This window comes from Labrys miyagiensis (genome assembly GCF_030160835.1).
GTDB classification, from domain to species: domain Bacteria; phylum Pseudomonadota; class Alphaproteobacteria; order Rhizobiales; family Labraceae; genus Labrys; species Labrys miyagiensis.
This window is the reverse complement of record NZ_BSPC01000028.1, coordinates 172,627-230,297: the sequence shown is the minus strand read 5'-3', so window position 1 is coordinate 230,297 and position 57,671 is coordinate 172,627. Positions and strand designations below refer to the sequence as shown.

Sequence of the window (57,671 nt, the reverse complement as noted above, 5' to 3'; positions counted from 1 at the left end):
ATCATGTGCGCTCCCGTATCGAACATGAAGCCGCCGCCGGAGAGTTCGGGCCTCTGCTTCCAGTGACCTACATAGTTGGATGACCAGCTTTCCCAGATTGTAGCCGACACGCTCACGAGATCACCAAACTCGCCAGCCATGGCGCGTTCATGGGTATCGCGCACGAGGGGCGACAAGACGCCATTGTAGGCAACGACGATCACGCTCTTGGCACGATTACGGGCCTCGATAAGGGCGTTGGCCTCCGCAGCCGTCGTCACCATCGGCTTTTCAAGAAAAAGATCGAGCCCAGCCTCGGCGACGGCAATGGCCTGTTCGCCGTGAAACGCGTGAGGCGTGGAGACGTACACCGCGTCGAGCTGATTGCCGCACTCGGCCAACATCACCTTGTAGTCGTCGAATTCACGTGGTGCGGGCTTGCCGGCTTCGAGGCAGATATCGCCGAGGCGCTTGCGAGATGCCGCACTCACATCTGCCGACGCGACGAACTCGACCTCGGGCATGCGTGCCCAACTCTTGGCGTAGTCAGCGGCTTTCAAGCCAGTGCCGATGACGCCAAGTCGCACAATCTCGGACATGACTCCCCCTATTTGTGGATACGTTTGCGCAGTAGCATTTATCATCTGTTTGAGAAAAAATTCAAGTGTATTCAGAGCGATAGAGATGTGACCGTAAAATTTAATACGGTGTGATTGCAATCCATGGTTTTACGTGTACATTTTGGTCGCTGCCAGCAAGGCGGATCAATAATTTGCAAAAGGAGGAATGGATGCTGAAAAGGCTTCTTTTGGCCGGAATCGCAGCAGTTGGCCTGGCCGTCTCCGTGAACGCGGCGGATGCGGAAACGATACGCATCGCTGAACATCGCCAAGCGAGAATCGATGCTCTGAAGGCCGTGGTGCCCGACATTGAGAAGAAGTACGGGGTAACGATCGAAATCGTCGAATACCCAGCGCCTGAGAAGGACTACCTGACCAAGCTCTTGACCGAGCTGCGCGCCGGCAATGCCCCCGATCTCTTCACCGCGCCGCGCGGCCAGGATGTCGCCGATATGGTGGCGGCAGGCTATCTGGCCCCGGTAGCCGACCAGGTCAAAGCCTGGGATGGCTACAACCAGCTTTTTGACGTCGCCAAGCAGCTTATCAATCGCAAGGACGGCCAGATCTACGTCCTGCCGCCGATGCTGAGCGTCCAGCAGCTCTATTATCGTCGCGACGTCATGGAGAAGGCTGGCATTTCAACGGCGCAGCCCAAGAACTGGGCGGAACTCCTCGACCGTGCCAGGGAAATCAAGGCCAAGACCGGTGCCTACGGGCTTCTATTCCCCGCCGGCGTGGCCTGGGGCGGTGGCGCCTTTGGCGAAGGCTTCCAAATGCTTCTCGCAGGCTCATCGACGCCGCAGATTGCCAATGATGACGATACGCTCAATCTGAGCAGCCAGGGTGTGAAGGACTCGCTCGGCTTCTATGCCGATCTCATCAACAACGATCTCATGCCGGTTCAACCGCTCCTCGGGCCGGAGCCATGGGTCACCCCGAAATACCAGATGTTTCCCGCGGGCAAGCTCGTCGCCACGACCTGCGGCTCATGGTGCTACGTCTACGACTGGGGTCCGGAAAGCAAGCATGGCGTCCCCGACGTGACCAAGAACGTCGGCACATGGACAGTGCCGGGCAAGGACGGAGGCGAGCATGTCATCGTCGATCTTGAAAGCCCATGGGGGGTCAATGCCCAGTCGGCGGACCCGGATCTGGCGAAGAAGATCCTGATCGAACTCGGATCCGTGAAGGCTGAAGTCGCCTTGGCCCAGCAACTGGGCAACATCCCCGCTCGCAAGGACGCTGGCAGCGATCCAGATTTCCAGAAGCTCACTGCCCTGGTTCCCGTTTTCAACGCCGTCGACACGGGCACTTTCTTGAAGACGGCACCTGGCTTCTCCGCGGTTTCTGAAGGCATTGCGCGTGCAACGGAAGCTCTGCTGCGCAAGGAGACCGATGCGGCGGGAGCGCAAAAGATCCTCGTTGACTACGTGAAGGAGACTCTTGGCGACGAGATGGTCAAGTAAGTCCTCTAAATGTTCTTAAACTCGTGTTGAAAGGGCAGCGTCGCTGCTGTTCTTTTAACACTTCGATGAGGACGGCCTTGCCATGTCCAGGCGCCATGATCATGAAGCGCGCATGAAGAGGCAGTTGCTGTTTATCCTGCTGCCGTCAATGCTGCTTCTCTTCGCTTTTACTATCTATCCGGCTCTATATTCCGTCTATCTGAGCTTCACAAATGAAGCGCTGACGGGTGTCGGCGCGCTTCGGCCGCAAAACGTCGGGTTTCGGAACTATATTCGGCTGATCAACGATACCAAGTTTTGGAACTCGCTGCTGGTGACGTTCTTCTTCGTCCTCGGCTCTGCGGTCATTGGACAGTTCCTGCTTGGGCTGGCTTCTGCTTTGGCGCTGGGTCGGTCGATCCAGTTTCGGCGTGTATTTGCCTCGATCATTCTTCTTCCGAATGCAGCGCCGGAAGTGGTCGCCGGCTTCATGTGGATCTCGATGCTCGCCGGAGGTGAGCAATCAACATTGAGTCGCATCGTCGCGTTCTTCGGAATTACCCCCGCGGACTGGCTCAATACCTTCCCGCTGGCGATGATTATCGTCGTCAACACCTGGCGCGGCATCGCGACCGCGATGATCCTTCTCATGGCGGGCCTGAGCACCATTCCACAAGAGATCTATGAAGCAGCCAGAATGGATGGCGCGACCCCCTCGCAGATTTTCCGGCGGATCACGCTGCCGCTGATGATGCCGACGATCTTGCTCTACATGCTGATCTCGGCAGTCTCGACCATCGCAGTCTTTGGGCTCGTCTATGCCCTCACACGAGGCGGGCCCGGGGGCGCGACAGAACTCGTCAGCATCTACATCTACAAGCAGTCCTTCACAGCCTTCCAGCTTGGCTATGGCGCGGCCGTGGCGGTTATCGTGCTGCTCATCACTCTCATGCTCGGCGTTTTCTATGTCAGAGCAATGAAGGTCGAGGTCTGAGATGGCTGCAAGCTCTCCCAACGAAAGTGCGAATAAGGCCAAGGGCGATCTCCTTGCCTATTCGACGCTCTCAATCATATCCATCTTCTGCGTCATCCCCTTTATCTGGGTCTTTCTCGCATCTGTCGATGGTGATGCACAGCTGTTCTTGCATTGGCCTGAACAGTGGACCTTAGGCAACTATACAAAGATCTTTGTTCAGGAAGATGGTGCGAAGTGGCTGTTCAACTCCCTCTTTATCGTGGGGTGCACAACGATCGTCGTAATGGTTCTTGCAGGCCTCGGCGGCTATGCTCTTTCGAGAACGAAGGCTTGGTGGAAGCTTCCGTTCCTTTATACGATCTTGCTGATCCGCGTCCTGCCGCCGACGGCCTTGGTCGTGCCCCTCTACAAGATCCTCCTGACGTTGAATAACGGGGAGGCCATGCTGCTTCGCCCCATCTTCGGGGGCAGTACCCGCGCGATCATGCAATGGACGGGCTTCATTGACGGCTATCTCGGCCTGATCTTGGTCCTGGCAACCATGCAACTGCCGTTGTCGCTCTGGATCATGAAGACCTTCTTCGACGGTCTGCCACGGGATTATGAAGAGGCGGCGGTCATGGACGGCGCGACGATGACGCAGCGCATCCGGCGTGTCCTCATCCCGCTCGCGCTTCCAGGTCTCGCGGCATCCGGACTCTTCTCCTTCATCTTCGCCTGGGGCGACTTCCTGCTGCCTTTGACGTTCTTGTCTTCGCCGGAGCTTCAGCCGCTGCCCCTCGGCCTTTTCCGCGCCTATTTGCGTGTCAACACCGTTGACTACGGATTCCTGGCGGCCCTGGCCTTCGTCTACCTCTTGCCCGCCGTCATCGCGTTCGGCTTCGCACGTCGATTTCTCGTCCAGACCTTCGCGGGTGGCGTCAAAGGATAGTTCCCTGTCTCAGGGCGAAAGCTAAAGCTATGATCACGCTGAAGAATGTTCGAAAATTCTATGGTTCTCTCGAGGTCATCAAGGGTGTCGATATCACCGTCGAGGAGGGTGAATTCGCTGTCTTCGTTGGCCCGTCTGGCTGCGGAAAATCGACGCTGCTCCGTATGATTGCGGGGTTGGAGGGCATCGATGAGGGCGACCTCATACTTGATGGCAAAAGGATGAATGAGGTCCCTCCCGACAAGCGGGGGATTGCGATGGTCTTCCAGTCCTACGCGCTCTATCCCCATATGACGGTCGCCGAGAATATTGGCTTTTCTCTCAGCCTGAAGAAGATTCCCGAAGCTGAAATCCGCAAGCAGGTTGGTGAGGTCGCGGAGATCCTGCAACTCACCAACTACCTGGATCGTCGACCGGCTGCGCTTTCCGGCGGACAACGCCAACGCGTCGCGATTGGACGAGCGATCATCAAGAAGCCCTCGCTGATCCTGTTCGACGAGCCCCTCTCGAACCTGGACTCAGCGTTGCGCGTGCAGATGCGTGCGGAACTCCAGCGTCTGCATCGGGAGCTGAAGGCGACCGTGGTCTATGTCACCCATGATCAGGTCGAGGCGATGACGATGGCTGATCGTATAGTTGTGCTCAATCAGGGCGTGGTGGCGCAGCAGGGAGCTCCCATGACGCTTTATCACCATCCCCAGAATGAGTTTGTCGCGTCATTCATCGGATCGCCGAAGATGAACATTGTTCCGGCGATAGCGACAGCGACACCCGAATCCAAAGTTCAGGTTCAAAGTCCGACAGGTCTTCGAGTCCTGCTGCCCGATCCCAACCGGGTCGTTCCTCAAGGCGAGCTCCGCCTTGGCGTTCGTCCCGAACATCTCAAGCTTGTTCCACAGGGGCAAAGCGACTTCATGGCCGAGGTTGCGATCGTCGAGCGACTTGGCGTCGAAACCTATCTGACCGTCGGCCATCTCGATGCTCCTCTCATCGTGCGCACCGAGGGCGACACCACCTTGCGCCCGGGAGATCAGGTCTCGTTGAGCATCGACGCTGACGCCTGTCACCTTTTCAACACCGCCGGTGGCCTGATCCACCTGCCTTCTGCCGTTCAATAAGTGAGCAAAATCAATGACCATCAAAGTTACGATTTGGAACGAAGGACGCCACGAAAAGCGCGATGAAGTGGTCCGGAAGCTTTATCCGGATCGTATGGACGGTGCGATTGAAAGGGGCATTGCCAATCCGGAGTTCGAGATCACTCGTGTGACCTTGGATGATCCGCACGAAGGCCTGCCGGACTCCTTGCTTAACGAGACCGACGTTCTCCTGTGGTGGGGGCATATTGCGCATGATGAGGTTAGCGACGGACTGATCGAGCGTATCCAGCAGCGTGTGCTCAAAGGCATGGGCTTGCTGATCCTGCATTCCGGTCATCATTCGAAACTGTTTCGCCGCCTGATGGGAACGAACGCAAACCTCTCCTGGCGAGAGTTGCCTGAAGGCGATCTCGAGCGTGTCTGGGTCGTCAATCCCTCTCACCCGATCGTCGAGGGCCTTCCGCCTTACTTCGAGGTTGAGGCATCGGAAATGTACGGGGAACCTTTCGATATTCCCCAACCAGACGAGCTGATCTTCATCTCCTGGTATTCCGGCGGCGAAGTCTTCCGAAGTGGCTGCACCTTCCAGCGCGGGCGTGGCCGTATCTTCTACTTCAGTCCCGGCCATGAGACCTATCCAGTCTACCACAACGACCATGTTCTCCAGGTCATCAAGAACGGCATCCATTGGGCTCATCAGAAGCACCGGGATGGCCGGATCCTGGAGAATTGGCACCGCAAGGAGCCGCTGCACGAAAAATCGGTAGCTCGCTCATAAGGGCACCCCACCGCCCAAGCGCTCATGGCTGCCCAAGCGCTCATGGCTGCCCAAGCGCGGATCTCAAGCAAGTGTGAGATCCGTACCTTCGTTCCTCAAAACGACGTTGGACTCGACGCGTCAACGCGATGCGGCGGGAGGGCGGTCAACAGCGGATGGGAAAGCGCATGACGTGACGCCGTCGACCGGCTAGCCCTACCTCTTGGAAGCCAGCTTCGCGAAAGGTTTCGACAAAACCCATGAAACGGTAGCTTGGGGATTCCGGATCGACAGGGTAAGCTTCCACGGTGGTCGCGCCATTGCGCGCGGCATGATCAATGGCTGCCAGAAGCAGCGTTTTCGAGAAACCGCGGCCGCGATACTCCCTCTTGATGAAGAAGCATACCAGCGCCCAAATTTTTTCCGGGGCCTCGGATTCATCGAGGCCTCCGAGGTGGCGATAGGTATCCCGAGGTGCGATTGAACACCAGGCGACAGCGGCGCCCTCACGATAGCCGAGAATGCCGACCGGCACACCGGCATCGACCCTTGATTTCATAGCCGCCCGGCGGCTTACGCCATCGCGTTGTTTGCCTTCAGGCGACCGCCAGACCATGCACCAACAGCTCTTTGGCCCGCCTCGGCTTTCGAAGAGGTTGGCAAAATCGGGCCAATTTCCACGGCCTACTTCCCGAAAAACGAATTCGCTCAAACTTACGATTCCTCTCCACAAATTGCCTCCCGCCGCTGGGCCTCTACTCCGCCGCCATTTGTCCGGCTGCGAAGACAGGGACGGCTCGCGGTGGCTTGATACTCGGTGCCACGGCTGACGGGGCGCGCTGGTCGAGGCTCTTGCGGAACCACAGGGCGTATAGTGCCGGCAGGAAGAGCAGGGTCAGGAAGGTGGCAACGAACAGGCCCCCCATGATCGTGGTTGCCATCGGGCCCCAGAAGGCGCTTTCCGACAGCGGGATCATGGCGAGGATCGCGGCGAAGGCGGTGAGGATCACCGGCCTGGCGCGGCGTACGGTGGCCTCCACGATCGCCTCGCGCCGGGTGTGCTTGCCCGTGGCGACATCCGCCTCAATCTGGTCGACGAGGATCACGGTGTTGCGCATGATCATGCCGGCGAGGGCGATGAGGCCGAGCAGGGCGACGAAGCCGAAGGGGCGTCCGGCAAGGTTGAGCCCGAGCGAGGCGCCGATGATGCCGAGCGGGGCGGTGAGGAAGACGAGGAAGAGCCGCGAGAAGCTCTGCAACTGCACCATCAGCACGGCGAGCATCAGCGCCAGCATCAGCGGGAACAGCTTGAAGATAGAATCGTTGGCCTTGCCCGATTCCTCCACCGCACCGCCGATATCGATGCGGTAGTCCTGCGGCAGGGCGTCGATGATCGGTTTGAGCTGCGGATAGAGCGCGGCCGTCACGTCGGGCGCCTGCACGCCGTCGATCACGCCACCGCGCACCGACAGCATCATGTCGCGGTTCTGGCGCCAGATCAGCGGCTCTTCGGAGGTGCGCTCGATATGAGCGATCTGCGCCACCGGCACGGCCCGCCCGTCGCGCGCGAGCAGGTTGAGGTCGGCGATCCGGGAGGGATCGAGCCGCTCCGCGGCGGAGGCGCGCGCCACCACGGCGATATCCTCGACGCCGTCGCGGATGGTGGTGATGGTGGCGCCGTTGACCAGCAACTGCAGCGTCTGCGCCACGTCCTGCGGCGTCAGGCCCAGCGCGCGCGCCCGATCCTGATCGACCACCAGCTTTATCGAGGGTTCGCGTTCGTTCCATTGCAGGTTCGGATCGACGACGCGCTTGTCGGCGAGCATGACCTTGCGCACCTGCTCGGCGACATCACGGATCTTCAGCGGATCGGTGCCGACGACGCGGAACTCGACGGGGTAATCCACCGGCGGGCCGAAATCGAAGCGCGTGACGCGCGTCCGGGCTTCGGACAGGGTGCCATTGCCGAGCGCCGTCTCGATCTTCGCCTTGACGCGTTCGCGCGCCTCGATGTCATTGGGCAGGATGACGATCTGGGCATAGGCAGTATCGGGAAGCTGGGGGTTGAGGCCGAGCCAGAAGCGGGGCGAGCCTTGTCCGACATAGGTGGTGTAGCTCTTGATGTCGGGATCGCCCTTGATCAGTTGCTCGCCTTCGATCGCCGCGGCCTTGGTGGCGTTGATCGAGGTGCCGGCGGGCATGCGGATCTCGAAGAAGAGCTCGGGCCGGTCGGAGATCGGGAAGAACTGCTGCTGAACATGGCCGAAGGCGACGATCGAGACGGCGAAGATGCCGAGCGTCGCCATCGTCACGGTGATGCGCCAGCGCACGCAGAAGCGCACCACGGCGCGCAGCATCGTGTAGAAGCGCGTGTTGTAGATGGCGTCGGGATCGGCGTGGACATGCTTCTTGAATGTCGGCAGCAGCAGCACGCCGAAGAGCGGCGTGAACAGCACGGCCACGAGCCAGGAGGCGAGCAGGGCGATCGCTACCACCCAGAAGATGCCGCCGGCATATTCGCCTACAGCCGAGACGGCAAAGCCGATCGGCACGAAGCCGATGGCGGTGAGGAGCGTGCCAGTGAGCATTGGGAAGGCGGTCGAGGTCCAGGCGTAGGCGGCGGCACGTTCGCGCGGCCAGCCTTGCTCCATCTTCACCATCATCATCTCCACTGCGATGATGGCGTCGTCGACCAGCAGGCCGAGCGCGATGATGAGGGCGCCGAGCGTGATGCGATTGAGGTCCATGGAGAGCATGCTCATCACCAGCACGACCACTGCCAGTACCAGCGGCACGGATGTCGCGACGACGATGCCGGTGCGCCAGCCCAGCGAGATGAGGCTGACGCCCAGTACGATCACGAGCGCCTCGAGGAAGGAGCGCAGGAATTCGAACACCGCATGGTCGACCACGGTCGGCTGGTCGGCGATCTGGGTGACGTCGATGCCGACGGGCATGCCGCCGATGAACGTATCCACCGCCGCCTTCACATTCTTGCCGAAGGTAAGGATGTTGGTGCCCTTGGCCATGACGACGCCGATGCCGAGCGCGGGCTCGCTGCCCTGTCGGATCAGGAAGCTTGGCGGGTCGGCATAGCCGGCGGTGACGGTGGCGATATCGGAGAGGCGGAAGAGGGCGCCATTGGCAGAAACCGGCGTCGCCTTGACCGCCTCGACGCCGTCGAGCGCGCCGGTGACGCGCAGGGGGATGCGCTGGGCGCCGGTCTCGAAGGTGCCGGCCGGCGTCACCGAATTCTGCTTGGCGAGGCTGTCGAAGATGGTCTGTGGGGTCACGCCGAGGCTGGCAAGCTTGGCGGTGTCGAAGTCGACGAAAATGGTCTGCTGCTGGTCGCCGTAAAGATCGACCTTGGTGACGTCGGGCACGCGCAGGAGTGCCTTCTTCATCGCCTGAGCCTGGTCCTTGAGCTGGCGATAGCTCGCGCCCTTGCCCGTGATCATGAAGAGCATGCTGTCGACGTCGCCGAATTCGTCATTGACGCTCGGGCCGATCAGGCCTGCCGGCATGTTGGGCTGGATATCGGTGAGCTTCTTGCGCAGCTGGTAGAACAGCGCGGGCACTTCCTTGGGCGGGGTAGAGTCCTGCAGCGAAAGCTGCAACGCCATGAAGCCCGGCGTCACATAGGTGCGCGCCCGGTAGAAATAGGGCAGTTCCTCGAGCTTCTTCTCGATCTGGTCGGCGACCTGGTCCTGCATCTCCTGCGAGGTCGCGCCCGGCCACACCGCGGTGACGTTGGCCACCTTGATGGTGAAGTTCGGGTCCTCGGCACGGCCGAGATTCATGTAGGCGAGCGCTCCGCCGATGGCGAGCGCGATGACGAAGAACAGCACCAGCGGCTTGTGTGCGACGGCCCACGCCGAAAGGTTGAAGCGATCGCGCATGCCGTGCTCGCCCGCTCCATCGGCATCATGCACCTCATGGGTTGGATACCGCCGGTAGGTCTCATCGCTTACCATGATGGCTGCTCCAGGACATGCGGCAGGCGGCTCTCCCCTGCAGCAAAACAAAACCCTCTGCGGAAACAGCCCGGGGGCCGCCGCTTCAAAATCGTTATCTGCCGCCACCTTGGCGGCAGTCATTCACGCTGTCGGATCGGCCTCAGCTGCCAGCGTTGCTCGCCAGCCGTACTGTGTCACCCGTATGGAGTTTCTGAACGCCGAGGGCGACCACGGTCTCTCCCTCCGACAGGCCCTTGGACACGATGGCGTCCTGGGCATCATAGGCGGCGACCGTCACCGGCCGCGAGGTGAGCGCCTTGGTAACGGGATCGATCACGAACACCGTCGGGCCATGGCCCTGGTCGAGGATGGCGCCAAGCGGCAGGCGCGCAACCGCGGGCGAGGCGTCGGCCAGCGTCACCGTAGCAGTCATGCCGAGATCGATCTCCGGTCCGGCACCCTCGATCGAGAAGCGCGCGGGATAGGTGCGGGTCGCCGCATCGGCCGAGGGGGTAAGCTCGCGCAGTTTCGCCTGATAGATCTTGTCGGGGCGCGACCACAGCGTCACCGTGGCGGTGCCGGTGCGGGCCTCGTCGATCAGCGTCTCGGGGATCGAGACATCCGCCTCGCGGGCATCGGCGTGGGCAAGGCTGACCACGGCCTGGCCGGAAGCGACGACCTGGCCGGGTTCGGCGAGGGTCGCGGTCACCACACCATCCGCATCGGCGACCAGCGTTGCGTAGGAGAGGGTGTTCTGGGCAAGGGTCACGGCCTTGGCGGCTTGGTCATAAGCGGAGATCGCCTGGTCGGCAGTGGCCTTCGCCTTGTCGAAGTCCGAATTGGTCGACCAGCCACGGCCGCGCAGCGAGGTGATGCGGCCACGTTCGGCCACGGCCTGGTCGCGGGCGGCCTGGGCCGAGGCGAGGGCAGCTTCGGCCTGCTGCAATTGCAGTTTCCAATCGGTCTGGTCGAGGGTGGCGAGGGGCTGGCCGGCCTTCACCACGGCGCCGCGATCGACGAGGCGCTCTGCAATCTTGCCGGTGACGCGGAAGCCGAGATTGCTTTCGATGCGCGCCCGGACAACGCCGACCAGCGTGCGGCGTGTAGAGGCAGGCGCGAAATGCACCTGTGTCATGCTCACCGGCCGGTCGGGCTTGGCCTTGGCGACCTCTGCAGGCTTGCTGCAGGCGGCGAGGGTGCCGGCGGCGACCAGGGCTGTCACGAGGGCAAAGCGGCGGGGTATCGGGAAGGGGGTCATGCGGTATCTCCGACATGGTCGAGAGGCTCGACGGGTGCGGCGGCATTGGCGAGTCCGCGGATGAGCAGGCGGGCGAGGCGGCGGACGTCGTCCTCGGTGGTGTCGGGCTTCACTTCGGCGATCATGGTGGGATGGAAGGCGCCGCAGCAGGCAAAGCCGAGCGTCTTGGCAGAGGCTTCGACATCGCAGGGCGCGAACTCGCCGCTCGCGACCCCCTGCGCGATCAACTGACCGAAGAGCTGCCCCATATAGGCGATATGCTCCTCCACCGCCTGCCAGTTCTCCTGCATGGCGGCCGCCACCATTTCGTGAACCGTCCGCTCATGAGTCATGCGCGCTTTATTGTGCAGATGAACGCCGACGATCATCGCCTCCAGGCGCAATGAGACCGGACCGGAGTCCGCCACGAAACTTTCGGCAAAGGTGTGCAACTCGGCAAGCATGCGCCGGCACAGCCCGTCATTGATGGAGCTCTTACCGGGAAAGAAGCGATAGATGTTGGCGCTCGACATGCCCAGCGCATTGGCGATGTCGGCAATCGTGGTCTTGCCGTAGCCGATCCGACGGAACAGAATCTCGGCAGCATCGAGAATGCGCTCTCGGGCTTCGTCCGGCTCGTAACGGGGCTTGATGGCCAAATCGCTAAACTCTGAAGAGTGAAGATATTATGTTTTTATCACTCTTAAGCCGTTAGTCAAGGGACTTGTCGCAATTAGGGGTGATGGAGAAGCCAATGGCACGGGCGCCTTCTCCACGAGGTGGCTATGCGATTCACACAAATCGGACAGCCAATTGAGCGCCGCGTTTGATGTCGTGGAAGGCAATCAGGCCGCGCTTGCGGTGCAGGTTTTCCATAGTGTCCGTCCCAGTTGCCTCAGCGGGCAATGACCCAGGCACTCGAACGTCAGGCGTATCCCGGACTTCTGCTGACGCTGCCTGGCTCGATATTCGGGAAAATGGTCAGCGACTTCGGAAAATCAGGCGGCGTCGCGGGATGCCTCGCTACCTTGCCAGCATCCAAAGGCCCACCCCGGCGACAGCGGCACCGGCCAAGCGACTGAGGAACCGGCCCCATGGTATTATTTTCTCGAGCAGCACGAACGTCGTGATCGCCGCAATCCAAAGCGTGTTCATGACGCCAACCACGAACAAGAGAGCCATCAGCGCCCAGCAGCATCCGACGCAATAGGCGCCATGGATAGCGCCAAGCCGAAGCGATCCGGTCGCCGTCCCGGCGAAGCCACCATGCTTCTGGATGAAAGCCAGGGGCGCCCGGCATTGCGACAGGCAGACACCTTTGATCGGCGTCCATTGGAACACGCCGATGCCGATCAGCACGGCGCCCCCGAAGAGCCGGCTGGCCCCCTCCATCATCGGCGTCAGCAGTGCGCCCCGTTCTAGAGCGTACTGTATCAGCGTCGCGGCAACAGAAAGCACCGTCCAGATACCCAGGTAACCGAGCAGGAACCACAGGGCCGAGGCAAATGGCCTTCCCGATGCTGCTGCATGGCGCCCGACCTGGACATAGGTGAGAACCATGGGGGCAACGGATGGCGTCATCATGCCCACCATCATCACCGTCCACATGGCGAAGATGAATACGCCATGCGCCAGGGTCCAGGGCACGAAGCCGGGGGCCGCCATGGCGGCCATTTCGCCCACGCTCATGCCCGGCATCTCGGCGGAAGGCGAATTCATCTCCCATGCGAGTTGCAGCACATAGGCCCATGAGAGCCCAACCACGATCGCGAGAGCCGCAAAGACGATGAGACGGTCGCGTCTCAGCACGGCCGAAAGCGCGGCTTCGGTGGTCCGCATCAGTGGACGATGCCGTCCTGGCACAAATGCAGTTCGGCGAATTGTCCGTAGGTATCGGCAAGGTCGAGCTTGATCGGGCCGTCCGTGTGCGACCAGCCCCGGCCCATTTCCGCACGCGTATATTCGAAGCCACCGTCGAGCACGATGGCGCCCTTGTATTCCGCACCGGTCACCGGGTTGAGGATCGGCTCGCCGCGCTGGTCAATGTAGCCGGCAACCTTCAGCGTCGCCCGCCTCTTCTTGACATCGACGTCGAAGTCGATGTCGGTAAAAACTGGGTCGTGTACCTTGCTGAGCATGGAGGCGAAGACATTGAACATCGTCGCACCGGGCTTGGTATCCTGCCCGCTCATGATCCGCAGGATCGCTTCGCGCTGGGCAGCGTCGGCTCGCTTGTCGACGAACGGCAAGGCCTGGCCGTTGCCTAGATGGATCGGTCCCGGCCAGGCAAATATGCCCGCAATCCGCAGGCCATCAAGCTGGGTGCCGCCATGATGACCCGTGTCGATCTGCATACCGACCACCGCTGTGCAGTTGCCGTGGGTTGGCAGGGCGTTGAATTGGCAGGGGCAGCCGTAAGCGCAGTTGCAGTTGGCAAATTCGCGACCATGGATCGTCCAATTGAGATCGACCATCGCAGTGCTCCTCTCAGTCGGGGTGCTTAATATTGCGAACAACGTCGTAGCTGGGGCCTGGCCTTGCGATTTCCCGCTTTCCTGTCGAATTGTATAGCACATCATGCCATTTCCGCAGATGGATATTTGGCGTGGCTCGTACGCCCGCTACGCGGAGTTGCCGCCAGAATGGGGCAATCCGTTCACATCCAGCCAAAGCCAGGGACCTGCGAGAAACTCGAAGAGATCGTAAGGGTATCGTCTAGTTATGGGCTACGGATCGTGCGCGTCCGCCAGTATTTTGAACCCTCATGCCGCCGATCCTGAATCGGCCAGGCCATGCCATAGAGCGGCCGCGGTCGTATCGCATAAGGGCGTTTAGGGTCCTCTTCGCCGAGTTCCTTCCCGGTTCTCGCGCTGATTGTCCCCGGCCCGGCGCCGAATTGACGACTGCTGCTCGCCGGTGGATCGCCAGCGACGCATTGCAAGGTCTCGCCCAGCTTGGCGCCCATCCGTCCCATCTACCAACAAGGAATTATTGAGCTGCGTGCGGACGCCAAAAATTCATACGCCTTGTTACGTCTTAGGATTGTGAGCTAACGACCGAATAACGCGAATAGGGGTATTCATTGATCATCAGTAGCGACAAACCTCGCAGGTCAATCATGAACGCTTTCTCGCCGGTCTCCTCTTCCTTTACCCCCGCAATAGAACCGGTCTTGGCCCTGTCCTCCGAGAACGATTACCTTGCTCCTGGCGTTCAGACCCGAGCGCCCTCGTCGAATGTTGCTGCTTCAACGACGACAATTGCCGTGATCTCTCCGAATAACTTCTTCCGCACTTGCCTAACCCGGTGCTTGAAAGAAATGGGACAGGAGTTTGGTATCCGCTCCTACAACAATCTTGATGAGTGGTTGGAAAATACTGGGTCGGACTCGGCGAACATCGTGTTGCTGTGTGCTACCGGCCAGAAAGCAACCGAAACGGTTGTGCAGCAAGACCTGAAAACGGCTCTCGAGGCTGCCAATAGGGTGCGCGTTATCGTCGTCTCGGATAGCGACCGCCCGGATCTGATGATGGGTGCACTGGAAAAGGGTGCGCGAGGTTTCGTCCCGATGAGCCTGGACCTTGAGGTCTTTTTTGGAGCTATCAAACTGGTCAATGTCGGGGGCACTTTCATACCCGTGACGAGCCTGATGTCCCTGCGCTCGACGTCTCCCTCGAACGCCGGAGCAAAGCCTGACGCACCCGTTCCTGGCGTCTTTACTGGACGACAGCTTGAAGTGCTTAAGCACCTTCGCATTGGTGATCCAAACAAAATAATCGCCTATAAGATGAGCATGAGTGAAGCAACGGTAAAAATTCACGTCCGCAATATGATGAGAAAGATTAAGGCAAACAATCGGACTGAGCTCGTCTGCAAGAGCAACGCGCTTTTGAACGCAGCGTGAGGTAATTGTACTGCGCTCGTCTCGTTATCGATATTTCGGGTAACGGTCCCAACAACTCTAATAGCCCGCCTGATCCGGTCAGGGATCAGGCCGTGGAACAAGGCATCACCATCAATGGGCTGGCGCTGAACCGGCTCCGCGGCGACCTATACGAACCGAACAGCCAGTCTGTCGATGTTTACTACCGCGACCAAGTCATCGGCGGGCCTGGCGCTTTCCTGGTCATAACCAATAGTGCCCATGATTTTGCAGGAGCCATTCGGCAAAAGCTCCTCCGCGAAATCGCGGCAAGTTAAACGAGGCAGTGCGCCCTGGCGGCCGAATTGCTTGGGCACCAGAGCAAAGCGCGTTCAGGCGCAAACGCTGCTTCGCTCTAACTCTTTGTTTCGACGCGTCTTTGCGATTCTTGCCGATTCCGTCAAATCGCAAAACGCTTTAACGCGGAACTTTGCTGCCCCGATAGAGCACCATGCCAGCATGGTAGAGGATGCCATCCCTGAACTCACCATCAGCCGTAAAACCGGTGTCATCCCAGTAATCGATATGGTTGCCCCGGACCTCGCATCGGCCCCGGTAAGCACTTTCGCGGGCGCCGCGTGCTTCGTCATAGCGACCGTTCGGGAGCAGGTTGTGGCGAATGTAGCCGTCTGCGGTGATCCATAGCCCGACATAGGGATGTGTTCTGTCTGGGACCGGGTCTGACGTCTTTGGGTTGTTCATCTGAGAAAATCCTTACGGTTGCCGCCGCTTGCCTGGCTCATGGCAGGTTCCGCCACTTCGTCATGCGGTCGCTGAGATCGAGTGTGCCGCCGTCGATGGTGAAACAGCCGTTGCCCAGATGATGCAGCGTGCGGCGTTCCTTCCGAGCTTCATCGATCCAGATTCGTTTCGCCTCGAGGATGAACAGGTTGCAGGTGTCGACAAGGCGCGTGTCGGCGACCCGGCACTCGACATTGGCAAGCCAATCGTCAAGCAGCGGAGCCCCGGTTCGAGGAGCCGATAGACCTGAGAAGCAGGCATCTCTTTCATCTTGGACTTCTTTCGAAGATTGCCTCCCCGCCCACGGGCGGAGAGGCTGAGACACTCTTTGATTGCAATCACCAGCCCTGTTCGACCGGAAGGACGAAGAGCTCGGCGACGTTCACATGGGAGGGCGCCTGCGCGGCAAAAACGATAGTGTCGCCGATGTCCGAGCCCCGCAGGAACGTCATCTGACTTGCGAGATCGTCCATTTGCTGTCGGTAGCCGGCGTCGGTGATGTGGTCGTAGAGCTCGGTGGCGACGGCGCCTGGCTGGATGCAGGTGACGCGGATATGTGCTTCTGGCCGACTTCCATGCGAAGGCCATCGGAGAAAGCGGCAACGGCGTGTTTCGTTGCACAATAGACCGACAGACCCTTGAAGACCTTGCGACCAGCGATCGAGGAAATATTGAAGATGTGACCGGAATGCTGCTTGATCATCCGGGGCAGGACAGCGGCCGTAACGTTCAGCAGACCCTTGACGTTGACATCGACCATTTTGTGCCACTCGTTGGTCTTGAGCTGATCGAGGTCAGAGAGCGGCATCAGCCCGGCATTGTTGACGAGAATGTCAATGGAGCCAAAGGCGTCAGCCATCTTTTGCACGCCGGCTTCGACAGAGGCGGCATCGACCACGTCCATCTCGATCACCAGGGCCTCACCGCCCTTCAAGGTGATCTCGCCTTTGAGCGCTTCAAGCTTGTCCGTTCGCCGCGCTGCGATACCGATTTTGGCGCCGGCCTCCGCAAGCTTCAAGGCAGTGGCAGCGCCGATACCGCTCGAGGCGCCCGTGACCAGTGCAACTCTTCCTGAGATGTTCGTCATTGTTCAACTCCTTGTTGGGGACCCATCCGCCATGCCGGGGGTCGCTGTCACAAAGAGGAGCCTAATTGGAGACGTCGGAGCCTTCTCACGGCGACCTGCGCGAACTGTCGGGATCTTGCTCTATTCTGGCCAGACGGAAGGATCTCAGTCGCGGCGGTAGGCGCGGGGCGATATCCCCGTTTCGCGGCGGAAGATTTGGGCGAAATGGCTGGGGCTGGAATAGCCGACGGCCATCGCGACTTCGATGATCCTGCTATCGGTCTCCTGCAACAATCTCTGGGCTTTGGCGACGCGCTGGCGAATGAAATGATGAGACGGAGAAAATCCCATCGCCTTCCTGAACAGCCGGCTGAAGTGGAACTCGCTCATGCCAACGCATCGCGCCACTTGGGCCAGGTCAAACGGTTCGTGTAAGCGTGCGTCCATGAAGTCAATGGCCCGGCGCAGCTTCGCACCCGGAAGAGCGTTTTGCCGTCGCCCTTTGCCTTCCCCGGACGCATAATGCCGGATCAGGTGAACAGCCAAACTCTGTGCCAATCCTTGGACGAAAAGGGCGCTACCCGCACCTTCTGCACTCAGCTCGCGGTAGATGAGGGCCAGCAGATTGGACAGTTGTACATCCCGGCCGCCCGATACATCGCGCAGGCCGATCCTGGCTTCGCCTAACATTTCCTCCGCGACCCGTTCAAACAATGGAACCGAGAGGTAAAGATGCATGACCTGGAACGGTTCGTCGCCCTTGGCATGCCAACGCATTTCATAGGGCGTCACGGAGCGCGTGAGGAAAAAATCGCCGACGGCGACCCGGTTCGCGGTCCATTCGCCTCCCAAATCGCGCTCCTCGACCAGCGCTTCCCCTGACATCACCCACACGACCAACGGTTCGGCAACCGCCGGAACCAGGAACGGCTCTTGGGCCTTGAGACGAGAGAATACCTGCACAAAGAGGTCCGTCCACGCTGGGCCATCACCGCTGATCAGCGTGTGGCCGGCAATGTAATTCTCGTGGCCGTGCGGGGACGTACGATCAGGAGGCGCATCCGTCTTCTTGTCGTGTTCGACAGCCATCTTACCCGCTTCTAGAATCGAGCCTCCAGTACGATTGCAGTAACATGGCGTCCTTGGCACGGTGAATTCCGCAACCGCCGCAATTTAACGGTCAAGGCGGGACCGCCCAGCAAGGGCGTTCACTCGGTAGCCCACGTCGACCGCGAGTGGCAGATCGGCCCGGAGGCGTCCACAATTCGGAGGCGCGGCGGCGTGCCTTGATGGGTATCCGAGTCCCATGCCGGTTCACATTGATACGTAGCCCGCAAGGCGGCGCTTAACGATGGCGGGATCCGGCCATACTTATTCGGATTAAATGAGACTGTGCTCAGACCATTTGCGACGCGCTCGCAATCATCACGATCTGCTCGCGATATGTGAGATAGTGGCGCGCGCATTGCTCCCCAGGTCTCATCTATTGGTACTGTTCCGTCGTCATCGAGCTTGCTTCTCCAGCCGCTATAGGACGTAGGCAGAGATCTCTTTCCAGGAAACTTTCGCATGACGCCCAGCCACCAGCACACGCATGACCACGAAGGGCACAGCCACGGCGGTCACGTCCATGCGCCCACCAATTTCGGCACGCGCTTTGCCTTGGGCGTGGCACTCAATGCCACTTTCGTGGTGATCGAAGTCGTTTACGGGCTGCTCAGCAATTCGGTGGCGCTGCTGGCGGACGCTGGGCACAATCTGTCGGACGCGCTCGGCCTCGGCGTCGCTTGGGCAGCTGTCATCTTGGCGAAGCGCAAGCCCACCAGCCGGTTCACCTATGGCCTGGGGGGCACTTCAATTCTAGCGGCCCTGTTCAACGCTGTATTCCTGCTGGTCGTCGTCGGCGGCCTGACATGGGAGGCCCTTCAGCGTTTTTCACAACCAGAGCCCGTTGCCGGCAAGACCGTCATGATTGTCGCTGCCTGTGGCATCGTCTTGAACGGTTTCTGCGCGTGGCTGTTTGCATCGGGGAGCAAGGGCGATCTGAATATGCGTGGTGCCTTCATGCACATGGCGTCGGATGCTCTCGTCTCTCTTGGCGTTGTCGTAGGGGGACTCGTCATCCTGCTGACCGGATGGCACTGGATCGACCCGGCGATAAGCATTGTCGTCAATGTCGTGATCGTCATTGGGACGTGGGGCCTGCTGACCGGCTCACTTGCCATGTCACTCAGCGCCGTGCCGCCCGGTATCGACATGGAGAAGGTGCGTGCTCTTCTGCTCGGTCTGCCGGGCGTGAGTGACCTGCACGATCTGCACGTTTGGTCCCTCAGCACAACCGAAACCGCTCTGTCCTGCCATCTGGTTATGCCGGAAAGCCCGCCCTCCGATGAAATGCTGTTTCATGCGGCCGAGGAGTTGAAGGAGCATTTCGGGATCGGGCATGTAACGCTGCAAGCCGAAAAGACGCCTTCCGAAGCACACATTGCAACCCTCCACGACCATTAGATGTTGCTGCTCGCGACCATCGTCTGGTTTTTAATTTGGGTGAGATGCTTGGATGCTGTGGGGATCGAAGCGGAACTGAGCCCGATATGGCTTGCACGAACGGAAAATAGTCTGACGAATGACGTGTTGCCCACCTTAACGATCCATGAGTAGTTGTTGCCGGGAAGACGGACCGATATCTGGTGGGTCGCTGAATATCTGATGGAGATAATCTTGTTTCGAGCTGCAATTCTTGGCGGGGTCCTGATATTGGGATTGCCGACACTAGCCTTTGCCGATGATCAGTGTGTCAATGCGACAGACCAGAGCACGATGACCTCGTGTGCGGCGGCGGCCTTTAAGAAGACTGACAAGCAACTCAACGATGTCTACAGGCAGATTGAAGCGCGACTCGCAGACGACGCGGACACCAGAAAGCTTCTTGGCGACGCGCAACGGGCTTGGATAAAATTTCGGGATACCGAGTGTGATTTCCAAAGTTCTGCCACAGCTGGCGGCAGTGCGCGGCCAATGATCGTCGCCATGTGCCTGGACGGCCTTACGCAAGCCAGGGTTCAGGATTTGCGGAAATACCTGAATTGCGAAGAGGGCGCCATGGACTGCCCGGTTCCCCCGGCAAATTGAACCCGATGCCTCGCGGCGTCGGGTTGCTGTGCGATGGCCAAGCTCGGCGCGGCCGAATTGCCAGGCATTCACGTCAATCTGCCTGGCTTCATTCCGCCCGAGATCGTGAAGGTGTTTCGGTCCGGCGATTCCGCACCCAAGCCTGTCAGCCGACGAACAACACGCTTTCGAGCAGATTAAGCAAGCATCCGGGACGCCATCAAAGGCATAGCATGCCGATCGGCATCCGAACCGCGTGCCGAATCACGGCATAGCGCTTCAGCACGTGAGGAACGGAGGCGTCGAAAGCCTCCCAGTCAGAGGCCTCGACAGGAAAGTATTGAATAGGTTCAGGAATATTGAGCACCGCCTGAAAAATTGTAAATCTCATGGTGGAGGTCTTCGACCATCATAGCTGGTTTGATTTTCCAAAGACCAGCGCTTCGATAGGTCAATGCAGGTGTAATCAAAGCGCTTTTGCTATTTCAGGCTTGACCCAAATTTCTTGATCGTATTCCACCTTGGAATGGTGGTGCGATACAGGGGACTATTCCCATTGAATGAGCGTAGCGCACACTTCCAGAGTGGTGAAGTTCATGGGTGTTCCAATTGCAATGGGTGGCTTTTCGTTCAAGTGCACGCTGGTAACGGTTGCGCGCTTGATCGGGGTACCAGGCCTCCTTTTTAGTGTCGGCGTGACTGCTGCCCTCTCTCAACAGCCCGCGGCATCGCCATCCGCAGTCTCGGCGGAATGGCGAGATACAAGCCTTCCTGCCGAAAGGCGGGCAGACCTTGCTCTGGCCGCCATGAGCCGAGCGGAGAAGCTACAGCTGGTGTTTGGATATTTCTCCACCCAGGCGCCCTGGATGATAAGTGCGACCAAGAACTTCGTTGCGCCCGATGCCGGTAGGGTGAATTCGGCTGGTTACGTTCCCGGCATAGAGCGCTTGGGCATTCCCGCCCTGTGGGAAACCGATGCGGGTGAAGGTGTCGCAACCCAGCGCTCCCCCAATCCACGGGAACGCACGGCGCTGCCTTCAGGCCTTGCATTGGCGGCTTCCTGGGATCGACAGAACGCATTCGCGGGCGGTGCGATGATCGGGAACGAGGCGCGCCTATCGGGCTTTAACGTGCAGCTCGCGGGTGGTGTGAACCTGTTGCGGGAGCCGCGTAACGGCCGAAATTTCGAATATGCGGGTGAAGATCCCCTTCTGGCCGGCACGATTGTGGGCTTCGAGATCCAAGGCATCCAGTCAAATCATATAATTTCAACGCTGAAACATTTTGCCTTCAACGATCAGGAGACCAATCGGGGAACGATCGATGTCGCGATCGACGAGACCGCAGCGCGCGAGAGCGATCTGCTGGCCTTCCAGATTGCCAACGAAATCGGCAAGCCTGGTTCGGTTATGTGCTCGTACAATCGGGTCAATGGCGCGGCGGCATGCGAGAATGACTGGCTACTCAATCAGGTTCTGAAGGCAGATTGGCGCTTCAAAGGTTACGTCATGTCGGACTGGGGCGCCGTGCGTTCAACTGTCGAGGCCGCAAAAGCCGGTCTCGACCAGGAATCCGGTTGGGCGTTCGACGCCTCCGCCTATTTTGGTGGCGCGCTTCGCGAAGCGCTCAACTACGGCCATGTCGATCAATCCCGGCTCGACGACATGGCGTGCCGTATTCTTTTTGCCATGTTCGCCAATGGCCTTTTCGATAACCCGATCCTGGGCGACCAGTCTGCGCAGATCAATTTCTCGGCCCATGCAAGTGTCACGAGGTCTGCCGCTGAAGACAGCATTGTTCTCTTGAAGAACGACGATCTCCTGCCGTTGAAGTCGTCGCTGAAGACCATTGCGGTCATCGGCGGTCATGCTGACAAGGGCGTGTTGTCGGGCGGTGGCTCTTCGCAGGTCTATCCGATCGGAGGCCTTGCCGTGCCAAACGAAGGGCCCAAGGATTTCCCAGGACCGATGGTTTTCTATCCGTCAGCGCCGATGAAAGCCCTTCAGTCACGAAGTTCAGCCACCATCACATATGCGGACGGCAACGATCTGGATGCCGCGGCTGGGCTTGCTTCCCGATCTGACATTGCCATCGTTTTCGCGACGCAATGGGCAGCGGAAAGCCTGGATCTGCCGAATCTCGACTTGCCCAATGGACAAGACGCCCTGATTGCAGCGGTCGCCAAGGCAAATCCGCGCACGATCGTCGTGCTCGAGACCGGCGGGCCTGTTTTCATGCCCTGGCTGTCCCAAGTGGGTGCCGTTCTCGAAGCGTGGTATCCAGGGACGTCGGGGGGCGAGGCGATCGCGCGTATACTGAGTGGTGAGGTGGACCCGTCTGGTCATCTACCCGCCACGTTTCCAGCGAGCCTCTCCCAGCTTCCGCGCCCCCAGCTCGATGGGGATGCCAAATTGGATGAGGATGCCCATCCCTCCACGAACTACAACGTCGAGGGCGCCGCGGTCGGCTACAAGTGGTTCGACAAGCGGGCGTTGACGCCCCTTTTTCCATTCGGTTATGGCCTCAGTTTCACAAGGTTCGATTTGGGTGGACTAAGCGCGGAGCCCGCTGGCGAAGGCATTCGTGTTTCGTTGTCGGTTCGAAATGTCGGAAAGGTCGAGGGCAAGGCGGTGGTGCAGGCCTATGTCGGGCGAGAGAGCGGAAGCTGGGAAGCGCCCAAACGTCTCGGTTCTTTCGACAAGGTCGAACTGGCAGCTGGCGAATCGAAGTCGATCACACTCGACATCGATCCTTTGCTGCTAGCGACCTTCGACCCAAGTTCCAAAAAGTGGTTGATCGAGCCAGGTGACTACAAGGTCATTGTCGGCCAATCAGCCACCGATGTCGCTGCGAGCACGACGGTGCATCTGGATTTTCGCGAACTCGAGATTGGAAGGCATTAGCGGCTTATAGGCGCCGACACATGGGCATTTTCCATACTGGCCGGGGCAAGACAGTCGCTGGCCGATGTGGGCCTATGTCCGGGATAATCGGCTCTTCGCCGGTCCGGTGCCGGTTGGCTGTGCCAAGTTCTCAAGCTGCACGGCTCTGGCTTCACGCAGATAGCGAAGCACGACCTCGAGCTCAGAATCGGTGTATCCGCCCATCATTTCCTCGCCCGCCGAAACAACGGGACCCCAGATCGCGCCAGCCTCAGCGCGCGCTTTTTCAGTCATCTCCATCAGGACACCCCGGCGATCGCTCGGATCGCGGACGCGGCGTGCGAAGCCCTGGCGCTCGACCCGATCCAACGCCGTGGTTGCCGCCCCCCGCGTCAGATTAACGGCGCGCGCGATCTCGCCTACGGCGACCGGCCCGCGCCCCGCAATGATGCTCAAACAACGCAGGTCCGTGCGGTTGATTCCGAGCCGCGCTGCGGCCGCCCTTTGATATTCAAATCGGATGCCGATGCCTGTCTCGCCAGCCTTCCCGAATTCAAGGCGCGCAACACACGGTGAAGGCTTGCAACGATGGTGGGACAAAGCTGAAAAATCGAAAAATATTCAATGGAATCAATTATGATTGGCGGAAGGGGTGGGATTCGAACCCACGGTAGAGTTGCCCCTACGACGGTTTTCAAGACCGTTGCCTTAAACCACTCGGCCACCCTTCCTTGCCGCAAATGGGCAGGTAACGGGGTCTAGCAGAGCCGGGCGTGGCGTCAAGTGGGCGCTGCAGTGGAGTTCCGGCAAAAGGGTGAGGCGCAGTCCTTGTCGACACCCCCTTTCATTGCGTGACGGCGGCGACGCTCCCTACAGGAGGCGCTTCATGTCGTCTTAGTTTCACCTCGCCGCTCCATAGTCCCGGTGAGGGAGGAATGGTCATGCAGGACGAAGATCTGGAACTCGACCAGTTGCAGGGGGCCTACAAGGCTGCGGTCGAGGAATGGGTAACCGCCATTCGGCACGAAGAGGAACTGGCCTCCGTCAATCACTCGATTGCCGAGATCGACCTCTGGGAGGAGGCGCACAACCAGGAAGACGAAGTCCGCAACAAGGTCCTGGCGGCCAAGAAGGATTATGAAGACGCGCTGCGGAAGAAATATTTCGGCTTTTGATATCGGCGCACCCGGGGAATTACTCCGCTTCCGCTCTCGTCCTCTCCACTAGCAGCCTCGCACAGGTTTCGAAGGCATCGAACTCCGTCGTGAGATCCTCGACGCCCAGGAACTGCTTGTAGACCGAGGCATATTTGCTTGAGAACATCCATGTGCCGCCGCCCGGATTGACCTCCAGGAGATGAAGGCCACCGTCCCTGTCGCGCAGGATGTCGCAAGCCTGCAGGGCGACTTCCGGAATCGCCTCGTAGGCGGCAGCGGCGAGGGCGAGGTAGTCGGGTTCGCGCGTCGAGCTAATCCTGAGGTGTTCGTTCACCGGCAGGAAATCTTCCTGCTGATAGGGTTCATGCAGTTCCTCCAGCATCAGCGGCCTGGTCGATTCTCTCAGATAGGTGAAGATGGGAGCGCCGAAGAGGGTCAGCACACGACACGTCATGACTCGGCCGCAGTTGATATATTTCTGCGCCACCATCGGGCCCTTGCGGCCTGGATGCTTCTCCGGGAAATCGGAGGGAGGGCGGTAACGCACCTTCTCTGTGCGGTACAGCTCGATGCCGCGTCCGAAGGAAGCAAGGTCGTAGACTGGCTTGACGATGACGAAGGGACCGTAGATTTCGGGCGAAAGCACAGTGTCGGGGCGGATTTCCTCGTAGACAGGCACCGGCAGTCCGGCAGCCTTGAGCCGTGCCATCTCCGTGAGTTTGGACATCGTCCGTCCCTCGTAGATCCGGCCACGGTCAGGTTTGAAGTCGAGCAGGCACAGCGGCGAGAAGACCAGGGTAGGGCGCTCCGCCGCCTTCTTGCGCGTGATGGAGGAACGGGCGAGGTTGGAGACGATGAAAACCTCGATATCGGGCGCTGTGTCCTCGACATAGGCGCGGATCGCCTCGAAATCCATGGCGTCCTGCCAGCCCTGGGTGTGGACGAGGATGAGGTTGCGGCTTGGTGCCATCATCGCCTCTGGAACATCAGGCGGCGGCCCCGCGCCACGATCGCTCGGATGGAGAGCGTTTGTTTCAGCATGGCGCCACTCGGGTATCACTCTGGCGAATTCTGATGCAGCGCCGGAAAGCAAGAACGGGCTTCGGCAAAACGACGCCACGACAACGCCTACAGCAGCGGAACTGATTCAGGAATCGGTTCGGTGCCGCGGATCCAGCGAACTCCCCACAAAAGATCAGAGAATCACCGAGAAGGGGTCTTTGCTATGTGGGTTTCCAATTCGGAGAGGCTCTTTTCGCCACAAAGATTAACAATGGGTTAATCGTGGCGACGTGCAATCGTCAAATCGGTGCGGAATTTGGGTTCTTTTGTGGCTGAATTGACACTCCACTGCGAAAAGAGCGCATCCACGTGGTAAACGCTTTGACTCCACCGCTGCCTCTCGCATTATAATAAAGCGATGATTTATAGTTCCGGCGACCGAGGGAAAAGGGCAATTCCAGCGGCTTTGGAAATGGTGGGGAAAGTAATGATCAAGAATTTACTCGCGACGACGGCTTTGGCTGTGGTGTTCGCTGGTCTTCTGACCGCCGGTACCGGCAGATCGGCCGTGGCTGCCGATCTCGCCCTCAAGCCCTCCGACCCCTCCGCGCCTCTGGCAGCGACGCCGTTCGACTGGACTGGCCCCTATATCGGTCTGCATGCCGGTTATGGCTGGGGGCGCGAGCATGATGACCTGAGCGAGAACGGTGTGACGACGACGCCTCCGCCGGCCAATCTGCTGACTGCTGATCATTTCAACCTGAGCGGCTTCGTTGGTGGCGCTCACGCCGGCTACAACTATCAGTTCCCAAGCCAGTTCGTGGTCGGCGTCGAAGGCGACATCGACTATACGGATCTCAACGGCTCGCATCGCTTCACCACTCCGGCTCCGGGTGGCAAGCTGAAGTTCAACACGAACTGGCAGGCCTCGGCCCGTCTGCGTGCCGGCTATGCCATCGACAACCTGTTGCTCTATGCCACCGGCGGTGTTGCCTTCTCGGGTGGCGAGCTCAAGCTCAACGGTGGTTCCAGCGACGACAATACCCATATCGGCTGGACCATCGGTGCGGGCGCTGAATACGCCTTCACCCCGAACTGGATCGGCCGCGTGGAGGTGCGCTACAGCGACTTCAACAAGCAGAGCTACAATACCTCGCTCGGCAAGGTTCGGGTCGACTTCAACCAGACCACGGCGACCGTGGGCGTCAGCTACAAGTTCTGATCGACTTAATCCGCGAGGAGGGAAGCCCGGCCGCCGTGCCGGGCTTTTTCTTTTGTGGCGTGCTTCCATCCGCAAGGCCACCAAAGCTCGCTTGACATAATTAAATTCATCAATTTAATTAAAGGTGCTGATATGGAACCGGGCATTCTCGCCAGGGTGCCCCTCAAGCCAAAAAACAAACCAGGAGGAAACGACCGATGGCTTCCAGCCTCGATTTCATGCAGGCGGCGATGATCGAGCGCCGCAAATTTCTGATCGGTTCGGCTCTGGCTGCGGGCTCGCTGATCCTGCCGGCCGGCGCCCGCAAGGCCTTCGCGGCCACGGACCTGCAATTCGCCAGCTCGATCCGCTCCCTTTCCAACGCCTTCCACGTCTCCTGGGACAAGGGTTCCCAGGCCTATGCCGGGACGGTGGGCGCCACTTATGGCGCGCTGGTCACCGAGGGCAACAGCGAGAAGGGCATTGCGGACGTCAAGGCCTTGCTTGCCAAGGTCGGCAACAAGCTGGTGCTCGGCGTTGATCCCAATGACGTTCCGGACGCCCGCCCGATCGTCGAGGCCGTGGCCAAGGCCGGTGGTCATGTCGTCACCGTCTGGAACAAGCCGGACGACCTGCATCCCTGGGATTTCGGCGATAATTACGTCGCGCACTTCTCCTTCAACGGCGTGCCGGCCGGTGAGCAGACCGCCAAGGCGCTGTTCGACACCTTCGGCGGGGAGGGCGGCATCGTGGCGCTGGGCGGCATCGCCTCCAACGCGCCGGCCATCCAGCGCAAGCAGGGCCTGATGAATGCCATCAAGGCCAATGGCAAGGTCGAGCTGCTCGACTTCCAGGATGCCGACTGGGATTCCACCAAGGCCAACAATGTCGTTTCCGCCTGGATCACCCGCTTCGGCGACAAGATCAAGGGTGTCTGGGCCGCCAATGACGGCATGGCCATGGGCGCTCTCGAAGCCCTGCGCGCCGAAGGCCTCGCCGGCAAGGTGCAGGTCAGCGGCGTCGACGGCACCAAGGACGCGGTAACCGCCATCAAGAACAAGGAGATGGCGGCCACCGTCGACTGGAATCCCTATTGGATCGGCGGCTATGCGCTCTCGCTCGGCTACCACGCTGCCACCGGCGCCTTCACGCCCTCCAAGGAGCCGAAGGAGCATCGCGAGTTCTACGGTACGGGCGTGCTCATCACACAGGCCGATGTCGACGCCTATTGGAAGAGCAATATCGATGCCACGCCCACGATCGACTGGAACGATCTGTGGGGCAAGGTGACTGGCGGCATCAACGGTTGAGTTGACGCTTCGGCCTTGAGTGTAGGCCGAAGCCCACTTGCGGCTTTGTCACGCCCGGGATTCCGGGCACCCAGCCAACCGTCCCTCCCAACGGGAGGCTGGATTGCCGGGCAGCCGGCAGTGACAAGGCCGCAACACCTGCGCTGTCGCAAAGTAGACCGGGGAGGGTGATCGACACTCCACTTCCGCTTCTCCTCCGCGAGGTCGTCTTCATGAGCAGCAAAGTGGCGATTTCCAAGCAGACCATCGTCAAAGCCGCGCCGGTTCTTGTGCTGATCGGGCTGTGCATCGGCATTTCCCTCATCGATTCGCAGTTCCTGTCGCTGAGCAATCTCATCCGCGTGGCCTCCGCTGCCTCGGCGCCGCTGGTGCTGGCGCTTGGCGTGACCTTCATCATCCTGATGGGCTCGATCGACCTCTCCATCGAGGGCTCGATGGCCTTCACGGCCGCCGTACTCTGCGCCTTCGTTGCCAATTCCACCAGCAATGGCATTCCCCTCGGCCTGTTTGCCGTGCCGGTGGCGCTGGTGGCGGCCGCTCTGTTTGGCTGCATCGTCGGCGCCATCCATGTCTATATGAACGTGCCTTCCTTCATGGTCAGCCTCGGCATGGGCTTTGTCGGCACCGGCCTTGCCACCGTGCTGCTCGGCGGCGAGCGTGTGACGATCCTCGACCAGAATGTGCGCGCCCTTGCGCTCGGGCGCTGGTTCGACGTGCCCATCGCCGTCTATATCGCGCTGGTCATGCTCGCCGTCGCCTGGTTCATCCAGGACCATATGCGCATCGGCCGCCACATCATGGCGCTTGGCGGCGGCGAGGATCTGGCGCGGGCTTCCGGCGTCAATACCCGCCGCGTGCGCCTGATGGCCTTCACCATTGCCGGCGCCTTCTTCGGCGTCGGCGCCGTGCTCGCCTGCGCCCGTCTCGGCGCCGGCAGTGCGTTGATCGGCAGCGGCCAGCTCTTCACGGCCGTGAGTTCCGTGGTGGTGGGCGGCACCGCACTGACCGGCGGCAAGGGCGGCGTGTTCAATACGCTGGTCGGCGTGCTCATCGTCATGGTGCTGAACAACGGCATGATCATCATCGGCCTGCCGACCTTCGTGCAGCAGGGCGTGCTCGGCCTCGTCATCATCGTGGCGGTGCTGCTCAATTCGCCCATCCGCTCCTTCGCCGTGGTGAAGTGAGGCGGCCATGCTCCAGCTCAACCAGATCGTCAAAAGGTTCGGCCGGGTCGAGGCGCTGAAGTCGGTCTCGATCACCGTCAATGCGGGCGAAGTCGTCGGCCTTGTCGGCGAGAACGGCGCCGGCAAGTCGACCCTGATGAAGGTGCTCAACGGCATCAACCAGCCCGATGGCGGCGAGATCCGCATCCACGGCAAGACGACCACCATCACCGGCCCGCGCGATGCTTCCGCCCGCGGCATCGGCATGGTGTTCCAGGAGCAATCGCTGATCACCAATCTCTCGGTCGCCGAGAACATCTTCCTCGGCAATGAGGCGCCCTTCAGCCGCTTCGGCCGCATCGACTGGCGCGCCATGAGCGCGGCGGCGGGGCAACAGCTCGCCAAGGTCGGCCTCGATATCGACCCGCTCACCGTGACCTCGGAGCTGAGCTTCATGCACCGGCAGATGGTGGAGCTTGCCAAGGTGCTGACACTGGAGGAGGCAGTCGAAGGGAGCCTCTGCATCCTGCTCGACGAGCCGACCTCGGTGCTCGAGCAGGCCGAGATCGACATCCTCTTCGAGGTCATCCGCAAGCTCAAGCAGCGCGCCGGCATCATCTTCGTCTCGCACCGGCTGGATGAGGTGATCGACATCTCCGATCGCATCTATGTCCTGAAGGATGGCGCGGTGGTCAGCGAGATGGCCAAGGGCGAGGCGACGCCTAATCGCATCCACCACCTGATGGTCGGGCGCGCCGTCTCCGGCTCCTACTACAAGGAGGAGCAGCGCAAGCCTTTCCTGCCGGAGGTGGCGCTTTCGGCCAAGGGCCTTGCGCGGGCGCGTGCCTTTTCGGGCATCGACCTCGATCTCCATGTCGGCGAGGTGCTGGCGCTGGTCGGCACGGAAGGAGCGGGGAGCGAGGCGCTGATCCGCTGCTTCTTCGGCCTCGAAAAGATCCATCTGGGCACCATGACCTACAAGGGCGAGAACCTGCGCTTCGCCTCACCCAGCAAGGCGGTGGCACTGGGGCTCGGCTATGTGCCGCGCGAGCGCAAGGTCGAGGGCATCGTCGAGGAGATGACGGTCGAGGAGAACATCTGCCTCGCGCATCTGAGGGGCATGAGCCGCTTCGGCATCCTGAAATTCGGGGAGATCGGCCGCGCCACCCGGGAGCTGATCGACAAGATGCGCATCAAGACGCCGGACGGCGCCACGCTCTGCGCCAATCTTTCGGGCGGCAACCAGCAGAAGGTGGTGCTGGCCAAATGGTACAATGCCGGCGCCAGGGTGTTCCTGCTCGACCATCCGACCCGCGGGCTCGATGTCGGCGCCAAGGAGGATGTCTACAGCCTGATCCGGGACCTGTGCGCCCATGGCTGCTCGGTCCTCCTCATCGGCGATACGCTGGAGGAGGCGCTCGGCCTCGCCCATACCATCGTGGTGATGAAAGACGGCAAGGAGACGGCCCGTTTCGACAATACCGGCGCCGGCCGGCCCGAGCCCCTCGACCTGATCAAGCATATGGTGTGACCGATGGCCCGCTTGCGCTTCCTCACGCCCTATCTGCCCTGGATCGCCCTGGTGATCGCCATCCTCGTTGTCGGCACCTTCGACCGGCGCTTCCTCGATCCGCTGACCCTGATCGGCCTGTTCGCGGATAACGCCACGCTGTTCGTGATGGCGCTCGGCATGACCTTCGTCATCTATATCGGCTCGGTCGATCTCTCGATGCAGTCGGTCGCCGCCGTCGCCTCGATCATCCTGGCGCTGCTGATCCCGGGCTATGGCCTGCTCGCCATTCCGGCTGCCGTGCTGGCTGGCGGTGCCTTCGGTCTTGTCTCCGGCTTTGTGCATGGCAGGCTGCGCATTCCAAGCTTCGTGGCGACGCTGGCGGTGGGCGGCATCGTGGCGACAGCAGCCCTATGGATCTCCAATCAGCGCGGCATCGGCATCGCCGGCGACATTCGCGCCGACAAGCTGAACTGGGTCATCGGGACCTCGCTCGGCCTGCCCAACGAAATCTGGGTTTCGCTGGTGGCGCTCGCCATTGCCGCCGTGCTGGAGCAGGCGACGCCCTTCGGCAAGATGATGAAGGCTGTCGGCTGCAGCGAGCCCGCCGCTACCGTCTCCGGCATCGAGGTGACGAAGGTCAAGCTCGCCGTCTTCGCCCTGGCCGGCGCCTTCGCGGCGATGTCGGGCGTGATGCTGGCGGCGCGGCTCTCCAGCGGCACGCCCACCATCGCCAACGAGTTCCTGCTGCCGGCGATCGCCGCCGTGGTGCTCGGCGGCACTTCGCTCACCGGCGGGAGCGGCGGCGTCATCCGCACGCTCGCCGGCACCATGCTGATCGCGGTATTCCGCACCGGCATGACTTTCGTGGGCGTCAATGCGCTGGCACAACAGATCGTTTTCGGAGTCATCCTCATCCTGGCCGTCTGCCTCAACACCGGCAGGGCGCCCAAGGGTGTAATGAAATAATCCGGTGTGATGAAATAACGGATAGATGGACAAGACATGCTTGAAAAATTTCGCCTGGACGGAAAAGTGGCCCTCATCACCGGCGGCAATCGTGGCATCGGTCTTGCCATCGCCCATGCCCTTGGCGAGGCAGGAGCGAAGCTGGTGATCTCCGGACGCTCGAAGGTGCCCGAATCCGAGAAGAGCCTCGCCGATGCCGGCTATGATTTCGAGTTCATCGCCGCCGACATCACCGACCCCGCCGCGCCCGGAATGCTGGTGGACGAGACGGTGAAGCGCAGGGGGCGGCTCGACATCCTGGTCAACAATGCCGGCATCGCCCGCCATGGCGATACGCCCGACTTCGATGAAGGACGCTGGCGCGAGATCATGGGCACCAATCTCGACGCCGTCTTCCGCGGCTGCCGCGCGGCGATCGGCCCGATGCGCGCGCAAGGTGGCGGCGCCATCGTGAATATCGGCTCGATCTCCGGCTTCGTCTCGAACGTGCCGCAGAACCAGGTCGCCTATAACGCCTCCAAGGCGGCCGTGCATCACATGACCAGGAGTCTTGCCAGCGAGTTCGCCGCCGAGAATATCCGCATCAACGCGGTGGCGCCGGGCTATATCGACACCGACATGTCCCGCGGCGGCATCGAAAATCCCGAATGGTTCCCGATCTGGCGCGACATGACGCCGATGCGCCGCGTCGGCCAGCCGGAAGAGGTGGCGGCCTGCGTGCTTTTCCTGGCCGCGCCGGCCTCGAGCTATGTCACTGGCGAAGTGCTGGTGGTGGATGGCGGCTATCTCACCCGGTAGGGCGGGGGACTTCGGCGGGGCGAGACTGGGACGCCAAAGAATAGAGCGCGCCCTCGAAGTCCCCTCGCCCCGTCCTTACGGGGAGAGGATAGAGGTGAGGGGCTGCTCAGGGCTATGGGAGAAGAGTCCTAAGAAACAAAGCGGTTCTTTGGGCAAGGGCGCGATGAATACACGTCTTATCGACTCCACCTTTCCAATGTCGCGCTGCCCCTCACCTCTATCCTCTCCCCGTAAGAACGGGGCGAGGGGACGCAACCGGCTCGTTTCATTCTCACAGGCCCCGTCTCGCCCACCTGTTCCCGCGAGAAAGATTGTGTCGTTCGGGCCCCTCCGATACTACCTGGACAAGGCAGTATCTTACGGCAGGGCCCCTAGCGCCCCGCCGATCCTGGTTGCGTCATGAATGAAACGAAGCGGCATGTGCCCGCCCTTTCCGTCGCCGGTTTCCGCAGGCAACGCGGCTTCAATGCCTCGCGTGTCGGCGATCTCAACCGCGGCTTGGTGATCGAGGCGATCCGGCAGAGGCCGGGCATCGGCCGCACCCATATTTCGGCGGAGACCGGCCTGACGCCCTCGGCGATCACGCAGATCGTCGCCGCCCTGATGGACGAAGGTCTGGTCGAGGAAGTCGCTGCCGCCGATGCGGTGAAACCCGAAGGCCAGCAGCGCCTGGGGCAGCCGATCCGAGGCCTGCGCATCATTCCCGGCTATGCCGCCACCATCGGCCTGCATTTCGATCACGAATTCGCCCGCGCCGTGCTGGTCGATGTCGCCGGCAACATCATCGCCCGCGAGAAGGAGCAGTTGCAGGTCGAGGAGCCCGATCAGTCGACGCGCCTGCTCGCCGCCTTGTTCTCGCGCCTCGACGAGCATCCGCAGCGCCCCGGCAGGCTGCTGGGTGTCGGCGTCTCGGTAATGGGGCCGGTCGACCATGAACGCGGCGCCGTGGGCCTGTCGAGCCAATACCCGGCCTGGCGCAGCTATGCCTTCGAGCAGGTGCTGTCGCAGACCATCGGCCACCGCGTCTTCATCGCCATCAACGGCTCGGCGGCAGGGCTCGGAGAATACTGGTTCGGCGGCGGGCGCCATCTCGGCAGCTATATCTACGCCTTTGTCGGCTATGGCCTCGGCGGCGCGCTGATCTTCAACCGGCGGGCCGTGCGCGGCTCCTATGGCAATGCCGGCGAGATCGGCCATATCCATGCCTATCCCGACGGCGAGGTCTGCTATTGCGGGGCAAGGGGCTGCCTGGAGACGGTGGTCTCGCTGCGTGGCCTTGCCCGCTTCCTCGGCAAGGCGCGGGTCGAGGATCTCGATTTCAACGCCCCCGGCTTTTGCGACGATCCCGAACTCGGTCGCTGGATCGAGCAGGCCGGCACCGATCTGGGACGCTCTCTCACCAGCGTCTCCAATATCGTCGACATCTCCAACATCCTGGTCAGCGGCCTCTTGCCCGAACCGGTGCTCGACCGCCTGATCGAGCGCACGCGCCGCACGGTGGCCGTCTGCCAGATCACGGCGCGGCCCAAACAGATCACGCTGGAGAAGGCGCAGGCCCCCAGCGAACTCGTGGCCGCGTTGGGGGCGGCGGCCATGCCGCTCTACGGCAATTTGTTCTGACGAGATTAAGAGATAATCAAGAAATAGGTGCTTCGAGTCGGCCGGTCGAGATGGGCCAATTGAGAAGATGACGCGACGCCGAAGTCCCCTCGCCCCGTTCTTACGGGGAGAGGTAAGGTGAGGGGCAGCCCAGCCTTGCGAGAGTAGCGATACCAGGGACAGGATGTTCGGACAACAGGGCGCCACGACAGCCTATCCTGTTGATGGTGCGTTGGAAAATTTAATCCCGCCAATGTCGCGCTGCCCCTCACCTTACCTCTCCCCGTAAGAACGGGGCGAGGGGGCGCAATCGATGCGCCTCTTTCTCGATCGTGTCATCTCGCCCGAACGGAGCCCGCTTTCTCCCCCCAACGCGCAAGCGCTCTCGTTCCCACGCCCTTTCCGGCTGGGTTGATGAGGAGACCGGGCGATGGCGGCTGCGGAGCAGCCGTGAAGGCAGGATCATGGAAGATGCAGGCCGCACTGTCGGTGCAGGCCGCCATCGCCCCGTTCCGGTTGCCTGGCCCGCTGACAAGGCGCGCAGGGCCACCTGTTTTTCCGCCTTCCGAAGGCGGAGGCGAGCCAGGAGCGGATGGCACGGACCATCCGAACCTGAGCCAGCCGGCTCGGTAAAGGGGCTCAGCGCTGCAGTCCTGGCCGGACAGTGGCATGAACCGTCTTCACCGCATCGGCGGGACGTGGGGACGAAGGCGTTGCCGGGCTCAAGCCCTTCACGCTCCGTCCAGGGATCACAGGGCACTTCCATGGGGTGCCGATCCCTCTGTCCCGCTCATCACCCCTGGAAGCTGACTCCGAAAGAAGGACAGCCGCCGCGTTCGCCCACCGCTTGGACAGGCTGTCGGGGTGGATGGAGGCGTTCGGGGCCGGAGGCGTCCCATGCCGGCTGCTGACGCCTCATTCCGTTAGGGAATAAAACACGGCAACGAACGAAAGTCAATATACGTTCTTTTTCTGTGCCAATGACCCAACGGCGTGCATCACCGACGGAGGAGGCCAAGCGTCGAAACAGTATTTCATGGTATTGAAACTGCGCATGCAAATTGCCCTCATTTCGCCACGTTCGCACCGGCAGGGCTGGGGGATGGTGATGTACGGTGTGATGAATTGAACAAGCATCAAATATCATCATGGAGAAGAGTAATAATAATTTTTTCTCGTTCGATAAAAATTCCACGTCAACAGAAACCAAAGTCAATATGTATACGTATATTTACGGAAATACAATTTAAATATTATTTCATATATATTTGTACATAGTTTATTATGAAATATAAATTTGATGATTTTTACGACATAATCGCTTTTGTTAAATTATGTGTATGAAATATAGAATTTATAAAAATTAATACAATCTGTCTATTGAGACCTCGAGGTCGACCGTCGCCGGCGTTGAGGCATAAAACGTTACGTCTTTCCACTTTTATGCTGTGCGAAAGGTTGTGACGGATTTGTCACGCTATCGCGTATTTTGAGATAATCGGCGTCGCCTGACTGGGCTGTGCGAATTCGCACAGCAAGTGATTCGTGGCGAAAATGGAATATTTCCCGGCTGAAATGAGATAGCATATCCAGGAGCGGGGCGTGGCGCGCCTTGGTATTCGTGAGATCATATACTTAAGTATTACGTTATTGACCCTACGGCTTAGGCGGTACATTCCGTAGGTGAGATTGTAAGATATTACCCGCTATGCTCTAGGTTGTACCAACTTCCTCCAACATTTTGCAAACGGCGCTCAGCCTGGCTGTGGCGTCAAGGGCGGGGCTCTGACTCTTATGAACTTCTCCTCGAACAACCGGACTGCGGCTAAAGCGGATGCTGGCTTCTCTCCTGAAGACAAGGCGATGAGTCGCGGCACGCGCCGCCGGGTGATGGCGATACTGCGGCTTGTCAGCCGTATCGTCGTTTTCGGCCGGAGTGCCAAGGCCGGCAGGCTCGGCGGCGCGGGCGTCTCGGCGTTGTTGGCAATGGTTGGCGGCCTCGCTTTCGCCGGGACGGGTGCCGAGGCAGCCTCTACCTGTCAGACGGGTACAGCCAATCAGACCACCGTAGCGGGAACGGCGACATGCGCCCTTGGTTCATATGATCCCACGATCAACGATAATAAGGTCGGGGCAACGATCGTCGGCAACGGCGACAATATCACGATTCAGGGGAATGCCAGTTTCGTGCAAGGGGATAGCGGCGGCGTAAACCAGCCGCTCAATACCCTGCCGATCGTTTCAGGCAATCCCAACCAGTTGAACGTCCAAACAGGATTGAAGAATCTGGCAGTTGCCTCACCGGATCCGATCACTGGCTCAACAACGACCGTCAACGCCTATAGCACTAGCAATTTTGTCCAATCGAATTGGGGGGATAATACCACTTGGGCGCACACGCATGACGTCAACGGGCGGCAATATATAAACGCCAATATCGCAACGGTTGGAGCGACGGGTGGGCGGGCAAGTGTCAGCATCGGCAACTCGGTCGATACAGCTGGGGTCGGTAGCGCGATAGACATCGAGTCGCGACAGACGGTTCTGACCTATGCGAATGGAACGGGAAATGCCACAAGCGAAGTTGACTGGACCTCGCGAAACCAAATCAAGCTGACGAGCGGTGTTGCAGCTACTGGCTCCAGTGCAACGGCAACGGCAACCTTTTCCGCTGCAACTTATGGCGGAACTTTTACCGCCTTTGACGGGAGCACGTGGACGGTCACCAATGTCACGCAGCTCCAGGCCTACAACAACTTCCTGATTGCTTCGGCCCAAAATGGCGCGTTGCATACCCAGGCCGCCTATGATGCGGCCTTCGCGCAGGGCGTAAGCTATTCCACCCAAAACGTTGTTTATGACAACTCGACCTCGCCAGGCGATGAACTTGGCTTGCCGTTGGGAACGCTTGCTGTCATCCAGGCAGATGGCGCGAAGGCGATCGGGCGGGTCACGGCCTCCGGGCAACTCGATGTTCGCGGCGGCTACGCTCTATGGGCCACCAACGGTGGAACGGTGATCAACGACGGAAGGATTTCAGGTCACTTTACCCAGGTCGAGCTGGAGAACGGCAGTATCGGAATCAACAACGGCGTAATCTCAAGCGGTTATGCCTCAGGCAATAATTTCGATACCTCAACGGGTGCCCCTCCGCCGAATAACTTCTCGTCCGCGGGGTATGTCGGAGGGCGAGGGGTGCTGGCAAGCAGTAGCACTTACACGAACAACGGCATCATGAATGTAGCCGGCAGGTCGGATTCCGGCCTGTGCACGGGGGCCGGGTGCTCGGACAACAAGGCGATAGGACTGACAGGCTCTTCAACGGCGACTAATACGGGCATTATCAATGTTGGCGTCAACCCGGGTATTATTGATGGGAGCGTGAGCGGAGCTGTTGTCAATGGCACGTCCGTTTTCACCAATGCCGCGGGAGGCACGATCTATTTGGGCCGGGCGGCGCAATATAGTGCCACAAGCCCGGAGGTGGTTCCGGATGTCGCCTTGTCGGTTCAGTCCTACGGCATCAGTATTACCGATGTGGGCCGTGGCTCTGGAAAGGGCATCAATAATGGCACCATAACCATCGGCACCAAGACGGAGAATGCTGCCGCCATGGCGGCGATGCCGGGAGCGACCGGTACGCTGACCAACAATGGCACGATCAACGTCAACGGCGCCGTTGCGGGCGTCCCGGCCCTCAATGTCGGCATGTCCGTTGTCGATTCGACCTCCATTGTAACCAACGGTGCAGCTGGAGTGATCAATCTCAATGGCGTCAACGGCGTTGGCATCCAGATACTCTCCGACAACGGCACGGCGACGGCCGCCACCTCTAACGGCACCATCCATGTGGCCGGCGGCGCCGATCCGGCTTCCGGCACTCGCAATTTCGGTGTGTGGGTGGATGGTGCCAAGGCAACGGCCACGGTCAACGGCGCCGTCAACCTCACCGGGCAAGGTGCTATCGGCGTGCATGCCCGCAATGGTGGGACAGTGAATGTAGGGGCCACTGGAGCGGTGAACTTCGTTTCCGGCTCCGACCAGATCGGCTTCTACGGCTATGGCAATGGCTCCAAGATCAACAACGCGGCGACTGCGCTCGACGTCTCCACCCAGAACTCGACTTTGTTCCTGATGGCGGGCGGGGCCGACTTTGCCGGGGGCACCTCCACCCTGACCGGCTCGGGCCAGGGCTCGACCGTGGTGCGCGTGCGCGACGCCGGCTCGGATCTGCAGAGCGGCGCCATGACGGTCAACCTCACCGGCACTGGTGCACGCGGCTTCTATGTCGAGGGCGGCGCCACCGGCACCATTGCCGCGACCGCCAAGATCAACATGCTGGGCGACGGCGTCATCGCCGGCATCGTCGATGGCCAGGACCATGACCTGACCGGGGCGGCCGTGGGGGCTCCGGTGCCGACCACCTCGCTGACCAGCGCCGCCACACTGACCTCCGCCAAGGACAACGTTACCGGCTATATCGCTGAGAATCAGGCCCAGTTCACCAATTCGGGCGACATCACCTTCACCGGCGCCCACACCACCGGCATCTCGGTTGAGACGGGCGCCACCGGCACCAATTCGGGCAATATCGCCGTCACCAATGGCGGCGTCGGCATCGCCGTCGCCTCGGGCGCAGGCGGGCTGACCACCACCGCCAACAACACCGGCAAGATCACGGTGAATGGCGGCTCGGTAGCCGACCGCACCCGCGGCGTGGTCGCCGACGGTGTCAATGCCGTCGCCAACATGCAGGCGGGCTCGACCCTGACCTTGAACGGCACCGGCGCCATCGGCGCCCAGGCCTTGAACGGTGCCAAGATTAATGTCTCCGGCACGGCCCTGCCGGTGTTCAACGGCAGCGACCAGATCGCCTTCCATGCCCTGGGGGCGGGCTCGACCATCACCAGCACCGCCACTGCGCTCGATGCCAACAACACCAGAGCCACCCTCTTCCGCATCGAGGATGGCGCCAGCCTGACCTCGGCCACCCCGCTCACCGCTTCGGGCACCGGCTCGGTGGCGGTCAATGCCACCGGCAAGACCACCAATGTCGAGCTCACCGGCGGGGCCCTCAACGTCACCGGGGCGAGCGCCACCGGCTTCATCGTCGAGGGTGGCGCCACCGGCAGCATTGATGCCGGGGTCTCCGCCAGCCTCACCGGCGCCGGCGGCCTGATCGGGCTTGCCGATGGCCAGAAGCACGACCTCTCGGGCGCCGCTGTCGGTGCCCCCGATGCCGCCACCACCCTGACCAACCAAGCGGCCATCGCCGTGGCGGGGGCCAATGCCACCGCCTTCCAGGCCCAGAACCTCGGCAAGATCGTCAACCAGGGCACGATCACCATGAGCGGGGCCAATGCCACCGCCGTGCATGTGCTGGCGGGCGGCGATCTCAACAACCAGGCCAACATCACCGTCGCCAACGGCACCGGCGTGTTCCTGGAGGGCGCGGGCTCGACCATCGAGAACGCCAGCACCATCACCGCCAATGATGGCACTGCAGCGCTGCGCATAGCCAACGGTGCGGGCCTGGCGGTCAACACCGGCACCTATGTCGGCGGCGGCACCGCCCATGCCATCCTGGTCGATACCGGCACCACCGGCCTCAACACCGGTGCGGTGACGCTGACCACCAACGGCACCGGCAATGGCATCGAGAACAAGGCGGAACTCGCCGGCATCGGCCTGACGGGGACCACCATCAACGTCAACGGCTCGGGCGCGGGTATCCGGACCGCCACGAGCACGGCGACGGCGTCCACCGCCACCATCAACGCCAACGGCGCCGGCGCCACCAGCTATCTGTTCCAGAAGGCCGACGGCACCGCCACGGCGAACGACCTCAATATCGGCGCGGGCTACGTCTTCAATGTCGTGGGGGCCAATGCCACCGGCGTCACCGTCAACACCACCGGCCAGGCCGAGGTGGACTCCAGTGTGCATGTCACCGGCGCCGGCGCCACCGGCATCAACGTGGCCTCGGCCAGCCAAGCCGTCATCGGTGCCACTGTCGATGTCGCCGCCGGCGGCGGCTCGGCCCTGAAGGTCGCGACCTCCAACCCGGTCGTCTCCACCGGCTCGCTGACCTCGCAGAGCACGGCCCCGGTGGTCGACCTCTCGCCGGCCACCGGCGGGGCGAACTTCACCAACCAGGGCACCATCGCCTCCACCGGCCCGGCCGGCACGGCGATCCTGGGCTCGGCCGCCGCCGATACGATCAACATGGTCGCCGGCAACATCACCGGCATCGTCAAGGCCGGCGCCGGTTCCGATGCGGTGAACTGGACGGGTGGTTCGCTCAATGGCTCGATCGAGATGGGCGCGGGCAACGATACGCTCACCATCGCCAACAAGGCCGCTGCGGATCTGGCCACCGTCTACCATCTCGACGGCGGCACGCCTGATAGTGGCGACAAGAACGACGTCCTCAATCTGAGCAACATCCAGTACGAGGGCGCGAGCCTGGCGGCGGATAACCTCGCCAAGGGCATCAACCTTGGCACGGGTTGGGATACGATCAACCTGAAGAACGGCACGGATTGGACGCTGACGGGCAACCTGACGATGGACGATCCCACGGTGAACATCGACGCCACTTCGGTGCTGCGCGCCGGCAACGGCATCAATCCGGTGATCGCGGCGGTGAACGGGCCGGTCACGGTGAACAATGCCGGCCTGATCGACCTGACCAACGGGACCACCGGTCCGACGGATACGCTGACGATCAAGGGCAATTATGTCGGCCAGGGCGGCACCATCCGGCTCGACACCTATCTGGGCGATGACGCCTCGCCCTCCGACAAGCTGGTGATCGATGGCGGCAATGGTGGCGGCACGGCGACGGGGTCGACCCTGCTCGACATCGTCAATGCCAGCGGTCCTGGCGCGCAGACGACGAAGGACGGTATTCTGGTGGTTCAGGCGATCAACAGTGCCACCACCGATCCCGCCGCGTTTCACATGAATGGGGCAGTATCGGCCGGTGCCTTCGACTACTCGCTGTTCTATGGCGGGGTCGGGGCCGACGCGACCAACCAGAACTGGTACCTGCGCTCGGTCGATCCCGTGCGTGGAGGGCCCGCTCTGAACCCGGACGCCCAGACGGTGCTGCCCTATGCCGACGTGCTGAGCACCTACGCCTTCTCCACCCTCGGCACCTTGCAGCAGCGCACCGGCAACCGCATCTGGCCGAACGGCACGCCGGCCGATCCGGTCTGGTGCAAGGATGCCTCGCAGAACTATCGCTGCACGCCCACCACCGAGCAGAACGGCGCCTACCAGCGTGGCGGCCCGGTGCTCTACGGCGCCGGGGCCTGGGGGCGGGTCGGTGGCCAATATTCGTCCTTCACGCCGCGGGCCGGTTCCTCCTACACCCAGGGCCTCGGCTTCACGCAGGCCGGCTATGAGGGCACCCTGTTCGAGAACGGGGCAGGCGAGCTGACCTTCGGCGCCTATGGCACCATCGGCACCTCGGTGGCCCGCATCAAGATGACGCGCGACCCGGTCAGCGGCGCCGTGCGGCCGGACGGCAAGATCACCACGACAGGCTATGGGCTGGGCGTCAACCTCACCTGGCTTGGCGACAACGGCCTCTATGTCGACGGCATCGGCCAGTTCACCTATTACCAGTCCGATCTCAGCAACAGCCGCGGCGGCAAGAACAAGGGCTGGTCCTCGCTGTTGAGCGTGGAAGTGGGCAAGCGCTTCGACCTCGGTTCGGGCTGGTCGATCGTGCCGCAGGCCCAGCTCGCCTGGACCCATGTCGACTTCTCCAGCTACACCGACACGCTGGGCGACAGGGTGGCGCTCGGCGCCGGCGACAGCCTCAAGGGCCGGGCCGGCGTGCGGCTCGAAAACCTGTCGAGCTGGAAGGGCGATGACGGCAAGATGCGCCGCCTGCAGATCTACGGCATCGCCAATCTGAGCTACGAGTTCCTGGGCGGCACCAGCATGGATGTCGCCGGCACCACGGTGCACCAGAAGAACCAGAAGCTCTGGGGCGAGGTCGGCGTCGGCGGCACCTATGCCTGGAACGACAAGTGGAGCGTCTATGGCGAGGCCGACATCGCCACCGCGCTCAGCGGCCATGGCGGCAAGGACAACTACATCGTCAAGGGTACCGCCGGCCTGCGCTATATGTGGTAGCCGGGAGCGCCCTGGGAGCGCGGACTTCCAGTCCGCTCTTGAAACGATACCGTTCCGGGACAGCCGGGGCGGTGATGGAAGCAGACCATGAAAAGGGCGTGGCCTCAGTCAGAGGCCGCGCCCTTCTGGTTTCGCGAAGCGGTTCAAGAGCGGACGGGACGTCGATGTGCGCTAGGATAAGCCGGTGAGGGCGCGGGATTCCCTCCCCGCCTTCGGGGAGGGTGGACCGGCGCAGCCGGGACGGGTGGGGGAGAGTGGCGCGACAAGGCCGGAATGGCTGATGTTGCGCCACTCTACCCCTTCCGTCAGTGCTTTGCACTGACACCTTCCCCGCAGTCGGGGAAGGATTCAGGTCGCGCCCTCGGCTTATCTTAGCGCCTATGGACGGGACGTCCGCGCTCCCGGGAATGATACCCGCGTCACGCCCCGTGGCCCTCCGGCATCGGCTCGGCCTTCCGGCTCGGTCCGCGCGGCTTGACGCTCCAGTAGTGGTGGAGGCGCGAGAGCATCAGGTAGATCACCGGCGTCGTGTAGAGCGTGAGGACCTGGCTCACCAGGAGGCCGCCGACGATGGTGACGCCGAGGGGGCGGCGCAGCTCCGTGCCGGGGCCGGTGGCGAGGATCAGGGGCAGGGCGCCGAGGATGGCGGCGAGCGTCGTCATCAGGATCGGGCGGAAGCGCTTCATGCAGGCTTCGAAGATGGCCTCGCGCGAGGAGGCGCCGTGGTCGCGTTCGGCCTCGAGGGCGAAATCCACCATCATGATGCCGTTCTTCTTCACGATGCCGATCAGCAGGATGATGCCGATGAAGGCGACGATGGTGAGCTCCATATTGGCGTAGCTCAGCGCGATCAGCCCGCCCAGGCCCGCGGAGGGGAGGGTGGAGAGGATGGTGAGGGGATGGGCGAGGCTCTCATAGAGCACGCCCAGCACGATATAGACGGTGAGCAGCACCGCGATCACCAGGATGCCGAAGCTGCCGCCCGATTGCGCCGCCTGCCTTGCATCGCCGGCCGCTTCCGCGTGGATGTCGTTGGGCAGATGCATCTCATCCACCGCCCGCTCGATGGCGTCCGAGGCCTCCTGCACCTTCACATTGGTATGAAGGTTGTAGGAGATGGTGATCGAGGGATATTGACCCTGGTGGTTGACCTGCAGGGGCGCCAGGCCGCGTTCGATGTGGGCGACGGCCGACAGGGGGACGATGCCGGAACTGCCGGGCACGTAGAGCCTCGATATGTCGCTGGGGTCGACGCTTCGCGAAGGCGGCACGGTCATCACCACGCGATATTGGTTGCGCTGGGTATAGATCGTCGAAATCTGCCGCTGGGCGAAGGCGTTGCTGAGCGCCGCGTCGATCTCGTTGATCGGCACGCCGAGCCGGGCCGCGGCGTCGCGATCGATCACGACGTTGGCCTGCAGGCCGCTGCGCTGGCGATCCGAATTGATGTCGGTGAGGCCGGGAAGCGTCTTCAGCTTGTCCATGAGCTTGGGCGCCCATTCCACCAGTTCGTCGAGATTGGGCCCCCAGAGCGTGTACTGATATTGCGATTGCGACTGACGTCCGCCGGCGCGTACGTCCTGCGGCGCGAACATGAAGATGTCGAGGCCGGCGACCGGGTGCAGGGCCTGGCGCAGCTCAGCGATCACCTCGTCGGTGGAAGGGCGTTCGTCGGGCGGCACCAGCGAGATGCTGAACTGGCCGGAATTGGTGCCGCCGAAGGGGCTGGAGCCGATCGAGGAGCCGACGCCGGTAACATAGCGGTTCTTCTGGATGATCGCCGCGGCCTGCTGCTGCCAGCCGACGACGGCCTGGTAGGAGGCATCGCTCGACGCCTGGCTGGAGCCCTGGATGAAGCCGCCATCGTCCTGCGGCACCAGGCTCTTGGGCAACGCACCATAGAGATAGAAAGTATAGGCGATCGTCGCGAAAATGATGATGAGTGTCGCGCCCCAATAGTCGAGCACGCGGCGCAGGGTGAAGCCGTAGAAGCCGACCATGGCGTTGAGGATGCCCTCGACCATGCGGTCGGCGAGGTTGTTGCGCTCATGGTTCTCGTGGTGCCCGCGATGGGCCAGGATCATCGGCGTGAGCGTCAGCGAGATCACCGTGGAGGCCACCACGGCGAAGGCCAGCGTCATCGCGAATTCCAGCAGGAATTCCCCGGTGATGCCGCCGGCGAAGAACAGCGGCAGGAAGACGGCCAGCAGCGACAGGCTGATGGAGATCACCGTGAAGCCGATCTGCCGGGCGCCCTCGATGGCGGCCTCGATCGGCGGCATGCCGGCCTCGCGTTTGCCATAGACGTTCTCCACCATCACGATGGCGTCGTCGACCACGAAGCCCACCGAGACGACGAGGGCCATCAGCGAGAGATTGTCGATCGAAAAACCGGCGATCCACATGGCGCCGAAGGTGGCGGCCAGCGACAGCGGCACGGTCACGCCGGCGGCGAGCACCGGCGTCGAGCGACGCAGGAAGACGAACACCACGAGGATGACGAGGGCCACGGAAGCCATCAGGGTCCATTGCATGTCGTCGACGCTGGCCCGAATCGTGGTGGTTCGGTCGGTCAGGACGGCGATGTCGATACCGGCCGGGATGCGCCCCTTGAAGGTCGGCAGCAACGCCTTGATGGCGTCGACCGTGTCGATGACGTTGCCGTTGGCCTCCTTGGTAATGGTCAGCAGGATGGCGGGCTTGCCATTGTAGGTCGCGCTGGAATTGACGTTGCGCACGCCTTCCTCGACCTTGGCGATGTCGCCGAGCCTTACTGCGGTGCCATTGCCGGCATGGATGATGATGCTGGCATAGTCCTCCGGCTTGGTGATCTGGCCGCCGGTGTCGATCATCGTGAAGGTGTCAGGGCCGTCGAAGGAGCCGAGCGGGCTGATGGCGTTGGCGTCCACGATGGCCTGGCGGATCGTGTCCATGGACAGGCCCATGGCCGAGATGCGGTCGGGCTGCAGCGTCACGCGGATCGCCGGCTGGTCGGCGCCGCTCACCGTCACATCGCCCACGCCGTCGACCTGCGAAATGCGCTGCACGATCACGGTGTCGGCGGCATCGAACATGTCGCTGGCGCCGACCGTGTCCGAGGTCATCGCCAGGATCAGGATGGGTATGGCGTTGGGATTGAACTTGCGTAGCGATGGCGTGGTGGAGAGGTCCGAGGGCAGGTCCGAGACCGAGGCGTTGATGGCCGCCTGCACATCCTGCGCGGCGCTGTCGATGTTCCGCGACAGGTCGAACTGGATGATGATGTTGGTGGAGCCGAGCTGCGAGCGCGAGGTGATCTCGGTCACGCCGGCAATCGAGCCGAGCTGGCGCTCGAGCGGCGCGGCGACGCTGCTGGCCATGGTGGTGGGGTCGGCGCCCGGACGGTTGGCGCTGACCAGGATGGTCGGCAAATCGATGGCCGGCAGGCTCGCCACCGGCAGCAGGCGATAGGCGGCAAGCCCCGCGAGCAGCAATCCGATCGACAACAGGATCGTGCCGATCGGCCGGCGGATGAAGGGCTCGGAGATGTTCATCCCTGCGGCGCCGGCTCGGGTTTGCGGCTGAAATAGTCGCGCAGGCGCTCGAAGCCGAGATAGATCACGGGCGTGGTGTAGAGCGTCAGGAGCTGGCTGAGCAGCAGGCCACCGATGATGGTGATGCCGAGCGGGATGCGCAGCTCCGAGCCCATGCCGTGCCCGAGCGCCAGCGGCAGGGCGCCGAACAGGGCGGCGAGCGTGGTCATCATGATCGGGCGGAAACGCAGGGCCGAGGCGGTGACGATCGCCTCATGCGGGTCCATGCCATGCTCGCGCTGCGCCTCGATGGCGAAGTCGATCATCATGATGGCGTTCTTCTTCACGATGCCCATCAGCAGCACGATGCCGATCAGGGCGATCAGCGAGAGCTCCTTGCCCGTATATTCGAGCGCCAGCAGGGCGCCGACGCCGGCAGAGGGCAGGGTGGAGAGGATGGTCACCGGGTGGATGGCGCTCTCATAGAGCACGCCGAGCACGATATAGATGGTGATCACCGCCGCCAGGATGAGCCAGGGCTGGTTGGCGAGCGAGGAGGCGAACTCCGCCGCGTCGCCCGTGAAGCGCGTGGTGATGGAGGCTGGCATGCCGGTATCGCGCTGCGCCCGATCGATTGCCGTTACCGCGTCGCTGAGAGAAGCATTGCGGGCGACGTCGAAGCTGACGGTGGCAGAGGGGAACTGGTCGTCATGCTCCACCACCAGTGGGGCAGTGCGATGCTCCACCGTGGTGAAGGCGTTGAGGGGCACCTGATTGTCGACGGCCCCCGACTCGGTCGGGATGTTGGTGGCCGAGCCGCTCGCGCCCACCGTGCCGGCATTGGGGTTGGTGGTGGTGGCTAGGCCCGAAGCGCTGGCCGAGCTCGACACATAGATGCGGCTGAGCACGCTCGGGCCGACCTGATCCTCCGGCCGTGCCTCCAGGATGACGCGATACTGGTTCGCCTGTGCATAGATGGTGGCGATCTGGCGCTGCCCGAAGGCATTGTTCAGCGCGTTGGAAACGTCCTGCATGGAGACGCCGAGGCGAGAGGCGGTGTCGCGGTCGACCTGCACGAACAGCTTGGAGCCGCCATTCTGCACTTCCGAGGTGACGTCCCGCATCAAAGGCGAGCGCCTGAGTTCGGCCGCGAGCTTGTCGGCCCAGTTGTCGACCTCCGTCGCATCCGTGCCGGTGAGCGTGTACTGGTAGGGAGCGCGCCCGGCGCGGGCGGTGATGCGGATATCCTGGACACTCTGATAGGTGACGGTGATGCCGGGGATCTTTCCGGTTTGCGCCTGCAGCCGCTCGATGATCGCGGTGGCATCGGCCTGGCGCTTGTTGCGCGGCTTCAGCACCAGCGAAAGCGAGCCTGTGTTGGAGGTGAGGTTGGTGCCGGAGACGCCGATGCTGGAGACCACCGACACCACGTCGGGATCCTTGCGGGCTATGTCGGCGACCGAGGCCTGCACGCGCTTCATGGCGTCGAAGGAGGCGGTCGGCTCCGCCTCGATCACGGCGGTGATGAGGCCGGTGTCCTGCTGGGGCAGAAAGCCCTTGGGGATGGCGATATAGAGCCAGATCGTCGTCGCCAGCGTGCCCAGCGTCAGCAGCAGCATCAGGAAGCCATGGCGCAGCGTCCATACCAGGCTGGCGCGATAGCCTTGGATGATCTTGTCGAAGCCCTTTTCGATCCATTCCAGCGGGCCCTTGCGTTCGCCATGGCTGGCGGTGAGCAGGCGCGCGCACATCATCGGCGTCAGCGTCAGCGAGATCACGGCGGAGACGACGACCGCGATGGTCAGCGTCAGCGCGAATTCCCGGAACATGCGCCCGACGATGCCGGTCATGAACAGAAGCGGGATGAACACCGCGATCAGCGAGACCGTCAGCGAGATGATGGTGAAGCCGATCTCCTGGGCGCCCCTCAGTGCTGCTTCGAACGGGCTCTCGCCCTCTTCGATATGGCGCACGATGTTCTCGATCATCACGATGGCGTCGTCGACCACGAAGCCGGCGCCGATAGTGAGCGCCATCAGCGAGAGGTTGTCGAGGCTGAAGTTGCAGAAGTACATCACGCCGAAGGCGGCGATCAGCGACAGCGGGAGCGCCACGCCGGCGATGATGGTGGCGCGCAGGGTGCGCAAGAAGATGAAGACGACCAGAATGACGAGGCCGACACTGAGCGCCAGCGTCATCTCGACATCGTCGATCGAGGCCTGGATGGTCTGCGTGCGGTCATTGACGATATCGAGCGAGACATCGGCAGGCAGGCTGCGGCGCAGTTCCGGCAGGGCGGCGAGCACGCTCTTGACCGTGGAGATCACATTGGCGCCGGGCTGGCGCATGATGTCGAGCACCACCGCCGGCTGGCCGTCGTAGTAGGCGCCGACGCGGGCATTCTCGAGGCCCTCGACGACATCGGCGATGTCCTTGAGGCGCACCGGCGCGCCATTCTTGTAGGCGATCACCACATTGGCGAAGGCATCCGCCGCGCTGATCTGGTCGTTGGCGGCGATGGTGTAGGACTGCGCGGCGCCGTCGAGCGAACCCTTGGCGCCGGCCACGGTGGAGGAGGTGATGGCGGTCCTGATGTCCTCGAGGCCAAGGCCGTAGGCGGCGGCACGGGTAAGGTCCACCTGCACCCGCAGAGCGGGGCGCACGCCGCCCTGGACATCGACATGGCCGACGCCGCTCACCTCGGCAAAGCGCTGGGCGAGCAGCGTGTCGGCCATGTCGGAGAGGTTGCGGATGGTCTGCGATTTCGAGCGCAGGGCCAGCGTTACGATCGGCGTGTCGGCCGGGTTCACCTTGGCGTAGGTCGGCGGGTAGGGCAGGCCGGTGGGCAGTGTCGCGGCGGAGGCGTTGATGGCGGCCTGAACGTCCTGCGCCGCGCCATCGATGTCACGGCCGAGATTGTACTGCAGGGTGATCTGGCTGATGCCGAACGCCGAGGAGGACACCATCGTCGAGATGGCGGGAATCTGCCCGAGATTGCGCTCCAGCGGCGCCGTGACCAGCGAGGCCATGGTCTCGGGCTCGGCGCCCGGCAATTGCGTGGTGATCTGGATGGTCGGGAAGTCGACCTGCGGCAGCGGAGCCACAGGCAGGGCGAAATAGCCGAGCAGGCCGCCGAGCAGCACCGCGACCCCGAGCAGCGAGGTCGCGATCGGCCGGAGGATGAAAGGGGCGGAGACGCCGTTCATTGGGCCGGCTGGCTCGTGGTGTTGCCGCTGTTGGCAGTGCCGTTGTCACTCCCGGACTGGCTGCCTTCAGCCGCATTGGCGCCGCCCTGCTGATGCCGGCGGCCGCTGCCATTGCCACCGCCCTTGTGCCAGCTCTTGCCATTGCTATCGCCCTGTGCGGCATCGCCCGCCTGTGGCGTGTCCGCGCCGCCCGTACGTGCGGGCGTGGCGGGGGCAGGCGTCGCGTCATTGCCGGCATTCGCGCCAATGCCGGCGCCTGCCACCGGAGCCGCATTGCCGGCCGGGGCCGTCACCTCGACGGCCGAGCCGTCGCTGAGGCGGGCAAAGCCGGTGGTGATGACCTTCTCGCCGAGCTTGAGCCCGGTCTCGACCACGGTCTGCTGATCCCCCTGCTGGCCGAGGGTGACCGGCCGCAGCTGGGACTTGTTCTCGTTCAGCACATAGAGGAAAGGCCCGTTCGGCCCGCGCTGAACGGCAGCGGTGGGCACCACGATGGCGCCCTTCAGCGTCTTCACCAAAAGCCTCGCATTCACGAAAGCTCCCGGCCACAACGCCTCGGAATTATTGGGAAAATTGGCCTTGAGCTTGATGGTTCCGGTCGTCGTGTCGACCTGGTTGTCGATCACGTCGAGCGTGCCGGTATCGATCACCGTCTTGTTGTCGCCGCGTAGCGCCTGCACCTGCAACGCGCCGCCGGCGCTAGCCGCCATGATGTCGGCGAGCGACTGCTGGGGCAGGTTGAAGAGAACCGAGATCGGTTTCATCTGAGAGATGGTGACGATGCCCGTGCCGCTATTGGCCTGCACGACATTGCCGATATCGACGCTGCGGATGCCGGTGCGTCCATCGATGGGAGCCGTGATCACCGTATAGGCCAGCGTCGCCTTGGCGCTGGCGATGGCGGCATCGTCGGATTTGAGCAGGGCCTCGTCCTGCGCGACGGTGGCGCGCTGGGTGTCGGCGGTCTGCTTGGTCACCGAATTGGTGGCGACGAGCCCCTCATAGCGCTGCAGATCGATCTTGGCATTGTCGAGCGAGGCCTGGTCCTGCGCCCGCTTGGCGATGGCCTGGTCGAGCGCCGCCTTGTAGGTGGAATCGTCGATCCGGGCGATCACGTCGCCTGTCTTGACGTCCTGTCCCTCCTTGAAGGGGAGATCGACGATCTGGCCATTGACCTGAGGCGTGATCGTCACTGTGTTGAAGGCCTTCACCGTGCCGACGCCATCCAGCGTCACGGGCACGTCGGCGGCACTCGCATCGGCCGTCAGGACCGGAATCGGACCGCTGTCGGAACCGCCGCGCCGCCCGCCCCGGCGTCCGCCACCGGCTCCACCGGCCTGACCGCCCGCCGAAGGGGCGCCCGCGCCGCCGCCCTGGGGGGGATCGCCCGCCGCTGATGGCGGTATATAGGCTTGAAGCCATTGCGGGGCTGAGGTCCGCCATTTGTCCCGCGTCACATAGGCCGCCGTGCCGCCGGCGATCAGCAGCACCGCCACCGTGAAGAGGCTCCGCGAGAGTTTCGCCATTATCAACCCAGTCGAATCATCGAAAGAAATCTGCCGTCGGAACGGCGTTAACAGTCATGACACTTAATTTTGTGGCGTCAGTGGGGTGGGCGCGGTCCAGCCGCCACCGAGAGCCTGGTGCAGGCTTACAAGCGCCTGCAATCGCTGCAATTTGACTTGCGCCAGTGTGTCCTGGGCGCTGAACAGGGTCTGTTCGGTCTGCAGCACGGTGACGAGGTCGACCGTGCCTTCCCGCAGCTGCCGTTCTGAAATGTCGTAAGCCTGCCGGGAACTGGTGACGACGGCCTGTTGCAGAGCCAGCTGCCGGCTGAGCTGGCGGACCTCCGCCAACGCATTCTCGACGTCGACGAAAGCCTGCACCACCGATTTGCGGTAGGCGGCGAGATCGGCGTCCTGCACGCCATTGGCGCGCTCCACGGCGCTGCGCAGCGTGCCACCGTCGAAGATCGGCTGCGTCGCGCCGGCGGCGACCTGATAGAAGCCTGCCGCCGGATCGAACAGGCTCTTGAGGGCGGCGCTCTCCACACCGCCCTGGCCAGTAAGCGAGATCGAGGGGAATTGCGCGGCATAGGCCGAACGCGCGCTCTGGTGCGAGGAGATCAGGGTCGCCTGCGCCGCGGCAACATCAGGCCGGCGAGTCAGCAATTGCGAAGGAATGCCGGCCGCCACCACGGGCGCATGGACGCTGCCCGTGCCGCCGCCCTTGACGCTGACCAGGGCCGGCGGCTTGCCGACCAGCAGGGCGATGGCGGCCCTGTTTTCCGCGATGCTCAGTTCTAGCGGCGGGATGCTGGCACGCTGCTGGTCGAGCAGGCTCTGCTGCTGGGCCACGGCCAATGCCGTGGTGGTGCCCGCCTTCAGCTGGTTGTTGAGAATGGTGAGGATGCTGCTGGCGCTGGTGGCGTTGTCGCGGGCGATGCCGAGGCGATCCTGCGCCGCGAGAATGCTGAAATAGGCATTGGCGACGCTGGCGATGGTGGTGAGCTCGACGGTGTCGCGGTCATACTGCGTCGCTGCCAGGGTCGAGTTGGCACCCGCCAGCGCCTGGCTGTTCTTGCCCCAGAAGTCGATCTCGTAGCTGGCGCTCGCTGAGAGGGAGTAGGTCGCCCGTCCCTGGCCGACATGCCCGGTGAGCGATGCCGAGCGGGCACGCTGGGCCGAGGCATCGCCATTGATCTGTGGAAAGAGGGCCGCGCCGGCGGCCGTGATGCCGGCCTGGGCCTGCTCCACATTGGCGATGGCGGTGGCGATGTCGAGATTGTCGATACGCGCCTCCTCGACCAAGGCGGTCAGCTCGGCGGAGCGGAAGCTACGCCACCAATCGGCACGCACGGGCGGAGCTGGCTTGTCCTTTGGGGCCTGCTGATAGGCCGGTGGCACCGCGACCGTGACGTCGAGCGGCTTGACCTCCGCGCATCCGGCCAAGATAGCGAACAGAGGCGCCACGACCGCCAGGGGCCTGATAAAGGGTCGGGATACGCACGTTTGCCGCTGAACTGACTTCACGATAGGGCCTTCTGTAGGGGTGGCGTCGCAACGACCCCATAAAAAGAAATCGGTGCTTGTTCGCGAATGCAAGAGCGGACCTGCAGACGCGAATGCGGGTTGCCTCAGCGGAAATTCCCAGATCCCTGCCTGCCATATCCATTAAGGTTGTGGCAAGGATATGATGGCCTGACCACAATTGAGGCCTCAAGCCAGGCCGGAAGGCGCCGTAATCTCTCACTAACATTTATGATCGAATTGTGTTTCCGGTACACGCGCCGGTTGGTAAAGTTTTGTTAAGAGATAATTTTTTGCCGGCAAGATAGTTGGCTATCGTTTTGCTGGTTAATTCGATCTTTCTATCTGATTTCACAAGGAAAATCATTAAACGGGACGGTCGCCGGAAGAGGGCGCGTGCACGACCTGGTGCGTCGATTTTGGGCGGCGGGGCTTTCATTTTGCCACGCATTGGGCTATCGCCTGTTTACGGTTTGGAAACTTTGCCGCAATTTGGACATATTGTCCGGGCGTTCTTGTGGCAGAGATCCGAAAGGATTTCCGAATCTGGGCACGCGGTGAAGGACGGTCTCGTGCTCCGAAATGAAACAGCAGGATGCGATTGCCTGCGCCCCGCCATGTCGTGAATTCCACGGTATCGCCGCGCGCAGACCCCAGTCGGGTCGCTGCCGATAAAAAGGAATCTGAGATGGCGGAAAACCTCTCGGCTGTTCAAGATCTCGTCGAGTTGCGTATTTCCGACACTTCTTCCGATTTCCGGAATGTCCGGGCGGTTGCTCCCGCCGCCAAGCTTGCCCTTGCCGTTCTCGGCTGTGCCGCCCTGGCAAGCTGTGCCTCCAACAATTACTCCCACAACGTGAAGGCCGCACCGCAGGTTGCTGAAGCTGCTCCCATCATGGCTCCGCCCATCGGCGCGCCGACGGTTGCCACACCGCCCGTTCGCAGCAAGAACGGTACCGACAAGCCTTATGTCGTCGGCGGCAAGCGCTATGTCCCGGCGACCGGCGATTCCAAATACACCGCCGTGGGCCTGGCTTCCTGGTATGGCGCCGACTTCCATGGCCGCAAGACGGCCGACGGTGAGCGCTTCGACATGATGGGCCTCACCGCCGCCCACAAGACCATGCCGCTGCCAAGCTATGCCCGCGTCACCAATATGAGCAACGGCACTTCGATCGTGGTGCGTGTCAACGACCGCGGCCCCTATGTTCACGGCCGCCTGATCGATCTGTCGAGCCGCGCTGCCGATCTCTTGCAGTTCAAGGGCTCGGGCGTTGGCAAGGTGAAGATCGAATATGTCGGCCGTGCGCCTGATACGGGCGGTGACACCAAGATGCTGCTGGCTACCCTGCGGACGGACGGCACGCCTGCCCCGATGCCGGGCGCTGCACCGAACACGATGATCGCCGATGCGACGCCGCAGGTCGCCCCGACGGTGAGCGAGACGCCGTCGCCGATCGTCAGGCCGGTTGAGGTGCCACCGATGGTGGCTCAGGCCGAGCCGGCCGTGGCGGTGCCTGCACCGGCCCCGGCTCCGGAAGCTGTTGCCAGCCTGAACATGGCTTTCACGCCGCTGCCGCCCACGCGTCCGCGCAGCTCGGACGGTATTCTGGGCAAGACCGTCACGCCGCCCTCGATGGGTTCGGTCGGTCAGGTCAATCTCGCCAAGGCCAAGGTTCCGCTACCGCCGATCCAGCCTTCAATGACCGTCGAGCCGTCGGCCACGGCTTTCGCCTCGCCGGCTCCCGCCGCCCTGCCGAGCGTGATCCCGACCCCGCCGGTCACCGCTTCGATGGGGCAGTGAGCTCGGGTTCATTGCGAATTGGAATGAAGAAACGCCCGCAACAGTTTGTGGGCGTTTATTTTTTGGAGTGGCGGTCTCCGACCGCCATCTTCATTTCGGGTAGGTCTATCGTTTCCCGGAGTAGCGGTCGGAGACCGCCGATTCTTCAGTCTCCTTTGGCAAGTGGCAGATCCTGACGTGACCCCCATTCGGCCCAGGAGCCGTCATAGATCGCTTCCACTGGTTTGCCGGCCGTCTCGAAGGCGAGCGCGAGGATGGCTGCCGTGACACCGGAGCCGCAACTGGTGATCAGCGGCTTTGAAAGATCGACCCGCGCGGCCTCCAGGGCTGCAAGGATCTTCTCTGGCGGCGCCAGGCGCCCGTTCTCCACCACCTCGGTGAAGGGCAGGTTCCGGGCGCCCGGCATGTGGCCGGCGCGCACGCCTGGGCGCGGCTCGGGTGCGTCGCCCCGGAAGCGATCGGCCGAGCGGGCATCGACAATTTCGGCGGCATGCCCGGCGAGAGCGGCCTGCACGTCCGCGGCGCTTTTCACCTGGCGGCGATCAAGCACGGCCTTGAAGTGTGCGGGTGCTTTAGGGGGAACACCGCTTTCCGTCGGGCGTTTTTCAGCCAGCCAGGCGGGCAAGCCGCCATCGAGGACGAAGACATTGCGGGCGCCAAAAACCCGGAAGGTCCACCACACGCGCGGCGCGGAGAACAGGCCGGAGCCGTCATAGACGACAATATCCTGCGTCTCGCCGATGCCCATGGCGCCCACGGCTTCGGCAAAGGCGGGTTCGGTCGGCAGCATGTGGGGAAGGCCGCTCGAGACATCCGCGATCTTGTCGATGTTGAAGAATACGGCGCCGGGAACATGGGCCGTCTTGTACTCCTCATAGGCATTCCGGTTGGCCGCGGGCAGGTACCAGGACGCATCGACGATGGCGACGGTGGGGTCGCCCAGACGGGCAGCGAGCCATTCTGTGGAGGCAAGGTGGGGCGAGGATGTCATGGGGCAGGGAACCTTCTTGCGTGGTTCCTCCCATCTAGGGTTTTTGGCGGCGGATGCACAGGGGACTTATCGGCACTGACGGTGCAAACTTAGGGGTGGGACGCTCATCCGTCCTTGCTTCGCTCAGCTCGCAATGACGACGTTTCAACTGCTTTACGCGGTGGCATCCTTGACCAAGTAGCAGCTGATGATCTTCAGGCTGCCGTCATCCTGGCGCACCAGCGTGTAGATGGCGCGCCAGCTGTCGCCATCAGGTCCGACGATCGCGACCGATTGCACGAACTTGCCGTCCATCTGCTTCAACTCGCCGAAGCTGAAACGCCGCGCGCGGTAGATCGGCTGGTAGCCGTTGCGCACCATGGCCATGAAGGCATCGGGCGAGGGGAAATAGAGCTTCAGGCTGGGCGCTGCGAAAGAATAGGCGGTCTCGCCATCATCGCGCAGGAAGGCCTGGATCTGATCGCTGATGATGGTGTGGATGGTGCCCTCGTCGTCATCGACGAGGATCACGGCCATTGGCCGGCCGAGCGTCGCGGGGGCGAGGGGAGCGGCCATCGCAGGCGTTAAGGCGAGAAAGACAAACACAGCGGCAGCGGGGCGTACACGCATGGCGAGATCTCCTTCGCCATGCTACGCGCTTCCCGCCCGGCCGGATCATTTCTAGCGATCACGGATACGTGATCGCTAGAGCAAAGCGCGACTAAGCGTAGACGCTGCTTTACTCTAACTCTTTGTTTCGACGCGTCTTTGCGATTCTTGGCGATTCCTTCAAATCGCAAAACGCTTTGGTCTTTCACTCGCCGACGGCGGCCTTGTCGAGGAACCAGTGGATCGGCCCGGCCGCGGTGACATGGGCGGAGGGCAGGTCGGCTCCCGCGAACACCTTGTCCAGGATCGGCTTCTTGTCCGCACCCGCAGCGAGGAAGGCGACTGCCCTGCTGGAGGCGATGGCCGGGAAGGTCAACGTTACGCGAGGCACGAAGGGATCGAGGCCGGGCTCCGAGGAAATCACCCAACGGTTGCGCACGGCGAGCGAAGGCTTGCCCGGGAAGAGCGAGGCCGTATGGCCATCGGAGCCGACCCCCAGCAGCATGATGTCGAAGAGCGGGCGTTCCGGATCCAGCGTGTCGGCGCCGTAGAAGCGCTTCAGCTCGGCTTCATAAGCCAGCGCTGCGTCCTCCGGCGTGGTCGGCGAAGCGGCGATGACGTGGATGTTCTCCGGCGGCACGGGCACATGGTCGAGCAAGGCCGTCTCGGCCATCAGCGTGTTGCGCCTGGCATCGTCGGCGGGAACGATGCGCTCATCGCCCCAGAACCAATGGATGCGGCTGAAATCGAGACCGGAGCGCCAGGGATCGCGCGTCAGGCGCTCATAGAGGCGCTTGGGCGTGGAGCCGCCGGACAGGGCGACGGCCAGCGGGCCGGAACGGCTGGCGAGCTCGGCCACGAACCAGTCCGCCGCGCGGTTGGCGAGCGCATCGGCATCGGCGGAAACGTCGAGGATACGTTCTGTGCTCATCCGATGGGCCTCCAACTGCGCCCGTCGCGTGCGAGCATGATGTCGGAAGCGGCCGGGCCTTCGGAGCCGGCCGCATAGGTGGAAAGGCCCCGCTCGCCGGCGATGCCCCAGGCGTCGAGGAAGGGCTGCACGGCGCTCCAGCCGGCTTCCACGCCATCGGCGCGCTGGAACAGCATGGCATCCCCGATCATGCAGTCATAGATCAGCGTCTCATAGCCGGTGCTGGCCGCGGCCTCGAAATAGTCCTTGTACTTGAACTCCATGCCGACGCCGGCGAGGTCCATCTTCGGGCCCGGCACCTTGGCGTTGAAATGCAGCGTGATGCCCTCGTCCGGCTGGATGTCGAGCACCAGCGTGTTCGGCCCCATGCCCGAGAGGGAGGTATCGCGGAACATGGCGATCGGCGCATCCTTGAACTGGATAGCGATCTCCGTCTTGCGCTTGGCGAGCGCCTTGCCGGTGCGCAGATAGAAGGGCACGCCGGCCCAGCGCCAATTGTCGATGGCGAATTTGATCGCCGTATAGGTCGGCGTCACACTCTTGGGATTGACGTCCTGAGAGGCGCGGTAGGCAGTTACGGCCTGGTCCTTGACGATGCCCGGTCCGTATTGGGAGCGCACCGAGTTCAAGATCGCCTGCTCGGGCGTGTATTGCGTGATGGCGGCAAGCGCCTCGGCCTTCTCGGAACGCACGGAATGGGCGGCGTAGCGCGCCGGCGGCTCCATGGCGATCAGCGACAAAAGCTGGCACAGATGGTTCGGCACCATGTCGCGCAGCGCCCCGGTCTGGTCGTAGAAGGCGCCGCGCCGCTCCACCGTCACCGTCTCGGCCACGCTGATCTGCACATGGTCGATATGGTCGCGGTTCCAGATCGGCTCGAACAGGCCGTTGGCGAACCGCAGGATCATGATGTTCTGGACGGTTTCCTTGCCCAGGTAATGATCCATCCGGTAGATCTGGTCTTCCGTCAGCACGCTGAGAAGCTGGCGGTTGAGAGCCTGCGCCGAGGCAAGGTCGGTACCGAAGGGCTTTTCGACGATGACGCGCCGCCAGGGCCCGCCTTCCTCCTCCTGGCTGAGCCCAACCTCGCGGAGGAGGCGGGTGATCGGGGCGAAGCCATTGGGCGGCGTCGCCAGGTAGAACAGGCGGTTGCCGCCGGTATTGCGGCCGGCCTCGACCTTCTCCAGATGCTTGGCGAGGTCCTTGAAGCTGTCGGGATCATCGACCTGCGCCACCACCGAGGTGACGCAGCCAAACAGCTTGTCGGCGACGGCCTGGTCGACGGGGCGCGTCGCAAATTGCTTGAGCCCATCCACCAGCATCTGCCTGAAGGTATCGCCCTCCATAGGGCGGCGGACGACACCGACAATGCAGAAGTTCTCGGGCAGCAAGCCGGTTGCAGCCAGATTGTAGAGCGCCGGCACGAGCAGGCGCTTTGTCAGGTCACCATTGGCGCCAAACACAACGAAGCAGCACGGGCCAGCCGCACCGCCCTTGTTGATCTGATAGGCGTTCATTTCTCAGGCCTTGGGTTCCACTGCTTTGGGCTCGACATGGCCGCCGAAGCCCTTGCGCATGGCGGAGAGGATCTTCTCCGCATAGGTGTGCTCCTGGCGGGAGCGGAAACGGGTGTAGAGTGCGGCCGTGAGCACCTCGGCCGGCACGGCCTGGTCGATCGCCGCCTCGATGGTCCAGCGTCCCTCGCCCGAATCTTCCACGAAGCCGGAATATTCGGTGAGCTCGGAGTCGGAGGCCATGGCCGAAGCAGTAAGGTCGAGCAGCCAGGAGGTGACCACCGAGCCGCGGCGCCACACTTCGGCGATATCGGCCATCTTGAAGTCGAAGCTTTCGCCCTCGGCCTTGCCCTCGGCATTGGCGGAGCGAAGGATGTCGAAGCCCTCGGCATAGGCCTGCATCAGGCCATATTCGATGCCGTTATGGATCATCTTGACGAAATGGCCGGCGCCGGGCGGGCCGGCATGGATGTAGCCCTGCTCGGCGCGGGGATCATGGCCCTCACGGTTGGGCGT

General features: G+C 62.2%; 41 protein-coding genes, 1 tRNA gene and 2 pseudogenes (2 of these 44 only partly in view). 21 read left to right on the top strand and 23 right to left on the bottom strand.

All coding sequences use genetic code 11. From position 1 onward, the window contains the following. Positions 1–578, bottom strand: the 5' portion of a protein-coding gene (locus QQL24_RS17255) for a Gfo/Idh/MocA family protein (RefSeq protein WP_284313523.1). Its footprint begins 439 nt before the window's first position; 578 of the gene's 1,017 nt are visible here — the first part of the coding sequence; its start codon is at positions 576–578; its stop codon lies beyond the left edge, outside the window. A gap of 194 nt (positions 579–772) precedes the next feature. On the opposite strand from QQL24_RS17255, the gene QQL24_RS17250 reads away from it, so the two are divergent. The 5 genes from QQL24_RS17250 to QQL24_RS17230 all read left to right on the top strand — a co-directional run bounded on the left by QQL24_RS17250 (position 773) and on the right by QQL24_RS17230 (position 5,829). Continuing rightward, on the top strand, positions 773–2,065 hold the full coding sequence (locus QQL24_RS17250) for an ABC transporter substrate-binding protein (RefSeq protein ID WP_284313606.1): 1,293 nt from the start codon (positions 773–775) through the stop codon (positions 2,063–2,065). Positions 2,066–2,147: 82 nt separating this feature from the next. Beyond that, complete coding sequence (locus QQL24_RS17245; RefSeq protein WP_284313522.1) at positions 2,148–3,038, top strand: carbohydrate ABC transporter permease; 891 nt, start codon at positions 2,148–2,150, stop codon at positions 3,036–3,038. Between the two features lies 1 nt (position 3,039). After that, entirely contained in the window at positions 3,040–3,951 is a 912-nt protein-coding gene (locus QQL24_RS17240) for a carbohydrate ABC transporter permease (protein WP_284313521.1), read from the top strand. Between the two features lie 29 nt (positions 3,952–3,980). Further along, complete coding sequence (locus QQL24_RS17235) at positions 3,981–5,069, top strand: ABC transporter ATP-binding protein (protein WP_284313520.1); 1,089 nt, start codon at positions 3,981–3,983, stop codon at positions 5,067–5,069. A 13-nt stretch (positions 5,070–5,082) separates the two neighbouring features. After that, entirely contained in the window at positions 5,083–5,829 is a 747-nt protein-coding gene (locus QQL24_RS17230; RefSeq protein WP_284313519.1) for a ThuA domain-containing protein, read from the top strand. A 145-nt stretch (positions 5,830–5,974) separates the two neighbouring features. Here the strand turns inward: QQL24_RS17230 and QQL24_RS17225 are convergent, their stop codons facing one another. The 6 genes from QQL24_RS17225 to QQL24_RS17200 all read right to left on the bottom strand — a co-directional run bounded on the left by QQL24_RS17225 (position 5,975) and on the right by QQL24_RS17200 (position 13,475). Further along, complete coding sequence (locus QQL24_RS17225; RefSeq protein WP_284313518.1) at positions 5,975–6,520, bottom strand: GNAT family N-acetyltransferase; 546 nt, start codon at positions 6,518–6,520, stop codon at positions 5,975–5,977. Positions 6,521–6,563: 43 nt separating this feature from the next. Next, positions 6,564–9,707 carry an efflux RND transporter permease subunit gene (locus QQL24_RS17220; RefSeq protein WP_284313605.1) on the bottom strand — a complete coding sequence of 1,048 codons (3,144 nt, stop codon included), beginning with the start codon at positions 9,705–9,707 and terminating at the stop codon, positions 6,564–6,566. Positions 9,708–9,924: 217 nt separating this feature from the next. After that, positions 9,925–11,022, bottom strand: coding sequence for an efflux RND transporter periplasmic adaptor subunit (locus QQL24_RS17215; protein WP_284313517.1), 1,098 nt, complete (start codon positions 11,020–11,022; stop codon positions 9,925–9,927). After that, positions 11,019–11,660: a TetR/AcrR family transcriptional regulator gene (locus QQL24_RS17210; protein ID WP_284313516.1), complete on the bottom strand. Its 642-nt coding sequence runs from the start codon at positions 11,658–11,660 to the stop codon at positions 11,019–11,021. The genes QQL24_RS17215 and QQL24_RS17210 overlap by 4 nt, the downstream gene beginning before the upstream one ends. Before the next feature lie 364 nt (positions 11,661–12,024). Next, positions 12,025–12,840 (bottom strand): DUF2182 domain-containing protein, encoded by an 816-nt coding sequence (locus tag QQL24_RS17205; protein ID WP_284313515.1) that lies wholly within the window; start codon positions 12,838–12,840, stop codon positions 12,025–12,027. Further along, complete coding sequence (locus QQL24_RS17200) at positions 12,840–13,475, bottom strand: DUF1326 domain-containing protein (RefSeq protein WP_284313514.1); 636 nt, start codon at positions 13,473–13,475, stop codon at positions 12,840–12,842. Before QQL24_RS17200 ends, QQL24_RS17205 begins: the two co-directional genes overlap by 1 nt. 644 nt (positions 13,476–14,119) lie before the next feature. Between QQL24_RS17200 and QQL24_RS17195 the strand changes: the two genes are divergently transcribed. Together QQL24_RS17195 and QQL24_RS17190 are read left to right on the top strand one after the other, a co-directional pair. After that, a complete protein-coding gene (locus tag QQL24_RS17195; RefSeq protein WP_284313513.1) occupies positions 14,120–14,905 on the top strand; it encodes a response regulator transcription factor in 786 nt (261 codons plus the stop codon). A 5-nt stretch (positions 14,906–14,910) separates the two neighbouring features. Next, a complete protein-coding gene (locus QQL24_RS17190; protein ID WP_284313512.1) occupies positions 14,911–15,201 on the top strand; it encodes a DUF1194 domain-containing protein in 291 nt (96 codons plus the stop codon). Between the two features lie 139 nt (positions 15,202–15,340). On the opposite strand, the gene QQL24_RS17185 is transcribed toward QQL24_RS17190, so the two are convergent. From QQL24_RS17185 to QQL24_RS17170, 4 genes and pseudogenes are all read right to left on the bottom strand, one after another. Beyond that, the gene (locus QQL24_RS17185; protein ID WP_284313511.1) at positions 15,341–15,625 is read right to left on the bottom strand and encodes an Atu4866 domain-containing protein; all 285 of its coding nucleotides are present in this window, start codon (positions 15,623–15,625) and stop codon (positions 15,341–15,343) included. A 37-nt stretch (positions 15,626–15,662) separates the two neighbouring features. After that, a pseudogene (locus QQL24_RS17180) lies at positions 15,663–15,917 on the bottom strand (flavin reductase); the annotation flags it as partial. An 85-nt stretch (positions 15,918–16,002) separates the two neighbouring features. Next, positions 16,003–16,751 (bottom strand): annotated as a pseudogene (locus tag QQL24_RS17175) (SDR family oxidoreductase). A gap of 144 nt (positions 16,752–16,895) precedes the next feature. Continuing rightward, a complete protein-coding gene (locus QQL24_RS17170; protein WP_284313509.1) occupies positions 16,896–17,819 on the bottom strand; it encodes a helix-turn-helix domain-containing protein in 924 nt (307 codons plus the stop codon). A 480-nt stretch (positions 17,820–18,299) separates the two neighbouring features. On the opposite strand from QQL24_RS17170, the gene QQL24_RS17165 reads away from it, so the two are divergent. From QQL24_RS17165 to QQL24_RS17150, 4 genes are all read left to right on the top strand, one after another. Continuing rightward, positions 18,300–19,238 (top strand): cation diffusion facilitator family transporter, encoded by a 939-nt coding sequence (locus tag QQL24_RS17165; RefSeq protein ID WP_284313508.1) that lies wholly within the window; start codon positions 18,300–18,302, stop codon positions 19,236–19,238. 201 nt (positions 19,239–19,439) lie between these two features. Continuing rightward, positions 19,440–19,862 (top strand): lysozyme inhibitor LprI family protein, encoded by a 423-nt coding sequence (locus QQL24_RS17160; protein ID WP_284313507.1) that lies wholly within the window; start codon positions 19,440–19,442, stop codon positions 19,860–19,862. A 33-nt stretch (positions 19,863–19,895) separates the two neighbouring features. Next, positions 19,896–20,042 (top strand): hypothetical protein, encoded by a 147-nt coding sequence (locus QQL24_RS17155; RefSeq protein WP_284313506.1) that lies wholly within the window; start codon positions 19,896–19,898, stop codon positions 20,040–20,042. 395 nt (positions 20,043–20,437) lie between these two features. Then, positions 20,438–22,744, top strand: a complete 2,307-nt coding sequence (locus tag QQL24_RS17150; RefSeq protein ID WP_284313505.1) for a beta-glucosidase family protein — start codon at positions 20,438–20,440, stop codon at positions 22,742–22,744. Positions 22,745–22,816: 72 nt separating this feature from the next. On the opposite strand, the gene QQL24_RS17145 is transcribed toward QQL24_RS17150, so the two are convergent. Continuing rightward, positions 22,817–23,323 carry a MarR family winged helix-turn-helix transcriptional regulator gene (locus tag QQL24_RS17145; protein WP_284313504.1) on the bottom strand — a complete coding sequence of 169 codons (507 nt, stop codon included), beginning with the start codon at positions 23,321–23,323 and terminating at the stop codon, positions 22,817–22,819. 41 nt (positions 23,324–23,364) lie between these two features. Then, positions 23,365–23,454, bottom strand: a tRNA-Ser gene (locus QQL24_RS17140). A gap of 210 nt (positions 23,455–23,664) precedes the next feature. On the opposite strand from QQL24_RS17140, the gene QQL24_RS17135 reads away from it, so the two are divergent. Next, positions 23,665–23,898: a hypothetical protein gene (locus QQL24_RS17135; protein WP_284313503.1), complete on the top strand. Its 234-nt coding sequence runs from the start codon at positions 23,665–23,667 to the stop codon at positions 23,896–23,898. Between the two features lie 19 nt (positions 23,899–23,917). Here the strand turns inward: QQL24_RS17135 and QQL24_RS17130 are convergent, their stop codons facing one another. Next, complete coding sequence (locus QQL24_RS17130) at positions 23,918–24,850, bottom strand: ATP-grasp domain-containing protein (RefSeq protein WP_284313502.1); 933 nt, start codon at positions 24,848–24,850, stop codon at positions 23,918–23,920. A gap of 519 nt (positions 24,851–25,369) precedes the next feature. Here QQL24_RS17130 and QQL24_RS17125 point away from each other — a divergent pair. The 8 genes from QQL24_RS17125 (at position 25,370) to QQL24_RS17090 (ending at position 41,580) form a co-directional block, all read left to right on the top strand. After that, positions 25,370–26,104 (top strand): outer membrane protein, encoded by a 735-nt coding sequence (locus QQL24_RS17125; RefSeq protein ID WP_284313501.1) that lies wholly within the window; start codon positions 25,370–25,372, stop codon positions 26,102–26,104. A gap of 197 nt (positions 26,105–26,301) precedes the next feature. Beyond that, positions 26,302–27,393 carry a sugar ABC transporter substrate-binding protein gene (locus QQL24_RS17120; protein WP_284313500.1) on the top strand — a complete coding sequence of 364 codons (1,092 nt, stop codon included), beginning with the start codon at positions 26,302–26,304 and terminating at the stop codon, positions 27,391–27,393. A 212-nt stretch (positions 27,394–27,605) separates the two neighbouring features. After that, entirely contained in the window at positions 27,606–28,577 is a 972-nt protein-coding gene (locus QQL24_RS17115; protein ID WP_284313499.1) for an ABC transporter permease, read from the top strand. A gap of 7 nt (positions 28,578–28,584) precedes the next feature. After that, on the top strand, positions 28,585–30,087 hold the full coding sequence (locus tag QQL24_RS17110) for a sugar ABC transporter ATP-binding protein (RefSeq protein WP_284313498.1): 1,503 nt from the start codon (positions 28,585–28,587) through the stop codon (positions 30,085–30,087). A gap of 3 nt (positions 30,088–30,090) precedes the next feature. Further along, positions 30,091–31,035 (top strand): ABC transporter permease, encoded by a 945-nt coding sequence (locus QQL24_RS17105; RefSeq protein ID WP_284313497.1) that lies wholly within the window; start codon positions 30,091–30,093, stop codon positions 31,033–31,035. Between the two features lie 36 nt (positions 31,036–31,071). Further along, positions 31,072–31,833 carry an SDR family NAD(P)-dependent oxidoreductase gene (locus QQL24_RS17100; protein WP_284313496.1) on the top strand — a complete coding sequence of 254 codons (762 nt, stop codon included), beginning with the start codon at positions 31,072–31,074 and terminating at the stop codon, positions 31,831–31,833. A 399-nt stretch (positions 31,834–32,232) separates the two neighbouring features. Further along, the gene (locus QQL24_RS17095) at positions 32,233–33,453 is read left to right on the top strand and encodes an ROK family transcriptional regulator (RefSeq protein WP_284313495.1); all 1,221 of its coding nucleotides are present in this window, start codon (positions 32,233–32,235) and stop codon (positions 33,451–33,453) included. 1,842 nt (positions 33,454–35,295) lie between these two features. Continuing rightward, a complete protein-coding gene (locus QQL24_RS17090) occupies positions 35,296–41,580 on the top strand; it encodes an autotransporter outer membrane beta-barrel domain-containing protein (protein WP_284313494.1) in 6,285 nt (2,094 codons plus the stop codon). A gap of 419 nt (positions 41,581–41,999) precedes the next feature. On the opposite strand, the gene QQL24_RS17085 is transcribed toward QQL24_RS17090, so the two are convergent. From QQL24_RS17085 to QQL24_RS17070, 4 genes are all read right to left on the bottom strand, one after another. Then, positions 42,000–45,113 carry an efflux RND transporter permease subunit gene (locus QQL24_RS17085; protein WP_284313493.1) on the bottom strand — a complete coding sequence of 1,038 codons (3,114 nt, stop codon included), beginning with the start codon at positions 45,111–45,113 and terminating at the stop codon, positions 42,000–42,002. After that, positions 45,110–48,298, bottom strand: a complete 3,189-nt coding sequence (locus QQL24_RS17080) for an efflux RND transporter permease subunit (protein WP_284313492.1) — start codon at positions 48,296–48,298, stop codon at positions 45,110–45,112. The genes QQL24_RS17085 and QQL24_RS17080 overlap by 4 nt, the downstream gene beginning before the upstream one ends. Continuing rightward, positions 48,295–49,824, bottom strand: coding sequence for an efflux RND transporter periplasmic adaptor subunit (locus QQL24_RS17075; RefSeq protein ID WP_284313491.1), 1,530 nt, complete (start codon positions 49,822–49,824; stop codon positions 48,295–48,297). The genes QQL24_RS17080 and QQL24_RS17075 overlap by 4 nt, the downstream gene beginning before the upstream one ends. 63 nt (positions 49,825–49,887) lie before the next feature. Beyond that, positions 49,888–51,270: an efflux transporter outer membrane subunit gene (locus QQL24_RS17070; RefSeq protein ID WP_284313490.1), complete on the bottom strand. Its 1,383-nt coding sequence runs from the start codon at positions 51,268–51,270 to the stop codon at positions 49,888–49,890. A gap of 745 nt (positions 51,271–52,015) precedes the next feature. Here QQL24_RS17070 and QQL24_RS17065 point away from each other — a divergent pair. Further along, complete coding sequence (locus QQL24_RS17065) at positions 52,016–53,131, top strand: septal ring lytic transglycosylase RlpA family protein (RefSeq protein ID WP_284313489.1); 1,116 nt, start codon at positions 52,016–52,018, stop codon at positions 53,129–53,131. A gap of 145 nt (positions 53,132–53,276) precedes the next feature. Here the strand turns inward: QQL24_RS17065 and sseA are convergent, their stop codons facing one another. The 5 genes from sseA to gnd form a co-directional block, all read right to left on the bottom strand. Continuing rightward, positions 53,277–54,122 (bottom strand): 3-mercaptopyruvate sulfurtransferase, encoded by an 846-nt coding sequence (gene sseA / locus QQL24_RS17060; RefSeq protein ID WP_284313488.1) that lies wholly within the window; start codon positions 54,120–54,122, stop codon positions 53,277–53,279. A 153-nt stretch (positions 54,123–54,275) separates the two neighbouring features. Next, positions 54,276–54,731, bottom strand: a complete 456-nt coding sequence (locus QQL24_RS17055) for a DUF4864 domain-containing protein (protein WP_284313487.1) — start codon at positions 54,729–54,731, stop codon at positions 54,276–54,278. Positions 54,732–54,915: 184 nt separating this feature from the next. Beyond that, positions 54,916–55,641 (bottom strand): 6-phosphogluconolactonase, encoded by a 726-nt coding sequence (gene pgl, locus QQL24_RS17050; protein ID WP_284313486.1) that lies wholly within the window; start codon positions 55,639–55,641, stop codon positions 54,916–54,918. After that, positions 55,638–57,158, bottom strand: coding sequence for a glucose-6-phosphate dehydrogenase (gene zwf / locus QQL24_RS17045; protein WP_284313485.1), 1,521 nt, complete (start codon positions 57,156–57,158; stop codon positions 55,638–55,640). Before zwf ends, pgl begins: the two co-directional genes overlap by 4 nt. Positions 57,159–57,161: 3 nt before the next feature. Next, positions 57,162–57,671 carry the 3' portion of a phosphogluconate dehydrogenase (NAD(+)-dependent, decarboxylating) gene (gnd, locus tag QQL24_RS17040; RefSeq protein ID WP_284313484.1) on the bottom strand. Its footprint extends 483 nt past the window's final position, so only the last 510 of its 993 coding nucleotides appear in the window; its start codon lies off the right edge, out of view; its stop codon occupies positions 57,162–57,164.

Excerpts from the sequence above, each read along its gene's own strand:
- QQL24_RS17245 (WP_284313522.1), top strand. The coding sequence starts at position 2,148 with ATGTCCAGGCGCCATGATCATGAAGCGCGCATGAAGAGGCAGTTGCTG.
- QQL24_RS17240 (WP_284313521.1), top strand. The coding sequence starts at position 3,040 with ATGGCTGCAAGCTCTCCCAACGAAAGTGCGAATAAGGCCAAGGGCGAT.
- QQL24_RS17235 (WP_284313520.1), top strand. The coding sequence starts at position 3,981 with ATGATCACGCTGAAGAATGTTCGAAAATTCTATGGTTCTCTCGAGGTC.
- QQL24_RS17230 (WP_284313519.1), top strand. The coding sequence starts at position 5,083 with ATGACCATCAAAGTTACGATTTGGAACGAAGGACGCCACGAAAAGCGC.
- QQL24_RS17220 (WP_284313605.1), bottom strand. The coding sequence starts at position 9,707 with ATGCGCGATCGCTTCAACCTTTCGGCGTGGGCCGTCGCACACAAGCCG.
- QQL24_RS17215 (WP_284313517.1), bottom strand. The coding sequence starts at position 11,022 with ATGACCCCCTTCCCGATACCCCGCCGCTTTGCCCTCGTGACAGCCCTG.
- QQL24_RS17205 (WP_284313515.1), bottom strand. The coding sequence starts at position 12,840 with ATGCGGACCACCGAAGCCGCGCTTTCGGCCGTGCTGAGACGCGACCGT.
- QQL24_RS17200 (WP_284313514.1), bottom strand. The coding sequence starts at position 13,475 with ATGGTCGATCTCAATTGGACGATCCATGGTCGCGAATTTGCCAACTGC.
- QQL24_RS17195 (WP_284313513.1), top strand. The coding sequence starts at position 14,120 with ATGAACGCTTTCTCGCCGGTCTCCTCTTCCTTTACCCCCGCAATAGAA.
- QQL24_RS17185 (WP_284313511.1), bottom strand. The coding sequence starts at position 15,625 with ATGAACAACCCAAAGACGTCAGACCCGGTCCCAGACAGAACACATCCC.
- QQL24_RS17170 (WP_284313509.1), bottom strand. The coding sequence starts at position 17,819 with ATGGCTGTCGAACACGACAAGAAGACGGATGCGCCTCCTGATCGTACG.
- QQL24_RS17165 (WP_284313508.1), top strand. The coding sequence starts at position 18,300 with ATGACGCCCAGCCACCAGCACACGCATGACCACGAAGGGCACAGCCAC.
- QQL24_RS17160 (WP_284313507.1), top strand. The coding sequence starts at position 19,440 with ATGGAGATAATCTTGTTTCGAGCTGCAATTCTTGGCGGGGTCCTGATA.
- QQL24_RS17155 (WP_284313506.1), top strand. The coding sequence starts at position 19,896 with ATGGCCAAGCTCGGCGCGGCCGAATTGCCAGGCATTCACGTCAATCTG.
- QQL24_RS17150 (WP_284313505.1), top strand. The coding sequence starts at position 20,438 with ATGGGTGTTCCAATTGCAATGGGTGGCTTTTCGTTCAAGTGCACGCTG.
- QQL24_RS17135 (WP_284313503.1), top strand. The coding sequence starts at position 23,665 with ATGCAGGACGAAGATCTGGAACTCGACCAGTTGCAGGGGGCCTACAAG.
- QQL24_RS17130 (WP_284313502.1), bottom strand. The coding sequence starts at position 24,850 with ATGGCACCAAGCCGCAACCTCATCCTCGTCCACACCCAGGGCTGGCAG.
- QQL24_RS17125 (WP_284313501.1), top strand. The coding sequence starts at position 25,370 with ATGATCAAGAATTTACTCGCGACGACGGCTTTGGCTGTGGTGTTCGCT.
- QQL24_RS17120 (WP_284313500.1), top strand. The coding sequence starts at position 26,302 with ATGGCTTCCAGCCTCGATTTCATGCAGGCGGCGATGATCGAGCGCCGC.
- QQL24_RS17115 (WP_284313499.1), top strand. The coding sequence starts at position 27,606 with ATGAGCAGCAAAGTGGCGATTTCCAAGCAGACCATCGTCAAAGCCGCG.
- QQL24_RS17110 (WP_284313498.1), top strand. The coding sequence starts at position 28,585 with ATGCTCCAGCTCAACCAGATCGTCAAAAGGTTCGGCCGGGTCGAGGCG.
- QQL24_RS17105 (WP_284313497.1), top strand. The coding sequence starts at position 30,091 with ATGGCCCGCTTGCGCTTCCTCACGCCCTATCTGCCCTGGATCGCCCTG.
- QQL24_RS17100 (WP_284313496.1), top strand. The coding sequence starts at position 31,072 with ATGCTTGAAAAATTTCGCCTGGACGGAAAAGTGGCCCTCATCACCGGC.
- QQL24_RS17095 (WP_284313495.1), top strand. The coding sequence starts at position 32,233 with ATGAATGAAACGAAGCGGCATGTGCCCGCCCTTTCCGTCGCCGGTTTC.
- QQL24_RS17090 (WP_284313494.1), top strand. The coding sequence starts at position 35,296 with ATGAGTCGCGGCACGCGCCGCCGGGTGATGGCGATACTGCGGCTTGTC.
- QQL24_RS17085 (WP_284313493.1), bottom strand. The coding sequence starts at position 45,113 with ATGAACATCTCCGAGCCCTTCATCCGCCGGCCGATCGGCACGATCCTG.
- QQL24_RS17080 (WP_284313492.1), bottom strand. The coding sequence starts at position 48,298 with ATGAACGGCGTCTCCGCCCCTTTCATCCTCCGGCCGATCGCGACCTCG.
- QQL24_RS17075 (WP_284313491.1), bottom strand. The coding sequence starts at position 49,824 with ATGGCGAAACTCTCGCGGAGCCTCTTCACGGTGGCGGTGCTGCTGATC.
- QQL24_RS17065 (WP_284313489.1), top strand. The coding sequence starts at position 52,016 with ATGGCGGAAAACCTCTCGGCTGTTCAAGATCTCGTCGAGTTGCGTATT.
- sseA (WP_284313488.1), bottom strand. The coding sequence starts at position 54,122 with ATGACATCCTCGCCCCACCTTGCCTCCACAGAATGGCTCGCTGCCCGT.
- QQL24_RS17055 (WP_284313487.1), bottom strand. The coding sequence starts at position 54,731 with ATGCGTGTACGCCCCGCTGCCGCTGTGTTTGTCTTTCTCGCCTTAACG.
- pgl (WP_284313486.1), bottom strand. The coding sequence starts at position 55,641 with ATGAGCACAGAACGTATCCTCGACGTTTCCGCCGATGCCGATGCGCTC.
- zwf (WP_284313485.1), bottom strand. The coding sequence starts at position 57,158 with ATGAACGCCTATCAGATCAACAAGGGCGGTGCGGCTGGCCCGTGCTGC.